The organism is Mucilaginibacter sp., from assembly GCF_039921305.1.
GTDB lineage: Bacteria > Bacteroidota > Bacteroidia > Sphingobacteriales > Sphingobacteriaceae > Mucilaginibacter.
The window spans coordinates 1-57,671 of record NZ_JBDSCA010000043.1 but is presented as its reverse complement, the minus strand read 5'-3'; the positions used below and the strand labels follow the sequence as shown (position 1 = coordinate 57,671).

The following is a 57,671-nucleotide window of genomic DNA, read 5'->3' as shown; positions in this document are numbered from 1 at the left end:
ATGATCAACTGTAATTACGACGCCATCGACGAAAACCAGTTCTTCCTAACAGTAGCAGGAGAAAAACATCAGGCCAATGAGCTGACCCTGAACGGCCTCGCGCCTAGGGTTCAGCTCGCTTATGATACTTACCTGAATAATTTCCCCGGCCTTTGCCAGCAACCCCATTCATTGTTTGCCGCCGATCCACAACGATCACGTGATGCCCTGCAGGACTGTTATGGCAGCCCGACCCAGAGTTTTAAACAATTTAGAAAAGATTACTCAGCACGCCAGCACCCGGCTATCCAGGAGCTGTGTCCCTACTGCATGATCGAAACCGGCTGGACCCTCGACCACTACATCGGCCAGACCGCATTTCCGGAATACGCCATCTTGACCAAAAACCTTTTACCCTGCTGCTTTAAATGCAATCAGCAGAAAAATGCAGCCTGGCGCGAAGACGGTGAGAAAGTGTTCATCAATTTTTACGACGATACCTTCCTGCAGCACCGCTTTCTCGATGCTACGGTGCTAATACACAATAACGTACCCGTCCTTCGCTACCAGCTCATTCAGCCGGCAGCCATCACTGATGAAGACTTTGCATTGATCCGGCGGCATTTCCTCGCCCTCGGTCTGCTCGTCAAATACAACAACAAAGCCCATAACCGCTTTTCCACCGAAATTGCAGCCATCCGTAAAAGCATAGACAGGGGAAAATCAGATGCCACCATACGCCAGGACTTTCTTGACCGTTATGACAGCCACGTCGATCAGTATGGGCGGAATCACTGGGAGACAATGGTCTATCTTAGACTAGCAAATCATGTTCCTCAGGTAAGAGCATTGCCAATACCATGATCAAGGCCACCTCGGCGAGCATGTAGTAGGACTGATCGTTTGTAATTTATATTGCATCAATCGCTATTAATGCGTATCTTTATGTAAGTCATTAGGAATTAAACTGTTGCAAATTAAATGTGGAGAATTCGGGAATTACCACACTTACAAACTTGTAAAATATTGAATATCAACGGATTATTGAGATAGGTTCGAGTCCCGTCCATTCCGCCAAGTACATTTTCAAAATTGTAAAAAGCCCTTGATTTTAATAATTAAGGGCTTTTTGGCTTTTAAGGGTTTCCCGAAATTGCCAAAATTGTCAATATTCTGAGCGTCATTCGTGCGTCCTTGTCTTAATCAAAAAAAGACGCACGAATATCTAGTTAAGAAATTGATTGCCAGCCTGTTCATGTGATGAACATCTTGATTTCCAATAACTGCATTTCGAAATTTGTTTAACTTTTAATCATTTCGTTATGTTAGAAAAAAGCTTCGGGTTATTCTTCTTTTTGAAGCAGCCCAAAAATGAAAATGCTGTAGAAAGGTATGTTTATCTGCGTATCACTGTTGATGGAACATCAAAGGAATTGTCTACTAAAAGACTTTGGGAGCCTTCTCGCTGGAGCCAGGAAGCCGGACGTGCCATAGGAACTAAGGAAGATGCTCGCGCACTTAATAATTACTTAGATGTTTTGTCAAGTCAAGTCTATCAGGCTAAACAAAATTTACTGGAAGGCCGGAAACCTATAACTGCTGAGGCACTCAAAAACCTCCTTACAGGCAGCGGCGAAACCAAACGAACAATTTTAGCTGTATTTAAACGCCATAACGAGCAAATGAAAGCCTTGGTCGGAAGTGTCGGGCCTGAGAGTAGAGTTGCAAGACTCTTATTTATACTGACTTACTTTAAACTCAAATATAAAAATAAAAATCAAAGTAAACAAATTTGTTGACCAGAAAAATTAATTCTCATAGAGTTTCGTTGAATGAAAGATGAAACCTTCTTATTTAGAATTAAATTCGGATTACGCATTAAAGAATTAAGAATACAGAGAAAAATAGAGCAAGCTGTTTTAGCCTCAGAACTGAATAAGGATAAGCAATTTATTAATCGTTATGAAAATGAGGGCGCGAATCCTCGGGCTGATATTATTCAAGATATAGCAAAGGCTCTGAAATTGGATAAAATTGATGAGTTATTCGATTTCAAAAGTCTTAACGAATCAGAAATTCAAAAGATTTATGCGAAAATCAAAAAATCTTAGATTGGCCAAATATTAGGCTTATTGAAAAGTTTAGTAGTAAACAAATTTTATGAATTCCTTCGCCAATGCAAGCACTTTGTCATTGAAATGCCGATAGTACAGGAAAGATAGCCTTGTCCCACTCCCGTAAATACTACCAATTATTAAATTATTTTAATAAGAACGTGTAGAGCATTCATACGGTCTCTTTTATTTTATTTCGTAAGTAACTGATTTTCATCGGATTGCCAATTATTAATGAGTGTTATTATAGCTACAGAAACGAATGCAAATAACTGACTTGACTTCAAATTGGTCTCTTGGAAAACGATTGTAGGGATGTTCCCCAATTTAGTGTTTTAGTAGAAAATTGCAAAGGTTCTTGACGGTTAGATTATCTCAAAACTACGGACTCTCTTGCAGTTTTTTTAATATAACCCATTGATTGATTTTTTAATTTGTATATTGTATATAATACAATAAGTAAGATATTTGTGCTCGTATGTTAAAAAGCAATTCTGTATTAAATTTTGATAATGGTTTGGCAAACCCGACTTATTCCAGAGTGCGGGAAAAACTTCGTGAAGACATCATTTCCGGATATTTTGCATCTGGAAAAAGGCTCAAAATAGCTGAACTTGTTGCCCGGTACGGTGTGAGCCAGATGCCGATTCGCGAAGCTCTTCAACAGTTACAAGGGGAAGGGATCGTAATTATTGAGCCCAATAAAGGTGCTCATGTCCGTCAGATCGATGAACATTTTCTGGAGAACATGTATGATATCCGTTTATTGATCGAGGTTTATTTAACTGTTAAGTCTGCTGACCATTTGACATCTAAAGAATTAAAGCAATTGCAATTAATACAGATCCAGTATGAAAAATCAGCGGCGAAAAAAGATTATGTGGCCTGTCTTAATCATAATAAGAGTTTCCATGCTGTAATTTATAAATTAGCAGACAATCCAGAAGGCATTCAAATATTGGAACGCCACTGGCAGCTGATTAACAGTTTACGGCAAACCTACGGTTTCGGCAAAGACCGCACTGCTGAGATTATTCATGAACACCGCGCCATTATAACTGCACTTGAAAGTAAGGATAAGAATGCTATTGAAACAGCCGCGACAGCGCATTGTTTAAATGCACGTACTGACCTTGTAGCTCAAATGAAACTAAAATAAAACTTTAAAAAAATAATTACTTGTTAATCAGGTATTTAACGTAATTTTATTATATATTGTATACAATATATAATAATTGTGTTTACATTTGATTTAACGGAAACCAATCTGTTAAACCAATTAATCTTACGATCAAAGCAGCCGTTGTACAAAAAAACTTTGCTCTGTAATGTAAACCTAAATTAACCAAGTAATTTAAATGCTATGTTAAACCAATTACTAAACTGTAAACCATGGAAGAACTTGCGGTGGTGGGCACTGTCATGTTTTCTATGTATGACTTTATCACCTGCTTTCGCCCAGGTTACGCTTTCTGGAAAAATAACCACGACCGACGGGAAAAACGTCCCTTTCGCGACAGTTGCTTTAAAAGGCACTACTAAAGGTGCCTTGTCCGATAATGATGGACATTATAGCTTGGTAATTGACCGCGCTGACGGGATTTTGGTTGTGAGTTGCATGGGTTACGCCAGAAAGGAAATACCGATCAATGGTAAAATGATTGTCAACATCACTATTGAAGCCGAAAATCAAGCTTTAGAAGAAGTAAAAATCATCGGTTATGGTACACAAAAAAAGCGGGACTTGACCGGTTCAATGGCTTCTGTAGGTGAAAGAACATTAAAGGAAATGCCGGTATCATCTCTTGAACAGGCTTTGCAGGGCCGCACTTCCGGCGTTCAGGTAACGCAGTCTAACTCTGCGCCCGGTGGTTCGATTAGTATTCGAATCCGCGGAGGAAATTCGGTTTTAGGCGGAAGTGAACCCTTGTATGTTATTGATGGTTACCCCGTGAGTAATGCTTCTTTATCAACCACCGATTCTCAGCCTACGGCTGGTAATCCGTTATCTACCATAAACCCTAATGATATAGTATCTATCGATGTATTGAAAGATGCCTCGTCAACCGCCATTTATGGTTCAAGGGGCGCTAACGGCGTGGTAATCATCACCACCAAACGTGGTAAAGCCGGCAAGGGCCAGGTAGACTTTGATACTTATCGCGGCACGCAACGTATTAGGCACGCAATACCTTTGTTAGACGCTCAGCAGTATATCCAGATCGCTAATCAAAGGGCTACCAATAATGGTACGGCTGTCCCATATCCAAGCACGACACCGTTCACGGCTAATACCAATTGGGAGGATGAGGTTTTTAAAACTGCGCCTATCGCCAATTATTCGCTGGCATTTTCTGGCGGCTCAACGGAAAGCCGTTATCAAATCTCAGGAAACTGGTTCGACCAACAAGGTATCGTAGTGGGCTCCGGATTCAAAAGAGGTGCTATTAGGGCCAATTTGGACAGTAAATTAAGTTCGAAGTTTAGCATTGCTACAAGCCTCGCCGGTTCAAGATCTATCAACGACCAGGCGCGTACTACAGTAAGCCTGAACCGCGGAGGTATTTATCTGGCTTTGGTTGCTCCTCCAGTGGCGCCGGCACTGAATACGGATGGTAGTTATTTCTCTATTGGTACAATCCCTACGGCTGACCCGGCCTGGAATAATCCACTGGCTTTACTACGGGGCCAAACCTTTTCTACGACTACCAACCGTTTTTTGGGTAATACCAATTTGAGTTACCAAATACTACCTGAACTAACATTCAGTGTTCGGCTGGGAATCGATTACAATGATTTCCGGGCTGACGATTATGCTCCCCGTTATATTACCTTCGGCGCGCCTGGCGGAGTAGCCGCCGTGGCAGAGGGCAACATTACGGATCTGCTCAATGAAAATATTTTGGCCTATAAAAAACAGTGGGGAGATCATAGCTTTGATTTTACAGCTGGTTATACCTGGCAGCAGAATGTAAGCCGCACTTTATCAGCGACCACGTCCGGGTTTAATAGTGATGTATTAACCACCAATAATTTAGGGGCAGGCAGCGTAATCGGCGTGCCGGGGACAGATAAAAGCCAAAGTACATTGCAGTCTTGGCTGGGACGTATCAACTATAGCTACAAAGGACGGTATCTGGCGACGGTTTCTGCCCGTGAGGACGGATCCTCTCGGTTTGGTAATGGCAATAAATATGGATTTTTTCCGTCAGGCGCTTTGGCTTGGCGAATATCTGAGGAAGAATTTTTAAAAGAGATCAAATGGCTGAATAACCTCAAAATAAGAACCAGTATCGGCGTAACTGGCAACCAGGAGATTGGCAACTATAATTCCCTTTCCAGATTAAGTGCGGTTTCCGCCGTATTTGGAACGAACCAAAGCCAGGTGATCGGCTATGCGCCAACCAGTTTCCCCAACCCGAATTTGAGATGGGAAACAACGACTCAATACGACGGCGGTATCGACGGAACGTTTTTTAACAGCCGTTTAAATTTATCATTAGATTATTATCTAAAAAATACCACCAACCTGCTAGCCCAAGTACCAGTGCCATTATCGTCGGGCTTTAGCAGTGTCCTGTTAAATTCAGGCTCTATGCGTAACCAGGGCTTTGAAATAGCAGCCGATGGAGTGATCGTTGATCAGGGGAAATTTAAATGGAATGCAGGCATTAATTTTTCCACCAACAAAAATAAAGTATTATCGGTTGCAGTTCAAGGCGGTCAGTTTTTTGCGCCAAATTTAGGCTCTCCGATTGATAACCCGGTAAATATTGTAAAAGAAGGATTACCATTATCTTCTTTTTATGGCTACAGAACGGATGGGCTATGGCAAACCAACCAAACGACTGGGAGTATTCAGCCAACTGCCAAAGCCGGCGACCAAAAATATCAAGACCTGAATGGTGACGGACAGATCACGTCGGATGACCGTACGGTTTTAGGCAAGCCTAATCCTGATTTTATATATGGCTTTAATTCCCAGTTTACTTACGGACCATTTGCGCTAAATTTTGTATTCCAGGGTATTAAAGGAGCCACGGTATTTAACGCCAATTTATATAGTATCGGGGATTCTTTTGCCCGCGGCGGAAACCAGATCACATCAGCACTGGATTATTGGACACCAACAAATACCGGTGCTAAATATCCAAGGCCATCGAGCGTTAACCCGCTCATTTCGGACCGGTTTTTTGAAGACGCCTCTTACCTGCGCATGAAGAACATTCAACTGGCTTACAACGTTCCGGCCAACACGGTTAAATGGCTCCGTTCCGCACAAATATATGTAAGCGGTCAAAACTTACTGACCTGGACGCAATATACCGGATTTGATCCGGAAGTAAGCTCAGCTGTCGGGACAGATCTGCGTAAGGGAATAGATGTGGGTGCTTATCCAAGTGCCAAGACCGTTACATTGGGTGTAAGGATTGGTCTTTAATTTTTAAACTTAATATTTCAAACATGAAAAGGTATTTTAATATAAAGCATTTCATTATCAGCTTGTTTGCAGGGTCAATGCTATTTATTTCAAGCTGTCAGAAATCTCTGAAAGAAGATGTTTATAGTTTTATCGTTACAGATAATTTCTATAAGACCCCATCAGACGCTGAAGCCGCTGTCGTTGCTGCATATCAGCCATTTACTAACACAAATTACTTTAAATTAGGGTTTTACAATCTATGCCTATTGGCCGATGATGAGGTCACTATTGGCCGAAATCCCCAGTTCCAGGCAGTCGACAATTTTAACCTGACACCCGACCATGCCTTTACGTCTACTTTATGGACGGAAATGTATAATTGCATTAACAGAGCAAACATCGGTATATCTCGCCTTCCAGCTATCCCTATGGATGCTAACCGTAAAGCGGTGTTGGTCGCCGAATGCCAGTTCATCAGGGCTTATAACTATTTTAATCTGGTACGCCTCTTTGGCGGCGTGCCTCTAAGTACAAAAGAAATTCAATCAGCGGCCGATGCCAACAATCCAAAAGCAACAGTACAGCAAGTTTATCAACAGATCATCAGTGACCTGAAAGCCGCTGAGATAGTTCTGCCTGCAACTCGTACTTCGGCTGAAGTTGGGCGCGCCACGCAAGGAGCCGCTAAAACATTGTTGGCTGACGTATATCTGACGACGGAACAGTGGACAGATGCGGCGTCCAAGGCAAAGGAGGTAATGCAGGCTAATACCTACCAGTTGCTGCCGGACTTTGCCAGTATCTTTTCGGTCAGCAATGAAAATAACGCGGAAATTATTTTTGCTATACAGTTCGACGGGCCCATTAACGGTAACAGTATGGCATCATACTCACAAGCTGGAGGAACCGATAATCCGAACTGTGCCAATGGAGCACAAGTATGGTCGGTAGATACCAACTCAGATATGTGGAAGACATGGGATACCAATGACAGCAGGCGCAATTTTTCAGTGTATGATAAATTCACCAATAAATCCGGTAAGTTAATAGACCTTTATACTACGGCTCGCCCATTTCCGGCATTTGGTAAATATAATGCGCCGAATGAGACAAGCCAGGGCAATTGCCCTTTAAACCCGGATGTTTATCGTTATGCTGATGTATTATTGATTTATGCTGAAGCAACCTCCCAGGCAGCGGGTACACCGCCTGCTGATGCCTACGATGCTGTGAATATGGTACGCCGAAGGGCTTATAAAAAACCATTAACAACGGTGTCTACGATCGATCTCCCAGCAGGTTTAAGTAAAGATGCTTTCCGTCAGGCTGTTTTAAGAGAGCGAAGCCTGGAATTTGTGATCGAAAACCGTAGGTTGTTTGATCTGATGCGGACAGGACAGTTTCCGTCGTTGTTGAAAACACTTGGAAAAACCATCAATGAAAAAGCGACCCTATTCCCTATTCCGCTGGCAGAAATGAATACAAACACTGCTTTAAAGTCGTCAGATCAAAATACAGGGTATTAAATAGCTATTCAAAAATGAAACTAACCTGGATAACGCAAAGCGGATACATAATTGATCACGGAGGTAAAAGACTGGTGATCGACCCTTATCTCAGTACAACTGTAGAAGATATGCAGGGTTTAACCAGGTTGACACCTATACCGGTAAGCGTAAGCGATTTAAAGCCTAATTACATTTACTGCACCCATAACCACCTGGATCATTTTGACCCGCACACCATGCTGGAGGTTAAAGAGCTGTATCCGTCGTGCAAAATTATCGGACCAAGTAGTGTGATTGCCCATGCGTTAAAATTAGGATTTGACAAAGCCCAATTGATTAATCTGAACGCGGGTCAATCTATTGATCTCGATGACTTTCGCTTCAATGCCACACCCGCGTTTCATTCAGATCCGTTATCAACCGGGTTGCTCCTGCTGGTCGCGGATCAGCTGCTTTATTTGTCGGGAGATACGGAGGAAACATCGCGCTTATTACCTTTAATACAGCAAATGTCAGGTGGCCGTCAAATAGACCTGATGTTCGTTTGTATTAACGGGAAATTGGGAAATATGAATACCCAAGAAGCGATTGCGTTTTCAAAAGCACTGCAACCTAAACAAGTTATCCCCAATCATTACGGTCTATTTGCAGAGAATACAATTGATCCGCAATATTTTATAGACGGCTGCCGGCTGGCCGGATTGAATTACCAACTACTTCAGCCCGGGATAACAATCGATCTACAACCAAGCTTACAAGAATGATATGAAAATAACAAAAATTGAGACTTTTATATGTCACGCCTACAGGACAAATTGGGTCTTCGTGAAAGTATTGACGGATATGGGAATCCATGGTGTAGGAGAAGCTACCTTAGAAATGCGCGAACTTACCGTTGTTGCCGCCGTTAACGAGCTGAACCGTTACTTAGTAGGGAAAGATCCACATGATATAGAAGCTTTCTGGCATGATAACTACCGGGACTCCTACTGGCGCGGAGGCGTTGTGTTAATGAGTGCCCTAGCCGCAGTAGATATGGCCCTATGGGATATTAAAGGCAAGGATATGGGCGTGCCAGTCTACCAGTTATTAGGTGGAAAGGTACGCGAAAAAGTGCCCTGCTATGCCAATGGCTGGTTCGCACCTGCTAAAACCCCTGCTGAATTTGCCGCTAAAGCCAAGGAAGCTGTCAGTAAAGGATTTAAAGGTTTAAAATGGGACCCCTTTGGATCGGCCTATATGAATATTTCCCGCCAGGAATTCAGCGGAGCGATGGAGTGTGTAGAAGCCGTAGTAGCCACGGTAGGCAGCGAGGTGGAAATTATGATCGAAGGTCATGGCCGATTCAATATCCCTACGGCTATCCGTATCGGACGCGCTTTGGAAAAATTTGACATTACCTGGTTCGAGGAACCAATACCTCCCGATAATATGGAAGGCCTGGCTGAGGTTAGGCGCCAAATAAAAGTTCCCATTGCGGCAGGTGAGCGATTATACACCCGCTGGGATTTCAGAAATTTCCTAAAATTAGAATGTGCAGATTTTATTCAGCCGGATGTGAGCCATGCCGGGGGAATCTCCGAGATCAGGAAGATCGCGGCAATGGCCGAGTGTTATCACATTCCGCTTTGCCCGCATAATCCTAGTGGGCCGGTGGCAAACGCGGCGACCCTGCATATTGCGGCATCCACACCAAACTTTTACCTGTTAGAAACCATGATGAGTGACGTGCCTTATCGTAACGATATTAGTACGGAGAGCATATGCCTGGATGAAGGGTTGATGTCGATCAATAATAAACCTGGTTTAGGGATCGACATTAATGAAGAGGTTATTAAGCAATATCCCTATCAGCCGAGAAACCTAAGACATTATAATGGTCAGTTAACGGATATTCGTCCTGAAAATGCAAGTGACTATTTTATTAAATAGTTTTATATCAAATTAATGACGACTACTGCAAACAATACTTCAGGGAAATTTAAATGGGAGTTAATCATCCTGTTATGGCTGGTCTTCTTTTTTAACCAGGCGGACAGGCAGGTATTTAATATTGTGTTGCCTTTGATTAAAGCTGATCTGCGGCTTTCGGATAGCCAATTAGGTTTGATTGCTTCTGTTTTTATTGCCGCCGTTGGGGTTTTTGTACCGATAGCTGGCTACGCCGGAGATGTTTTCCGTAAAAAAAAGGTAATTATTTTTAGTCTGTTCCTTTGGAGTGCTGCAACTTTTTTTACCGGGATCAGTACAGGCTTATTGACACTTGTAATTTTAAGATCAATGGTCGGGAGCAGTGAATCCTTTTATGCACCTGCAGCCAATGCATTGATAGGTGATACCTATAGGGAAGAGCGTGGATTTGCGATGTCAATACATCAAACGGCATTATACGCGGGAATAATTATGAGTGGTGTACTTGGGGCAATTATCGGCGAGCATTACGGTTGGCGGGCAACTTTTTATCTGTTTGGGGGTATCGGTATATTACTAGCCATATTGCTTATCGTACGTTTCAGACACTTCAGCGAGCATACTGACATTCCGCTAAGCCCGCTAAGCTGGTTGGCCGGCATTAGAGGCTTATTTGCAAAACCTACGGCAATTTTGTTAACACTTGCATTCGGCTGCATGGTATTTGTTAACGTTGGTTATCTGACCTGGACCCCTACCTTCCTGCACGAGAAATTTAATCAGTCCTTATCAGCGGCAGGTTTTTCCTCCATGTTTTATCATCATGTGTTCGCTTTTGCAGGCGTATTGGCAGGCGGAAAAATATCTGACCATCTGGCCAAAAAAGATCCGTCAGCACGTTTAAAAATTCAATTTTGGGGGTTATTGCTCGGTGCACCGTTTATCTATATGCTGGGCACAGCCGGTAATTTACTATTGGTATTCCTATCTCTCGGTTGTTTTGGGTTTTTCAGAGGGATATATGATTCCAATATATACGCGTCTTTATATGCTGTTATCGATCCCCGTATCCGCGCATCCGTTTCCGCAACCATGATCATGTTCGCTTTTATCATTGGAGCGTTCGCACCTTACCTATTAGGATCGCTTAAGCCTACGCTTGGACTATCCAAAGGCATCGCCTTTTTATCAGTAGCCTATATTTTAGGGGCGATCTTTATCGGGCTGGCATTAAAGTTTACATTAGCTAAAGACCAAGTAAGAGAACTAACTTCCTTGCCTGAAAATTATAATTGATATGAGCGAATTAAATGGTAAAGTAGCGTTAATAACCGGCAGTCTGCGCGGTATCGGACGCGGTATCGCTTTAGTACTGGCAGAAAAGGGCGCGGATATTATTTTAAATGATATAGATGAGGGCAACGGTGTCGGGGAACTGATCGATCTACTAACCGCAACCGGCCGCAGGGCATGGTTCAAAAAAGCGGATGTATCCAATGAAGCAGAGGTCAACGGATTGTTTGAATTTATAAAAGATGAGGTCGGGGGTCTGGATATTCTGATCAATAACGCGGGTACCTCACAGGCTAAAGATATTTTTGAGATCAATCTGGCAGATTGGGAGCGAATTATGAATACGAATGTGACCAGCGCCTTTTTGTGCGCAAAAGCTGCAATGGACTTAATGAAAGAAACCAATGGTGGCGTGATCGTTAATATCAGTTCGGTTGTAGCTCAACAAGGCGCGCTATATGGTCATGTACATTATGCCGCCAGTAAAAGCGCGTTGCTCGGCATTACCAAAACCCTGGCTCGTACAGGTGCCCCGTTTGGTATCAGGGTAAATGCTATTGCACCTGGCATCATCGAAACTGAACTATTAAAAAAAACACATGGAGATGACGGCATCAGCAAACTGGCCGCAGAGATTCCGCTAGGTGTGGGACAACCGCGGGACATCGGATTGGCAGTTGCTTTTTTATGTGGCGAGGGTGGAAATTATATTACCGGAACTACTTTAAACGTAAACGGGGGACTATATTTCAATTAAAATGATCAAAAAACACACATTTGGCCTTTGCCTCATCTTAACTATGCTAGTGGCCCTTTCGACTATAGCGTCTGCGCAAATTAAAAGCCAATATACACTTGCTGATCTGCGAAGAGAGCGGGCTGAAATGGCGCATAAAAAAAGGCGGCTGATTTATAATGACGATGGTAATGAACCCTTTAAACTGGTGAAAGAGATCAGTGCCAAAGGGATACTGGCATCTCGTATGCTGGGTCTCGAAAACTCGCAGGTAGATCAAATCGTTTATTGTAGTTCGCACGCCTGGAGTTTATTTACACATGACACCAAGATCGGTACTGTACTTACAGCTAAAGATGAACCAGGCCATCCTTCCGGAATATTCACTAATAACCTGACAGGTGAACTGATAGCTGCCGGTTTTGACCCATTAAAGGTAGTAGTCGATTTTGGGCATCAAAACCGCAAGGAAGTATTTTGGTCTATGCGGATGAATGATACGCACGATGGCAGCAAAAATGACTATGGGCCGGCTTTGTTTAAACCAAATTTATTGAAAAACACCCATCCGGAATACTTAATGGGCAAACCCTATGAAAAGAATTCCTGGTCATCTGTAAATTACGGATTGGCCGTTGTGCGGGATTATACCTTTCGCTTCATACAGGAAGTTTGCCGGAATTATGATGTGGATGGCATAGAATTAGATTTTTTTCGTCATCGGGTATTTTTTAAGAGTACGTATCAGGGACAAAAAGTAACCTTGGAAGAATTAACCGAAATGACCGCTTTGATCAGACAGGTTAGAAAGATGACCGAGACTGAAGGTTTAAAAAGACATCGCCCGATCCTGATATCCATGCGTGTGCCGGATTCAAAAGAATATGCTAAAGACATCGGCCTGGATATTGAAACCTGGTTAAAAGAGGGCTTGGTGGATATAATGGTGGTAAGCAGTTACATCCAGTTGAATCCCTGGGAAACCAGTATCGCACTCGGGCATCAATATGGAATTCCTGTTTACCCTTCATTAGATGAGTGCCGCATTTATGATAAAAGTGCAAAAGCTATCCGCAGCACCCTCCAAACCTACCGTGGGAGGGCTGCAAGCGCCTGGCAGGCTGGTGCCGACGGCGTCTACCTATTCAATTTTTTCAATCCCAAAAGCCCGTTGTGGAATGAATTGGGTGATAGCTCAAAGTTGAAGGGGCTAGACAAAAATTATTTTGCCAGCATTTTAGGGGTTGGTGATAAGGCCGGATTAAACCATGTGACCTATAATCATATCCCTACGCTTAATCCTGATTCGCCAATTCGGATAACTGCGGTACAGCCAGCCGAAACGTATTTTATATGCGGTTTAATACCGACTAAACCGACTCGATTAACTTTAAAATTGCAGTTTATAGGTGACACCGATATGCGGAATTTAGTAGTCAAACTTAACGGCCGATTGATGGGTAATGCCGTAAAGGTTAAAGACTGGCTCGAATTTGAAGTTGAACCTGGCTCGGTTATCCAGGGGCGAAACAAAGTAGAAGTAGTTATTACGGATAAAAATACAATTATGTGGACAGATCTTTATTTACAACAAAAGAATACCTATTAAAATTTAACCAATTAAATTATATACAATATACAATAACCAATTATGTATAAAGAGAGACCAAATTATGATGAAAACCGAAAACCGACCTGGTTATCAAATATGTTATTTTTCGTTTGGATGTGCTGTTTGCTGCCACTTACCAGCGTTGCACAAACGTTAAGTGTATCCGGTGTAGTAAAAGACGAAAACAACAATACGTTACCAGGCGTAAGTATAATTGTAAAGGGCACCAAGGTGGGCACGGTGTCGGATATAAAAGGCTATTATTCTTTAAAAGCAACTAATAGTAACGCTATTTTGGTGTTCAGTTATATCGGTTACGAAACTCTGGAGAGGCCTATTGGCGGATCAACCACTATTAATGTTGTGCTGCAAACTAAAAGTAGTGGCTTAAACGAAGTAGTAGTTGTAGGTTATGGTACCGTGAAAAAAGGTGACCTGACCGGCGCGGTAGCGCAGGTTAAGATGGCCGATTTAGAAAAGGCACCGGTAAAATCATTTGATGATGCGCTGGCAGGGCGTTTAGCCGGGGTAACTGTAACTGCGAATGACGGACAGCCGGGAACGGTAAATAATATTGTTATCCGTGGCGCGGGTTCCGTTACGCAAGATAACTCGCCTCTTTACGTTGTAGATGGGTTTCCATTAGAGGACGGCGCGAACAACTCCATCAATCCAAGTGATATCGCCTCTATTGATGTATTAAAAGATGCTTCATCAACAGCAATCTATGGCGCACGCGGCGCAAATGGCGTCATTATTATTACCACCAAACGCGGTAAAAATGGCCCGCCGGTGATCAGCTATGATGGCTATTATGGCATTCAAAAAAACCAAACGACACAAGCGTTAATGAACCCTTACGAATATGTACGTTATCAGCAGGAGGTCAACCCAGCCAATGTTGCGGCACTATATTTTAATAATGGACAAACGCTGGACAGTTATCGTGATATGGTGGGCCTGGATCTGCAAAAACAAGTATATCAGATCGGTTCATCCCAAAGCCATAGTTTAGCGATACGCGGTGGCAACGACAAAACACGGTACTCCATATCGGGTAATGTTTTAAACCAGCAAGGGGTGATCATCAATTCTGGTTTTAAACGCTATCAGGGGCGCATCTCGCTGGACCAGAACGTGAGCGCGCATCTGAAAGTTGGCGCCAATGTTAATTATAGCAATAGTGTTTCATCTGGAACTATAGTAGGACAATCGCCGGCAAATTCATCAGTAACGGTGAGTTTATTGTACGCTGTCTGGGGATATCGCCCGGTTTCAGGCAATGGACAGGCTATTGATGATGACCTTTTTGATCCGGCTATTGATGCCAATTTAAATTCAGATTACAGAGTAAATCCAATCATATCAGCGCAGAATGAGTTACGGCGCGCTACAGTAAATAATCTGATTGCTAACGCTTATGCAGAATATCAGATCATTCCTGATTTAACTTTAAAGGTAAGTGGCGGCATCACCAATAATATGCTACGGGCCGATGCCTTTAACAATTCACAGACAAGTTCGGGTAATTCACGCAATGTGAATGGCGTAAATGGTTCTATCTATTATACCCCGGTTAATACCTGGCTAAACGAAAATATCCTGACCTATAAAAAAACATTTCGTAAAGATCATGTCCTGAATATATTGGGCGGATATACCATGCAGGGTAACACATCAGGCACCAACGGCTATTTCGCCATCAATGTTCCCAACGAATCTTTGGGATTAGATGGTCTGGATGAATCCCCCTCTATCACTGCCACATCTATCAGTTCCCGCTGGGGATTGGCTTCGTTTTTAGGAAGGTTAAATTATACCTATCGATCTAAATATTTGTTAACAGCGTCATTTCGGTCTGATGGCTCGTCTAAGTTTGCTAAAGGTCATCAATGGGGATATTTTCCTTCCGCAGCTTTCGCGTGGCGTATGAGTAACGAGGATTTTATGAAAAACATCGCCTTTATTTCGGATTCTAAACTAAGGTTAAGTTATGGTGCTACGGGAAATAACCGGGTGGGCGATTTTGCTTACTTGTCACAAATTAACTTTCCGGCAAGCTCGGTTTATTCTTATAACAACGGCACGCCCTTAAAAGGAACTACCCTGGCTGCTATTGGCAACCCTAATTTGAAATGGGAAACTACCTTGCAGGCCAACATTGGTTATGATCTAAGCTTATTCAGGGACCGAATAGGCTTAACGGTGGATGTGTACCGCAAAACTACACATGACCTGTTATTAAATGCCACTTTGCCTTACACAACTGGTATTGGCGCGGCCTTTAAGAATGTAGGGACCATGCAAAACCAGGGTTTAGAATTCACATTAAACACAGTAAATGTTAGAAATAAATCCTTTTCATGGAGTTCAAATTTTAATATTAGTTTCAATACTAACAAAGTACTGGCCTTAACAGAAAATCAAACTTCTTTAAAATCGAGTGTTAATTTCAGTTCAGGCTGGAATGATAACCCGGCCTATATTGCCGTGGTTGGACAGCCGGTCGCTCAAATGTATGGGCTGCTGTGGGACGGTGTTTATCAGTATGCCGACTTTGACAAAACTCCACAAGGTAAATACGTTTTAAAGGATAATATTTCAACCAATGGAAATGACCGTTCTATCATCCAACCTGGGGATATTAAATATAAAGATATCAACGGCGACGGCGTGATTAATAGTAGTGATTTTACCGTTATTGGTCGCGGTCTTCCTGTTCACACAGGTGGTTTCACCAATAATTTCACATACAAAGGTTTTGATCTGAGCCTGTTTTTCCAATGGTCATATGGTAATGACCTGATCAATGCTAACCGGTTAATTTTCGAGGGTAATGGAAATGCAAACAGAAATCTAAATCAATTCGCTGATTATGCCGATCGCTGGGAACCAGATAACCCCAGTAATACCCTATTCCGCACTGGCGGTCAAGGGCCGACTTATTTCTCCAGCAGGGTGATAGAGGATGGTTCTTATTTACGTTTAAAAACCGTTTCGTTAGGGTATAATTTGCCTGCGCAATTTGTTAAAGCATTGACTATACGCAGCGCAAGAATTTATGTGTCAGGACAAAATCTGTGTACCTGGACCAGGTATTCCGGACCTGATCCCGAAGTATCTGTACGTAATTCAACTTTAACGCCGGGATTTGATTATTCCGCATACCCTAACCCGCGCACCATTGTTTTTGGCTTAAACGTTTCCTTTTAATTAATAGAAAAGATGAAGAAGAAATATATATTGATGATGCTTCTTTTAACAAGCATCTCCTCCTGTAAAAAATTACTGGATACAACCCCAACCGATTTTATCAGCCCAGAGGCTTATTACCAAAATGCGGACCAATTGCAGGTAGGGTTGAACAGTGTTTACGACTCCATGGCTGGTACGCTGGTCTATGGCAGTATCTATCCATATTACTTTAATACCAGTACTGACCTGGAACATAATAAAACGGTGACGACAGGTTCTATTGTTTATCAGTATGATCCTTCAGATGCTAACATAGCGAGTTTGTGGCGCGGAATCTACGCAGGTATTGAGCGGGACAATTTGCTGCTATCGAGTATCGACCAGCCCAAGATGGATGAAACCAAACGGAACGTGATCAAAGGTGAGGCTTTATTTCTGAGAGGGTATTTTTACTTTTTACTTGTTACGAATTTCGGTGATGTGCCGCTTTTGATCACACCTACTGCCTCGGTCGTTGATGTAAGCGTTCCACGTACCCCGACAAAAGACGTTTACGCGCAAATATTGAAAGATCTGACCGCTGCGGAAACCTTATTACAAACACAAACAGCAGCGTCGTTAGGTTATAGTGGCAAAATAACTAAAACTGCAGCTGAAGGCATGCTGGCCCGCGTATGCTTATATATGTCAGGATACCCCCTGAACGATCATAGCAAGTATCAGGGTGCTTATAATTGGGCCAAAAAGGTCGTTGATTCCAAAGAGCACAGCCTTAATCCTGACTACACACAGATATTCATCAATTATGCGCAGGATAAATATGAGATAAAGGAAAATTTGTGGGAACTGGAATATTGGGGCAATAATACAGGCGGTGTCAATGAAGGGAGTCGATATACCGGCCAATGGGCGGGCATTCTGTGCATGGATCAAAGCAAAGGCTATAGTAATGGTTTAGTAAATACGACACGTAAATTGTTTGACAGCTACGGCGTAGACCCTCGCAGCACGACTACGCCCAATAAGGCATCGTTAGATCTGCGAAGAGATTGGAATTGCGCTAATTACACCTGGGGCTCGACTGCTACAGCTACTCGCGCAAATAACACCAACCCTTGGACTATGTGTTCAGGCAAATGGCGCCGCGAGTATGAATTACTGACTCCGGGTGATAAAAATTATACGCCTGAAAATTTCCCGGTCATCAGATATGCCGACGTACTGCTGATGTTGGCCGAAGCGTCAAACGAAATTAACGGACCTACCCAAGAAGCCATTGACGCAGTAAATCTGGTACGCAGGCGCGGCTGGGGTAAATTCAGCAAGGGTGAAGGGATTAAAACCATCAATGTCATTGCCGGGGGGGCGGGTTATACCACAGTGCCAATTGTGGCTATTACAGGTGGAGGGGGCACAGGTGTCGTGGCCGTAGCGAAAACTACCAGCGGAAAGGTAACTAGCGTGGCCATCACCGACCAGGGAGGCGGCTTCACAAGCATTCCTACTATTACTTTCACTGGCGGCGGTGGTGCCGGTGCTACCGCTTCTGCTACGTTAACGTTAATTACCGATGCCGATCTCGACGCTACGCAAACTGCCAGTCCAGATGTCTTTCGCCAGGCGATCAAAGATGAACGGGGGCGCGAGCTGTGCTTCGAGCTATTACGCAGGCCCGACCTGATCCGGTGGGGTAATTTCGTAGCTGATATGAAGGATTTTGGCGCGTATGCTAAAGCCAATGGTGCTACAACCGTAGCTATGACGGCCCCGGCTGATAATGTTGCACCGCGAAATTTATTACTTCCGATCCCGACACACGATCTGTCGGTAAATAAAGCTCTTACTCAAAATCCAGGTTATTAAAATGACAAATATGACACAGCGAACATTACTTTTGATCGCGCTCTTTGCAACAATCTTTGGGTGTAAAAAACTAGGTGTATCCGCTCCGGATCTCACAGTAACTACGAATAAGACAGTTTATACAGCTGGCGATACAGTTCACTTTAAATTTTCAGGACAGGCGGGCAATATTGTTTTTTATTCTGGCGAACCGGGTAGCAATTATGCCAATAAAGACAGGGATACAGCCGACGGTATCCCGCAATTGCAGTTTACTTCGACCATGACCGTAGGAACACAAACGAATACGCTAACGTTATTAGCCACTAACGATTTGGCAGCTATTGATTCGGCTCACGTGGTAACTGCAAATTGGACAGATATCACCAGTCGCGCAAAATTATCTGCAGGGACAGCTCTGGCGTCAGGGGTTATCGATCTCTCTGATTTTAAAAATTCAATAAAACCGCTTTATCTGGCTTTCAGATATACCGGGTTAAAAAACACTTCGGCGCAACGGAAATGGGTTATCAGTACCTTTGACGTCAATAATGTTTTGCCCGATGGCAGTAACGGTACAATAAGCAACATCGCTACTGCTTACTGGTCGGCGTTTAATGTGAAGGGTCCGCTGGTAGCATGGGTGATTCCGGCTACGGTCACAAATATCACAATCACAGGCGGCGCGGTAGCAAACTCTGACGAAAATGAAGACTGGATAGTTACCAAGCCGCTGATATTAAACAAAATAGTACCTGACGCAGGAGTATCTATACAGAATATCGGTGGCAATGCTTTGACGGGTTACGATTATATTTTTTCCTCACCGGGAAAATATAAGGTGACTTTTGTTGCGTTCAACAACAGTCGGGACGATCAAAAAAGTGTGATTAAAGAATTAGAAATTATGGTTAACTAATGGCATCTCAATTGAAAACACTGATTTTGCTGATCACATTGCTGATCTGCAATTGCCTACTAAAAGCACAAAATAACTTACCGTTCAAGGCTGAGGTAATCAATTGTAGTCCGGACATTCAGAGTAAAGCCCTTCAAGCCGGGGTCGTGATCACTCTTGACGATACTTTTATAGATGATTGGACAAGAGCAGATTCAATACTGGCAAAAACCAATTGGAAAGTTACGTTTTGCGTATCCTCTTTCAGCACGCTAAATGATAACCAAAAAAGAAAATTGCTAAAGTTGCAGGAAAAAGGGCACGAAATCGCTTTTCACGGCGTTCACCATACCAATTCAACCACTTACCTATTGCAGCACAGTCTTAAGGAATATATTGATTATGAATATGGTGATGTGGTAGATGTTATGCGTGGGACTGGGCTGCATATTTATTCGTTCGCCTATCCTTTTGGTGCTAGGAATGCAATTACCGATAGCTTATTGTTGAATGGGTTCTCAGTCTTGCGTACGATTTCCTCAAAAGGTTTACCACCTGAAAAACAGAACTGCTATTTCAATAATTCGCCATTGATAAGTGCTATTGGAATCGAACCAAACTATGCTTATTTTAACCATGAGTATTTAACGCAACTGTTAAAATATGCGCAGGATAACCACAAAATTTTGGTAGTTTATGGCCACCGGCCCGTGCCGGAGCCATCAAAGCTTAAACATGAAGTTGGTTATGCAACTTTACAATTGATAACCGATTACATCAATAATAACAATATGCGATTTTACACAATGAAAGATCTTAAATGCCTGTTGAACCCATAAATATGTACAATAAAGCACACCTTAAAGCTCTTTTATCCATTGCCAAGATATTTTGCAATGGCTTGGTCACGTATTGCTTTTTTTGCGTTACTACAGCCGGCGCTGCTGAGCCAATATATAAGCTAAAAACAAGTGGGTCCGTTTTAACCATAAATGAAAGAGGCGTTATTGATCTGAATGAAAAAGATAAGGGAGAGCGCTACATGCACTCAACCCCTCAAAATTGGTGGCACCTGGAATTATGGTCGCCAACCCATACTACCAAACTCGGCAAGTCGATCATTATTGGTGCAGATCATCAACGTCCTAAAATACAGCTGATCCAAAATAAGATCAAATTGTTTTACAGTTCGCTCAAAAACGGAAGTACAGTATACAAACTATCGCTGGAAGTTACAATTGAAGTTAAGGATGACGCCTACGTTTTCTCCGGAGAGGTGAATAATAAAGAAGAGGGCTTTACAGTAAGGTCAATTACCCTGCCTGAATTAACCGGAATCAACAATGCTGTAAAAAAATATGTACTATATTGGCCCAATGGCTTAGGAGAACGTTTTAAGGATTCCAGTGCCCTGACAGATCGTACCCTTGAATACCCGAGCGGAAAAGCAACAATGCAGTGGTTCACTCTTAATAATGGTAGTGGTGGTCTGTACATCGGGTCACATGATTCTGAAGAATTAAAGAAAAGTTTTTCGCTTTCATATAATCAACAAAAACATACTTATTCCGCTGCATTAACACAATATCCTTTTTGCGAAGCTCGTCAATCAGCAACGCTTGTGCCATTTATACTTAAGCCATATAGGGGCAGCTGGTACGAAGCAGCCAAGACTTATAGCCTCTGGTTTAATGCACATACAGTTAAACCGCTGGTGCCGGATTGGGTAACACATAACTCGGGTTGGCTTTTAAGCATTCTGAAACAGCAAAACGGCGAAGCACTGTGGAAATACAATGATATTATAAAGCTATATCAAATCGCTGACAAAAACGGATTAGACGTTGTTGGCTTATTTGGTTGGGGTACAGGTGGGCACGATCAATTATATCCGAATTATATAGCTGACTCGCTTTTAGGTGGAAAAGCAGTGTTGATGGCCGCTTTAAAAAAGGCAGTTCAGTATCATAAAAAGACCATCATGTACGCCAATGGTCAATTAATAGATGCTGCCACTGATTTTTACCGAAGTCACGGTAATGAAGTTATTGCCTACAGCGAAATTTTGGAACCCGAGGACTTAAGGGTAATGCGCAAGTTTTATGATTATACGCCGGTTACATTTGCCAAAGGATGCAGCGGGTCTGAACTTTGGCGTAAAACCATGTTGGAATTAGCGTTGCAAGCGCATGATCTGGGTGCAAACGGCATTTTGTTCGATCAATTAGGGGTAATAGATGCACCACCCTGTTATAACACAGGACATCTGCACAAAAATCCCGCGACCGCATTTACAACCGAACGATATAGCATGCTTAAAGAGATTGTTGACCATATGCACCAGATCGATCCGGATTTTGTGGTGATGACGGAAGGTATTATTGATGTACTTCAAAACAGCGTAGTTTATAATCACGGCTGGGGTGAGGGATTTGCAGCCAACAGCACCAACAAAAATTCCTTCCCGGCATTATATCGCTATACTTTCCCTGAGCAGATCATCACTCAGCGACATGGTACGCCTATGCAGGATCGTTCAGTGGCAAACTATGCCTGCCTTTATGGCCTTCGACATGAAATAGAAAGCCGCTATTCAGCCGATGTCAAATACCTGACAGATGGCATAGTGCCTAAAATTCAGGATTATCAACACGTGGTTAACCCTCCCGAAATTAAAATGATGCAGCAAAGGAGCATCGGCGAATCACAGGCTTACCTGCATGGCATCATTGATTTTGAACGTAACAATGAACAATTTTTCATCAATGGAATCTTTGTAGACGAAGATGGCATCGTAAACAAAGACACTGGTTTACAAGCCAAAGGATTTAAAAATGGGAAGCAATTAGGAGTTGTGGTTTGCAATAACAATTCTGTATCAAAAATGATGGATATTATGATACCGGGTTATCATTTAGAAGAAATTAAACGCCCCGAAAAGGGGGAGGGTATGGTGATCGCTCCGCAAAGTATTTGTCTGATGATTTGGATTAAAAATTAATTGAGTATGAAAGGGTTTTTCTTAATTATCACATGTTTCATCTATTGCCAGTTATTGGGGCAACAGGTACGGTTAATCTCAGCCGATATGAATAAACCTGCCGGGCCACTCAAAACAGTATTTAATGAATGTGTTGGCGCAGGCCGGGCTAATGAAGGCCTGCGTGCTGATTGGCAGCAGCAATTGGCGATGACCAAAAAGGAGTGCGGTTTCCGGTATATCCGTTTTCACGGAATTTTGAGTGATGATATGGGCGTATATCAGGAAGATAGTCATGGTCAACCTATTTACAATTGGCAATATGTAGATCAACTGTACGATTTTCTACTGAGTATTAAGGTAAAACCGTTTATCGAATTATCGTTTATGCCCAACGCGTTGAAAAGCACCGACCAGACTATTTTTTGGTGGAAGGGCAATGTATCCCAACCCTCCTCCTACAAAAAATGGGCGGAACTCATCAAACAAATGGTCAAACATTTGGAAGCAAGATATGGCCGTAAGGAGGTCGCGTTGTGGTATTTTGAAGTATGGAACGAACCTAATTTGACACATTTTTTTGCAGGTACGCAAAGTGACTATTTTAATTTGTATAAAATTACGACTGAGGCCATTAAAGAGGTTTTTTCAGGCTATCGAGTAGGTGGTCCTGCAACAGCTGGCAGTAAATGGATAACCGAACTGATCACTTACTGTGCAGATAACCATGTCCCTATTGATTTCATCGCTACGCATGAATACGGTGTTGATGGACTGGGTTTAGATGTTGCCGGAACCAAGCTGGTTAGACTGAGAGATGATCCTGATAACATTATTAAAAAAGTGGCGATGATTAAAGATAAGATCAGCAAATCGGTTTATCCCAAACTGGAATTGCATATGACCGAGTGGAACAGTTCCTGGGCACCTAAAGACCCATTTCATCAAACATATCAACAGGCGGCATATGTCTTGAACACCATTAAAGGAACGGAGGGTTTGGCCAATTCTATGAGTTACTGGACTTTTACGGATATTTTTGAGGAAGGTGGGCCAGTTTTGTATCCCTTTAGCGGCAGTTTTGGGCTGATCAATTTCCAGGGGATCAAAAAGCCGGTTTATGACGCTTATAAGTACCTGAATGAGTTATCGCCTATCGAATTAAAAAATACTGATAAAAGCAGCTGGGTATGCCGGTCCTCAAAAGGAGATGCACAAATACTATTTTGGGATTTCAGCCAGGCCGACCAGGGCAAGGCGCCTGATCAGGAATATTATCGGAATATATTACCGCCAAAACCAGGAGGTAAAGTCGTCGTTAACCTGAAAAATATACCTAATGGGAAATACCGGTTAGTGGTAAACCAAACAGGATATCAGCATAATGACGTTTATACTTCATATCTACGAATGGGAACTCCGGAACAGCTATCCGTTGAACAGGTAATCCGTTTAAAACATGCCGGTAATGGTTTACCGATAGTAGATAAGGAAATTATTATAAGCAATCATGAATTTTCAACTAATTACACCATGAACCAAAATGACGTCTATTTTATAAAGCTGATCAGGCGTTAACTTCGTTTAATAGATAGTACCTAATGCAAATTCAAATTATATACAATATATAATCTATTTAAATTATGAGGAAAATATGTTTACTGATAGTGTTGCTGGTGGTGGGCACCGGTAACACTTACGCCGCAGTGATGAGGCGTGACACATTGGTGTATGACACAACTCAATTACGTGCCGACCGGCTTATTGCTGCACACAAACACCGGCGTGTCATTTATAACAATGACGGTAATGAGCCATTTAAGCTGGTCGATTCTATTACCGCCAATGGTTTATTAAAACCGAGGTTTCTGGGCATTGAAAATACCATGGCGGATGCTTATTTTTATTGTACATCTGATGGCTGGAGTACATTTAGCCACAATACCCATTTAGGGACTATTCTGACCCTTACCGATAGCATTTCTGGAATATTTACCCATAATGTGACGGCTGACTTGATCGCAGCCAACCTTGATCCATTAAAAGTGGTCACCGATTTTGGTCATGCGCATAGCAAGGAAGTTTTTTGGTCAATGCGCATGAATGATACGCACGATGCGAGTACTACCCAGCCCTATGGGGCAGTGCTATTCAATGCTAATCTTATAAAAAAAGCTCATCCTGAATACTTACTGGGAGATTCCCTTCATAAAAAGGCTTCGTGGACGGCGGTGAATTACAGCCTGCAGGCCGTACGTGACTCGACATTACATTTTATTGAGGAAGTTTGTAAAAATTATGATGTGGATGGTATAGAGCTTGATTTTTTCAGGCACCGGGTGTTTTTTCCCAGTACATTTTTGGGACAAGTTGCAACATCCACAGAAATAGCGCAAATGACTGACCTGATGCGTAAAATCAGGCACATGACAGAAGTGGAAGGCGTCAGGCGGGGCCGACCCATATTGATATCCATGCGGGTGCCTGATTCTAAGGAATATGCGCATGATATTGGCCTGGATATCGAAAGCTGGCTGCAGGAAGGTTTGCTGGATATGATGTCTGTCAGCAGTTATATCAGGCTAAATCCATGGAAAGTAAGTGTTGACCTGGGGCACCTGTATAATGTACCGGTTTACCCTTCGCTCGATGAGATCAGGATAGCAGATGCCGGAGCTAACGCACTGCGCGGTACTACACTGGCTTACCGCGGCAGGGCGCAGGAAGTTTGGAACTCCGGTGCCGACGGTGTTTACATGTTTAATTTTTTTGACCCGCATAGTCAGTTATGGAACGAACTGGGTGACTCTACTGCACTAAAAGACCTGGATAAGAATTATTTTGCCAGTGTGTTGGGTGTAGGTGATAAGGCCGGTTTAAATCACGCCACTTATAACAATATCCCAACGCTTAATCCGGATACGCCTATTGATATCACCGCGGCACAAACTAAGGAAACCTATTTTGAATTCGGGAATGATCCGGCGTCTACAGGGAATGTCCGGCTGCGTTTGCAGTTTAAAACCGTACCTGACACTAATCGTATCAGTGTACATTTAGGCAACGCGTTATTAACCGGCGTGCAGCGGGATTCGCTCTGGTTAAACTACGATCTTAAAAACAATGATTTTGTAAAAGGTAAAGACACCGTCAAAGTAACGCTTTCATCTGGTACGGCTGTTAAATGGACGGACCTTCAGGCTGTCGCCCAAAAAAATATATTCGGTTTATTTGTTGATCATTTTGACTACCCGGCCGATACGGTGATCAGCAGCAGTGGGATCTGGAAATGCCCAACTGGTATTACACCTGCGGTAGGAGCGGTACCTGCCTACGTGGCTACGCCGGGGTTAACTTTTACCGGATACCCCGCAATAGGTAATGCTCTAAGATTAAATGCGGGTTCAGTACAGGATGGCATACCTTATAGTGCCTCAGCGAATAATAAGAATACCGAAGATTTGTATGTCTCGATGCTGGTTAAAGTAGCTAAAGCCGACGCCAATAACTTTTTCTTTGCCTTCGCCATTAATAATAACTCGGCCACGTTCCGGGGCAAGATCAACATCACAAAAAACGTGAATGGAAAGCTGCAATTTGGCATATCACATGGCGCTGGTGTCATTTATACCGGGGCAGTCTATGATTTTAACCATACCTATCTATTGGTTATGCAGAACCACGTAGTAAGCGGAATCCGGAACGATGCCGTACGTTTATATGTTTTGGACTCTATACCGCTGACTGAGCCATCTCCCACATTGGAATTTATAAACGGTACAACCAGCACCGCAGTGGTAGATGACAAATCGATCAATGCCATACACTTACGGCAGATCAAAAATCAGGATATTTACATTGATGGCATAATCGCTAATAATAAATGGCCTTTCGAAGACACACCGGCGATGTTGCTAAATACTTTTAGTGTCAGTAACCAGGCAAGCAGCGTAGAGCTCAACTGGACAACTGGGCGAGAGGTCAATAAGTCGTCGTTTGAATTATTGCGGTCGGTGGATGGGAAAGATTTTAGCCATCTTACCCAAATTGGCAGCAAACGCGTGAATGAGGCTAATGCCTACAACTACGTTGACAGAAATCCACTACCCGGTAAAAGTTATTACAGATTAAGCCGGATAGATATCAAGGGAGAACAAAAAACTCAAGACAAAATTGTATTTCGGAATATTACACCGACTACATTCAGGCTTTACTCACAAACGCAAAATGAGCTTACTGCCAATATTAATATAGATTATCCCGGAAAAGCGGTCATCAAAATCTACAATCTAAATGGCAGACAACTAGCCATAAAAGAAGTGTATTTAAACAAAGGAGAAAATAAAATACCGCTGACCATTCAATTAAAAGTCGGTGACATGGGTGCCGCGCTCCTTTCGACTTCCAAGGAAACATTAAATAAAAAATTTGTATTGAATAATGCGAACTAGCAAATCTTTCAAACTGCTTAAGGTCTTTATACTTGTTGTCCTTGCATCGTTTTTTTCCGCTAATAGGATTAGCGCAATTCCTAATCAGGATAGCACAAGTTTGTTTATATCGGGTCGCGGTGGCTACAAAAGTTACCGTATACCTGTGTTGCTGAACACTCCGGCCGGGGCGTTGATCGCCATCTGTGAAGGACGTAAAAATGGGCCGGGTGATTCTGGCGATATAGATCTTTTACTGAAAAGATCGGAAGACGGAGGAGTGACCTGGTCCAAGCAACAGATCATATGGGACGACAGCGAAAATACCTGTGGTAATCCCTGTGCGGTCATCGACCAAGTTACCGGAACAATTTGGCTGTTAATGACCCATAACGACGGTGAGGTCAGAGAGGAATTTATTGTGAATAATAAGACGAGCAATGATGAGAGTGGCCGTACAGTATGGGTGTGTAAAAGCGAAGATGATGGTAAAACATGGTCAGTACCTGTGAATATCACCAAATCTGTAAAAGCAAAGGATTGGCAATGGTATGCCACAGGTCCGGGTATTGGACTACAGTTAAAGTCCGGACCCTATAAAGATAGATTGATCATTCCTTGTGATCATTCATATCCTGATGTAAAAGGACGGGTCAGGGGAGGCCCGTATGAATATGGCTCACATGTTATTTACAGTGATGACCATGGTTTGACCTGGAAGGTGGGCGGTACCGTGTCTCCAGGTATGAACGAGTGCCAGGCCGTGGAACTGGAGAAAAAGAACAGCATGATCTTATTATCCATGCGTTCTTATTCAGGTACCGGTCACCGCGCCTTCGCATATAGTGCCGATGGTGGAGAAACGTGGACACCACCAGCAGACATAAAAGACCTTGAGGATCCGGTATGCCAGGCGAGCCTGATCCGCTACCGAAGAAAAAAAGGAAGAGCTCCCGGAGTTTTGCTCTTTCTTAATCCGACCAGTTCGACTAAAGTACGCAAGAACATGACGCTGAAGGTCAGCCTTGATGAAGGTGAAAGCTGGCCAATCAGCCAACAATTACATTCCGGACCGTCGGCATACTCCACCATGGCGATCTCAAAGGACGGAGCAATCAATTGTCTATATGAAGCTGGTGATCATAATGCCTACGAGCGGATCACCTTCCAGAAAATCTCGGCAAACCAGATCAAAAAACTGATATCGAAAAAATGACTAAGAAAATTAACGGGCAGTTGTCGATATGGCTCGCCCTTACGCATTTAGATACTTCGACTAATTTAGAAACACCTACACGTTGCGAAACTATGATTGAACACTGGTAATACCACGACAATGTACTGACATGATGATAACCAAATTGATCCTTTATCGATTATTATATACCTATATATGCTGTATACACTCTATGTTGAACTTAAACAATGCCCCTATATTTAAATGGAATGAGTTTCCCCCTATTCCTGACCAAAATGGCTTCGCTGGATCTTTTTCAGGCATTACGCATGGTATGCTCATGGTTGCTGGCGGTGCTAATTTCCCGGATGGCGGTTTGCCTTGGGAGGGATCTAAAAAGGCTTGGAGCAATAAGATATTCGTCCTTGAAAGCCCCGGCGGACATTGGAAGCTTGTAGGTAATATGCCTGAGCCACTGGGTTACGGCGTTTCTATCACATGCCCCGCTGGATTGATATGCATTGGTGGCAGCAATGCTCTGGGGCATACCAGCACTGTATGGCTGATCAGCTACCAACATGATCGTCTTCGTATTACAAAATTACCGTCGTTGCCATACCCTTTAGCAAATTCATGCGGTACAATGATCAAAAAAAAAATTTATATCGCTGGGGGATTGAAAACACCAAGTGACCTGCGACCAACAAATGCTTTCTTATCTCTTGACCTTTCATTAGATACAACCGGTCAAGGCTGGGTTACTTTGGAAAGTTGGCCCGGTAGCCCAAGAATGTTAAGTGTGGCGGGAACGCTGGATGGGTCTTTCTTTTTATTCAGTGGTACAGATCTGCGGAAAAACGAAGGTCGATCAGAAAGAATCTATTTAAAAGACGCTTACCGTTATACACCGGGCGGTGGTTGGCATACTTTAGCAACAATACCGGAAGCAGTAGTTGCGGCCCCTGGTCCCGCTTTCGTACGCAGCAAGGCTCAGATGTTGATCTTTGGCGGTGATAACGGAGTGTTAGCCGAAAATGCAGAAAAGCTTGGGGTCAATCATCCTGGTTTCTCTGACCGTATTTTAGCTTATGACAACACTACGGATACCTGGGCGGAGATCGGTAAAATCAAAACAGTTAAAAAGGATGATTCGGCGAGCCATCCCAATCAAAGCGTTTGGGCTCCTGTTACGACAAATCTGGTATTATGGAAAAATATGCTCGTATTTCCCGGTGGTGAAGTGAGGCCAGCTGTTCGGACTACCAGGGTCTTAGCTGCACAGAAATCCCCAATAAACTTAAAGCTGCAAAGTAATGAAAATAACTAAAATGGCCACAGGTAGATATTCGTGGCTACTCGTTGGCTTATTATGGATCGTAGCTTTTCTAAACTATTTAGATAGGATACTGATAACGTCAATGCGCGATCCGATCGTGGTTGAATTTAAGCTAAGTGATGCCCAGTTTGGATTGCTTACATCTGTTTTTCTCTGGTCATACGGTTTACTTAGTCCGGTAGGTGGTTTCTTTGCCGATCGGTACAGTCGTAAAAAAGTGATCTTGTTCAGTGTTTTGGTCTGGTCCGCTGTGACCGTTTGGACTGGGTTTGTCGGTTCTTTTCATGAAATGATTGCGGCCCGTTTATTTATGGGGGTTAGCGAAGCCTGTTATATACCTGCTGCATTGGCTTTAATAACGGATTATCATAAGGGACGTACTCGTTCCTTGGCAACAGGACTACATATGAGTGGTCTATATGCAGGTTTAGCACTCGGCGGGATCGGCGGGTACGTGGCAACGTTGTGGGGTTGGAGATGTGGATTCCAGTTGTTTGGTGCATTCGGTTTACTTTATTCTTTTGTGCTGTTGTATTTTTTAAAAGACCATCAGGTAACGCCAGCGAATTCGGCTGGGTCGAAAAGTAACAAAGCAGAAAAAGATATCAGCCCATTTAAGGCGGTTAAGATTTTATTTGCCGAACGCTCCTTTTATGTTTTAATGTTTTACTTTGGAATTTTAGGAATGGTCAACTGGTTGGTGTATGGTTGGTTGCCAACTTTTTTAAAGCTCCATTTTAATTTATCACTTGGGGAAGCAGGGATCTCCGCAACAGGCTATGTTCAGGTTGGTTCTTTCATCGGAGTTTTACTAGGCGGACTGATAGCAGATCGTTGGTTCAGAACGAATAAACGGAGCCGCTTATACATCGTCATTATCGGATTCACGTTGGGCTGTCCGTTCTTATTCCTGATGTCAACAACCCCTGCCTTCAGTATGGCAGTTATTGCAATGATCATTTATGGCATTTCGAGAGGGATCAATGATGCGAATCTCATGCCAATTCTAAGTCAGACAATTGATGCACGATATTTGGCTACCGGCTATGGCTGCTTAAATTTTCTAAGTACAATTATAGGTGGGGTCATGGTCTATCTGGGTGGAAGATTAAAGGATGCCAATGTTGATTTGTCTATTGTTTATCAGGTCTCTGCTATCGCGATGCTGTTGGCGTGCTGGTCCCTGATGGCAGTAAAATTTAAAAATATTGAATAAATGTAGTACGATGAAGAAAACAATAAAGGTAATTTTGATATTGTGTGCACTGTTTGCCGGAAAAGTGGCATTAGCCGCTCAAGTAGATACTGTAGAAACCTATAGCCTGGCCATGCATAAAAACATTAGAGCAATTATTATTAAACCTGATAATTATAAGCAACTGACCACCCTTCCCACTGTTTATCTGCTCCATGGACACGGCAGTAATAATTCAGCTTGGCTTAGAAATGCTCCTGTAATTAAGGAACTGGCTGACCAGTATCAGTTGTTGTTGGTTTGTCCGGATGGCAATATCTCCAGTTGGTATGTAGATAGCCCGATCGACTCCAATTGGCGCTACGAAACCTATGTTGGCTTGGAGCTGGTAAAATGGGTCGATGAGCACTACAAAACGATAAAAAATAGTGGAGGCCGCGCTATCACAGGGTTTAGTATGGGGGGGCATGGATCGCTTTATTTGGCTTTTAAGCATCAGGATATATTTGGTGCGGCTGGCAGTACTAGCGGTGGCGTCGATATCCGGCCGTTTTCGAACAGTTGGAAAATTGCAGATGTATTGGGTACATATAAAGATCATCCGAATAATTGGGAAAACAACACCGTGATCAATATGACCGGTCTTCTGATCCCGGGAAAGCTCGCCCTTATTATAGATTGTGGTACAGAGGATTTCTTTTACAAAGTTAATCTCAATTTCCACAATATCCTGCTTGAAAACAAGATCCCTCATGATTTTATAACTCGGCCTGGAGCACATAATTGGGCCTATTGGTCAAATTCAATTATTTACCAGTTGGCATTTTTCAATGAGTATTTCAGGTCAAAAAATAAATCATAAAAAACAAGTAGTAACGGTTGATGATCAGAAAGCATCATTATTAAGAGAAAGTTATGAAGAATAAATACGGTATAATAGCCCTAATGAGTCTATCCTTGGTTGCAGCAATGATCCTGCCAGTATCCGCCCAACGCATTAAAATATATCATCAAGGCTGGGTAGATCTTAACAAAAACGGCAAGATGGACGTATATGAGAACCCAAAGGCAGATATTGATAAACGTATTGCTGACTTGCTGTCAAAGATGACGATCGAAGAAAAGACCTGCCAAACCGCCACTTTATATGGCTATGGCAGAGTACTTAAAGATGAAATGCCGACTTCCGGATGGAAAAATGAAATATGGAAGGATGGCATAGCCAATATTGATGAAGAACTGAATGGATTGGCCAATCATCCAAAATCAAATACGAAATACTCTTACCCGTACAGCAGACATGCTGAAGCTATCAACATAGTTCAGAAATGGTTTATCGAAGAAACCCGAATGGGTATCCCTGTTGATTTTACAAATGAGGGTGTTCATGGCTTAAATCATGATAGAGCGACGCCGTTATCTGCTCCGATTGCTATAGGGAGCACCTGGAATAAGGCCTTGGTTTATGAAGCCGGGTTAATCGTAGGACGTGAGGCTAAAGCGCTCGGATATACCAATGTATATGCCCCGATACTTGATCCTGCTCGCGATCCACGTTGGGGACGAGTTGTGGAAACATATGGCGAGGATCCCTTTTTAATAGCCGAATTAGGGAAGCAAATGACCTTAGGCATACAGGATCAGGGAGTCGCTGCTACATTAAAACATTTTGCAGTTTATAGTATCCCTAAAGGCGGCCGAGATGGCAATGCACGTACAGACCCGCATGTCGCACCCCGCGAAATGCAGGAAATATATCTTTATCCATTTAGGAAAGTAATTCAGGATGCCAACCCGCTGGGTGTAATGAGTAGCTATAATGATTGGGATAGCGTTCCTATAACAGGTAGTTATTATTTTTTAACTGAATTGCTCCGTCAAAAATTTGGTTTTATGGGCTATGTGGTTTCAGACAGTGAAGCAGTAGAATTCATTTATTCCAAATATCATGTTGCTACGAGTCCCAAGGATGCAGTTAGGCAAGCTTTTGAGGCCGGACTTAATGTACGCACTAATTTTACTTCTCCTGAAACGTTCATTGTTCCGTTGCGAGAGCTAGTAAGAGAAGGACAGGTGTCAATGGCAACATTAAATAGCCGAGTAGCTGATGTATTACGCGTAAAATTCAAGCTGGGATTATTTGATCAGCCTTATGTAGGCGAACCTAAGAAAGCCGATGAAATAGTAAATCCTCAAACCACAAAAAATTTCGTGCTCAATATGGCCCGTCAATCTCTGGTATTACTCAAAAACGATAAGGACATTTTACCGCTTGATATTCAAAAAACAAAAAAAATTTTGGTTACCGGACCATTGGCCACAGCCACAAGATATATGGTAAGCCGCTACGGCCCATCAAACCTCATGACCCCAACCATACTTGATGGCATTAAAACCTATGTAGGTAACAGGGCGTCCGTTAGTTTTACTAAAGGATGTGATGTTACAGACGCTCAGTGGCCCGAGAGTGAAATTATTCCGACTGCTTTAACGGCAGACGAACAAAACGCTATTGATGAAGCGGTAAAACAGGCCAAGCAGTCGGATGTGGTCGTTGCTATCCTGGGTGAAGATGACGATCAGGTAGGCGAAGCCAAATCAAGGACCAGCCTTGATCTTCCTGGGCGACAGGAGAAATTGCTCGAAGCATTACAAGCTACCGGCAAACCCGTAATCCTGATCCTGATCAACGGGCAGCCATTAACTATAAACTGGGCCAACCGTTACATAAATGGAATTATAGAAGCTTGGTTTCCTAACACAGCCGGTGGGCAAGCCATAGCTGAAAGTATATTTGGTGATTACAATCCCGGTGGGAAACTTTCTATAACCTTTCCAAAAAGTACAGGTCAGATCGAGTATAATTTTCCGTTCAAGCCATCATCACAAGCGGGGCAACCGAGTGCCGGACCAAACGGATATGGTAAAACGAGCGTTAATGGCCCATTATACCCATTTGGTTATGGCTTGAGCTACACAACCTTTCAATATAACAATTTAACAATATTGACAAAGGACATACATGTAAAGTCGGACATAGATATCACAGTTGATATTAAGAATGTCGGCAAATGTAAAGGAGATGATGTAGTCCAACTTTACATAAAAGATAAAGAGAGTAGTGTGATCACCTATGAATCGCAATTGCGAGGTTTTGAAAGAATTACATTGAAACCTGGTGAAACAAAAACAGTTCGATTTACCCTACATCCAGATGACCTCTCGTTATTAGATAAAAACATGAACTGGGTAGTTGAACCTGGTGAATTTGAATTGCGTATTGGTAGTTCATCTGAAGATATAAAACTAAAAAAAGATTTTATAGTAGTTAACTAGGAATCAGATTAAAACCTACCAGCCACAAAAATTATTGTAAAGATTGTATACAATATATAATATATTATTACATTTGTATCTGCATTTCCGGTCTTAATTATAAATGGAATGCAGAAGATCGTCAATAAGAAATAGATTTTTTGCATTAAATAAATAATTGATCAGGTATGAAAAAGAGAATTTTAGGATTGGTGACAGCACCATTTACGCCCATGCACCAGGATGGAACCATAGCGATTGATAAAATCCCGGCAATGGTTGATATGCTTATTAATAATGGCATTAAAGGGATGTTTGTATGTGGCAGCACAGGCGAAGGACCGTCGATGACAACCAGTGAGCGTATGAATGTTGCAGCTGCGTTTGTAAAAGCTGCGGCAAAAAGGATAACTGTTCTTGTTCATGTGGGACATAATAGTATTCAGGAGTCTATCGAACTTGCTCGGCACGCTCAATTGATTGGTGCCGATTACATATCGACAACGCCACCAACATATTTTAAGATAACAACGATATCTACTTTGGTAGATTGCCTGGCTGACATCGCCGCCGCCGCCCCACTTTTGCCTTTATATTACTATAATATACCTGCACTCACTGGTATCAATCTCGACATGGTTGAACTGTTAAAAACTTCTAAATCGGCTATTCCCAATTTTGCCGGCATTAAATATACTACGCCATTGTTACATGAGTATCAAGCCTGCCTAAATTTTGGGAACAAAGAATTTGATGTGCTATTTGGTACAGACGAAATGTTGTTGGGGGCTCTCGCTGTTGGTGCAGAAGGCTTTATTGGCAGTACTTATAATTTTGTCGCACCGGTTTATCAACAGATCATCAGCTTTTACAAGGAAGGGGATATGAAATCGGCACAGAACCTGCAATTATTTTCGGTTGAAATGGTGCGTGTAATTGTTAAACACGGCGGATTGCGTGCACAAAAGGCTATGATGAAATTGATAGGAATGGATTGTGGGCCGGTACGTTTGCCACAAAATTCTTTAAAGGATAATGAATACATTGTTTTGGAAAACGACCTTAATAATATCAATTTTTTCAAGTGGGCCAACTTAATAAAAGGAGTTCAAGAACCAGTCCACATTCGATAATTATTAAAGTAAGTCATAACAGGATTAGTTATCCAGCCATCGGATATTAAAACGAATTATTGGTCTTTAATTTATTATCCATCACAATGAAAAATAGTCAACCAGACAATAGAGCTTTATCGGAGAGATGTAAAAATTCGATGGAATTGTTATATGTAATTGAATCGCTCGAAAATAGCTTAGAAAACAACATATTAGGCGTAGATGTAGGTGGGTCACACATCACAGCAGGCTTAATTAATACCAAAACCCGAAAACTCATATCAGGATCATTAGTGCGCAAACCTGTAAATTCTCATGGTTCCTACGAAGAAATCATGACAGTTTGGGGGGATACACTTCTTGAAGCATGTAAAGGACATGCAAAGCCAGAGACCATTGGAATTGCAATGCCTGGGCCTTTTGATTATGAGAGAGGTATTTCGCTGATAAAAGGCTTTAATAAATACGACTCCCTTTATCAATTGAATATCAAAGAAGGCCTCGCCAATATTTTAAAAATAGCCCCCCATCATATCAAAATAAAAAACGACGCGGCCTGTTTTTTACAAGGTGAGATATTTACTGGCACTACCAGGGGCGTAAGTAGGGTTCTCGGGTTGACATTAGGAACCGGATTTGGTTCAGCCTTTGGAATGAACGGAATAGCGACGGATGCTGAATTATCAAGTAAATATTTTAAGGATAGAAGAGCTGAAGACTACTTTTCTACCAAGTGGTTTTTGGATGAGTATTTTCGATTATCCGGACAAAGATCAACCAGCGTAAAGGAGATGAATCATTTAATTGACAGTGACCCGTTGGTAGAATCGATATTTAAACGATTTTGTGAAAACCTCTCAATATTTTTAAAGGATGTGCTGGGGAAGAATGACACAGAGTTAATCTTAATAGGCGGGAATATTATAAAATGTGACTTAATAATACCGGAATTAAAGAAACAATTGAAAATCAGATCATTTGATATCCCCATTTATATTTCCCAATTAGGCGAAGAGGCCGCCTTAGTTGGTGCAGCAAGTCTTTGGGCTGATAAATTCGTTAGATAGATCTATTAAGATTATCTCAAGCCATTATGGCAGCGACGTATTAATAAGAAAATCCGCCTATATCATCGAATTTATTTCAAATCACTTCAATCGAAGATTGAAGTGATTTGAAATGTTGATCATGATCATTTGCATTCCTAATAATTCTCATGAACCGTTTATAATGTGGTGGATAGATCTAATGCATAGATGATAGTTGATTGGTCGATCTGAAATAAGGTCGAAGTTTATCAAGACAATATTTAAAGAACCAATCTGGATCATTATGAGAAACTATCGTTTCAATTTGATGCTACGAACGCCTCATTTTTGTTTTTGCAGATACAACCCAGCATTTAAATCGGGTTTTCCGGCGCTTTGGTGCAGATGAAAGGATAACACCCTGGCATATCAGTTTGTATATGGGACTTTTCTATCATTGGGTAAGCGAAGGGTTTAAAAATCCGCTACAGGTATCACAGTTAAGGTTGATGGAGCTATCCAGCATCCAAAGTATTGTCACTTATCACAAATGTATCCGGCAGCTTCAGGAATTCGGGTATATCGATTATTTCCCCTCTTATCACCCGGTATTTGGTAGCCAGATCTGTCTTTTACTGGTCAAAAACGCTGACTAAAATTGGTGTATCTGACATTGCGGGTTCATATCTCAGTTGATTTTTTGGATAGAAATTCTTACCATTAAAGTGTAAATTAAATTCGGTTATTCGGCAAGAAATGATGTTTTTGCGGTGAATGAAGTGCATGATCTTGAAAAATATTGGTAAACGCCTGAAACCCTGATTAAGTAGTAAAAAAGGGAAAGTGTCATTCCTGTACTCCTTGTTTTAATGAAGTATAACATGCTGATTGACAATTAGAATTGCAAACGTTCACTTCCGGTACAACTAAATTACCTTATACTCAAACCTTCTTCAGTTGCTTTAGCTTGCCTTGGTAAGATTGCAGGTAGTTTCTTTTAGTCGTTTCATCAAGGAAAGATGCATTGGCCAATTGGATAACATGTTCTGGTCCGGATAACATCTGTGACATCAGATCGCTGAAAACCTTTTCTGCAATCCCAGCCTGTTTTGCCAAAACTGAGAATTGATACTGTATTTTACCCTGTGCCAGATTTTGTGGTAACAGGCCGCCATCTAAAGCAAAATCTTTGTCATTGATGTGGATATGGCTGTTCAGCAGGTCATAGGCCGGACTTAAACGATAATCCCCCATCGGAGTTTCCAATAATGAAAAGTTCTTGAAATGGGCGTCGCCGTTTGAGAACAGATAATTAAATATCAATAATTTCAGCAGCTTTGGCGCTTCTATCCGGTAAGCAGGTACAAACTTATCCATCAATTGGAAAATTTCCAGGTAATTCCCCAGATACTTATAGTGTTCGCCATGGGTTTGAGGGGTGCGGCCGGCCAGCGATGCAAAATCATCCTGAGCCAGTTTCATCCCATCCGGCTGCACATCAAAGCGTTTGGTTATATAAGCAGGTTGACCATCCCTAAAGAAGATCATTGCATTTTCGGCCGTTTCAATACCATATACCTGGCGGGCGATCTGCATGGTCAGGTGTTCATTAGCCGGCATTTGATCCGGTCGCCTGCCGGCTCCTGGAATTGGTTTCAAAATATAGGCTCCCCGTTCACCTTCCGAAATCAGCCTGAGTTTATTTTTTTTTAAAAGGAGGGAGAATTTTTCCTGCACCCCTGATATGGACATTCGTTTTTTACTCTCATCAAATAATTCGTCAGTCTCCGGGTTTGAAGCGGGGGATTCGTAAGGAAGAATATGACTGATCTTTTTTCCGTGAAATACCCGGTTCAGACATGCGCGGCTGTATGTATTGAAATTCGGAGCCAGTGTACCGGGGCAATTATTTATTTCCGGCATGTTCATATCATTTCGATTTTTTGAATATTGACAGCACCAATTGTATCGTGTTTTGCCGTGACAAGTAATAAACCGAAATAATCATCCAGATCAATCCGATTGAGTTTGCAGACAACCTGTTTGTTGGAACCCTCGGGCAGCATATTGTAAAAAAACGGGAACAGATGATCCGATTGATATGGCGCTTTTTGTTTGGGTAGTGTGAGGCTAATCGCTGGTTTGCGGCTGTCTTCTGTCCACGACGGATTATAAAGAAACGAAAAGGAGCCGTTATCATGCTGGCTTATGATGCCGGCTTCTTCTCCTTTAAATATAATTTTCGCCTGTCTCATTATTCAGTTATTCTGTTCTTGATTTTCATACTTACCTCTAAGCCCAGGGCATCCCCTATCTTTTGCAGTGTAATGAGCGTAGGATTTCCTTTCCCTCTTTCTAATTGTTTGAGTGTCCGCAAGCCCACGCCGGATAATTGCGCCAATGTCTCCTGAGTGACCTGAAGCGATTCTCTGCGATCCTTAATAATTTGTATGATATCTTTAAAGTGCATTGTAATGCTCTATTAGATACAAATATATGGATAAACTTGGCAATTCGTAATAAAGTGCAATAAATTACACTTTATTACGAATTAAGAACAAAAAATGATTAACCAACCCTGCAATGTGCCATATAGTGCACTTTTTTATTGAATATTTTGTGTTATTTCCGTAAGCCATATGATTGCTATGCAAAAAGCGCTATCTTCATAAGAAATAGAATCTAAATTGGTGTCGTTGACCTTGAGGGTTCATATTCCATTTGATTTTTTGGATAGGAATTCTTACCTTTAAAGTGTAAATGAAGTGCGGTTATTCGGCAAAAAATGATGTTTTTGCAGTGAATGAAGGGCATGATTTTGAAAAATACTGGTAACTGCTTGAACCTTAATTAAGTAGTAAAAAAACGGAAAAGCGTCATTCCTGTAGTCCTGGTTTCAATGAAGCATAACATGCTGATTTACAATACAGAATTACAAAGGTTCACTTCCCGTCCTTTCCGCTAAGAAGCCCTTAAAGCTTCTTAAAAACGCTTAGATTTCTGGTCTAAGCGTTTTTTTTTGCCTCAAAAATCCGCAGCACCTCAGTATTTATGACTCAGCCCGTGACCTATTCGGTGCCGGGTTTTAAAAACCTAATTATAGTCACCTATAAATCAACGATTTGATAATCAATTAGTTGGAAATATTTTTTGACCTCAAACGCGATCAAAACCACACAAAATTCTGGCTTTTGAAGGATCTGGATTTGGTGAAATATCGGGACAATTTAAATGACGGGAACCGTTTGGACCGAGGGTTCAGGTCCCGTCTGAAAACTTGCGTTAACTGACCAAATAAAGAACTAAATGAAGACCCTATCACAATTATTTATGCGTTATTTTGTATGCATTTAAGCCGCTGTCTAAAAACTTCAGATAGCTCACCGGATCGTAATCGGCGCCGTTGGGGGCAACAAGCGGTTGTTCCGAATCCTGGTCGAGCAGCACATAAAAGGGCTGAGAGTTGGATAGAAATTTACTCGTCTGTAAATAGCTCCATTTGTTCCCTATTGTCTTGATAGCCCGACCCTGTGGTGTTGTTGTTTGCTCTTTGATGGCCAGGTCAGTTTTATCGTCAACGTATAGCTGGATCAGCACATAGTCCTCGTTTATCCGTTTCGCGATTTGTTGATCCGTCCAAACATTCGCTTCCATTTTACGGCAGTTCACACAGGCATGACCTGTAAAGTCGATCATTACCGGTTTGTGTGTTTTTTTGGCGTAAGCCAATCCCTCGTCATAGTCGAAAAAGGGATTAAAGCCTTTTGGCTTATCAAACAGGGTGGTATATTTATGTGGCCCGCTATCGGGAATACTGCCGCTTGTAGCGGACACGCCGGCGGACAGGTCGAAGTCTTGTGTTGACATGGGCGGCAATAAAGCGCTTACCGATCTCAACGGGGCTCCCCATAGTCCGGGTACCAGGTACATGGAGAACGAAAACGCAATGATCGCTAAAAACAACCTCGATACCGCGATATGGTCCAGGGCACTATCATGCGAAAATTTGAGTTTACCTAACAAATAGAACCCAGCTAAAGCGGCTATTACAATCCATAACACCAAGAATACTTCCCTGTCGAACAAGTGCCAGTGGTATGCCAGATCAACATTACTCAAAAACTTCATGGAAAGCGCCAGTTCCAAAAAGCCCAAAACCACTTTAACGCTGTTCAGCCAACCGCCTGACTTTGGCAAAGACCGCATCCAGTGCGGGAACATAGCGAACAAGGCGAATGGCATCGCTAATGCGAAAGAAAACCCTAACATCCCTATCGCGGGTGCCAATAAAGCCCCTTCAGTAGCGGCTTGCACCAACAGGGTACCTATGATAGGCCCTGTGCAACTAAAGGAGACCAAGGCGAGGGTGAAGGCCATAAAAAACAAACCTGCAAGGCCTGCTTTGTCAGATTTGGCATCCATCGCATTGACCCAGACCGATGGCAATACCAGTTCGAAAGCGCCGAGAAATGAAGCTGCAAAAGCGACCAGTACCAAAAAGAAAAACAAGTTGAATACACCGCTGGTGCTTAATGCATTCAGGGCGTCCGCACCAAAAGCGACAGAGGTAAAAAGCCCCAGAACAACATAGATTACGATAATGCTTAGTCCATATATCAGGGCCTTACCGATAGCGCTGTTCTTTGTTCCCGAACTTTTAGTAAAAAATGCGATGGTCATGGGTAGCATCGGGAAAATGCAGGGCATAAAAAATGCCAGGACACCGCCGATAAAACCTTTGATAAATATTGCCCATAATGAAGGCGCCGGAAGTTTCGCGATCTTCGCAGGCACAACGACAACAGCAGGTTTCGCTGGTTCTTTCTTTTGAACAACGAGCGTATCGCTCGCTGATGTAAAGGTCACACCATCGGTCGATATTGTATCATTGTTTTGAGCGAAAGAAAACACTAAACCGCTAAAGAGCAAGAAAAGTACCAGAAGTAATTTTTTCATTGTTATTTGATCACTATGCTAAAGGTCAGGTCTTCCGGCGGCAGACATTTTTGATCGTTGCAGGTCATATATTCCAATGTTCCTTTAACAGTAGCTTTGCCATTTTTTAATTTTATTTTCTGCTGAAAGATCACCTGGCGTTCAAAAAAACTGACATCCATATTAAAGGTCTTTTCGTTGCGTGTAACCGGGGTAGGCTCGATGGTTTTGCCCACCAACGTAAACTCTTTTGAAGGAGAAAAAGTAAAAGTCGTTTTTATCGGCCCGCCATCCTTAACGGTTTGTGAATAAACATGCCAACCCTCATCGATATCGGCTTTCATAAACACCATGGCTTCGGTGGCACTCTTTTTTTTGAACCCATATGACCAACGTACCGGGGTTAGTATCTGGGCATTAACGGTTGACATGGCAATCATCAGTAAGATGAACAAGGCGGTCTTTTTCATGTTGATTCTTATATATTGATAAAAGTTTCGTTTAAACGTGGCATAGGATGATAAGTCACAAATTCTGTATCGGTAGAAATATACCCGGCCTTTACCGGCTCTTCTTTGACCAGGTCCGTACTCAGGTATTTTTTATTACTATCGCAAAGCAGGGTCACCACGATGGCATTGGTACCTAATTGTTCTTTTACTTTGATCGCTCCGATCACATTCGCACCCGATGAGATACCGACCGCTAAGCCGAGCTGTTTGCTGAGTTTTTGTGCCATAATGATCGCGTCACCATCGCCCGCTTGTACGACTTCGTCCAATTGGTCGAGCTTTACGATAGAGGGTATGAACTCATCTGAGATTCCTTGTATACGGTGGCTGCCGATTTTATGCCCTGTTGTCAAGGTCGGAGATTCCGCGGGTTCCAATGGGTGTATACTGACATTGGGATTCAACATTTTAAGATATGCACCAACGCCCATCACGGTACCGCCGGTACCCACGCCCGCCACAAAAGCATTAGGCATGATACCCGTCGAAGCCAGTTGACGCCATATTTCTCTGCCTGTTGTTTTTTCATGCGCCTCGGCGTTGTAGCGGTTCTCGAACTGTCGCGGCAGGAATATGTTATCTGAATGAGCATGCAGGCTTTCCGCCAAGCGAATACTACCCAAAAAGCCGCCTTCAGCTTTACTGACCGGCACAACTTCCGCACCCATGCTTTTGATGATATCAATTCTTTCTTTACTTAACCAATCAGGCATAATTATTTTTACCGGGTGACCAAGGGCCTTACCTATGGCAGCGAATGCGATACCTGTATTTCCCGAAGTCGCTTCAACTATGGTATCACCTGGCTTTATCTTACCCTGCTTGTACGCCTGGTACATGATATAAAGCGCCATCCTGTCTTTCACACTTCCTGTAAGGTTGTAATGCTCGCATTTAACGAAGACTGTACCCGGCTTTCCCTTGAAGGTATAGTCAATAGCCACCATCGGGGTATTCCCCACCAGATGCCACAACTCTTTAAATTGATTTTCAAGTTCCGCGCTTAATTTCATTGATGCTAAAGCCTCCATAGGTTTTTATAATGTTCAGTAAAAATGATTATTGTTATAATTAAATACAATACTTACCTTTAAAACCATAAAATTTATGGTAAATCACATAATTTATCAGATATAATTCAGTTTTTCCTTTTTAATTGTGTCCCAACTTTATCTTTTTTCAGTATGCCGCCAACCAGCCCCTTAGACAAGTCAGACATCGAGATCTTAAAACTCCTGCAAACCGATGCTTCTTTGACCAACAAAGAGATCGCTTTCCAACTACGTAAGTCCGTCGCAACGGTACACGAACGGATAAAACGCCTTAAAGATCAGGGCTATATCAAACGTATTGTCGCTATTCTCGACCGCAGGAAGATCAACAAAGGCCTGATCGCTTTCAGCCAGGTACTATTGAACGATCATGCCGCCGATACCTTATCCGGCTTTGAACGGGAGGTCGCTAAATTTCCGGAAGTAATGGAATGCTTCCAGATGACGGGTGCTTTTGATTTTATCCTCCGGGTAGCTACGACAGACATGGAAGCTTACCATGATTTTTACCGTCATAAACTTGCAACGCTCCCCAACATTACAACGGTTCAAAGTTTTTTCGTCCTTTCTGAGACCAAAAGCGATACAGCTTACCCGTTATAAAACGGTCAGTTTGTGGAGGCACAGCGCATTGTTTACCTTGGCAATAATACGCAGGGTACCGTCCGTATCATAGCCCATCAAATATCCCCCCAATACAAAATCCATCGGGTAATGATACGTCTTGTTAGGCACAAAATGGATCTCTTTTTTTACTGGGTTGATGGTGAAATTATATCGGCTGATAAGCCGTATGCCAATTGAGCCATCCATATCAGAGTTCCAGCTATCAGCACTGCCTCCGCTTAACCGATAATAAGGAAAGCAATTAGCAGAATAACGCAGTTGAATATAATATATTCAAAATCAGACAGTTCCGTAGCAATGAAATTAATTGGGTCGATGTACCCCCAAAAATTCACTTTCGAAGAATTGCAACATCGAACCGCTTTTACAAGTGAATTATAAACTTGTATCTGCTTGATTAACAGTAATGAACATTGGAACACTCCACTCGGTAGGGCATCAGGAAATTCGGAAAGTGTAAAGGAGTTGAATTTAGATATACTGCTGACAGAACCTTACGTAGCTGCCCCAGCGCATCCAGACCAGCCAAGAAAGAAGAAGAAAAAAGGCCAAAGCCAAAGTTATAATATGCCACGATAATTATTAATGCACCAATAGCCGGTAATATGCTTCGTAAAATTGCCCAATAGGTTTGTTTTGGAAATCAGCCCTACCATTTTGGTAGGGTTTTTTTATGAAATTAGGATTTTATAATACCACAAATCATTGATAATGAATAAAATAACATGTTGATAAAATTATTGGTACTGCTTTGGCATAGCCTGAATCAAAAACTAATAATCATATGATCACGCTATTGCTGTTCCTGGCCATTTTGCTTCTAAGCTGGCTCGTTTTTAAATCCATCGACTGGTTCGAGAAAATCTAATCATCATGATCCCATTATTCATCATTTCCATTGCAGTTTTCCTATACATGGTATATGTGCTGCTTAAACCCGAAAACTTTTAATTCAATTCACCCATGAACACAGAACTACTTGGAATCTTCGCCTCGTTTATCATAACGCTGGTGATCGCCATTCCGCTTGGTAAATATCTTGCGAAGATGTTTGCCGGTGAAAGGGTTTGGACCGATTTTATGAAACCTATCGAAAACGGTATCTATAAACTATCGGGGATCAACCCCAACGAACCCATGAACTGGAAACAGTTTTTGAAAGCCATGATGACCATTAATATCCTTTGGTTGGTCTACGGCTTTTTTGTATTGATGCACCAGGATAAGCTGCCTTTGAACCCCGATGGCAATCCCGGCATGACCGCCGACCTGTCTTTTAACACGATCATCAGTTTCGTGGTGAACTGTAATTTGCAGCACTACAGCGGTGAAAGCGGTGCCAGTTACCTGGCCCAGCATTTTATCTTCATGTTCCTGCACTTTACCAGTGCAGCCACCGGTATCGCCTGCGCTGTAGCCGTGTTCAAAGCCTTTAAAGATAAAACGACTACTAACTTGGGTAACTTCTGGGAATTTTTTGTAAAAACCATTACTCGTTTACTGTTGCCTTTGTCTATCGTTATTGCATTGATCTTAACTTTTAACGGTACGCCTGCAAGTTATGCAGGTAAAGATCAGTTTATCACCTTACAAGGAGATACGGCTCATGTATCGCGCGGCCCGGCAGCGCAAATGATCGCCATTAAACACCTGGGTACCAATGGCGGTGGCTGGTTCGGCGCGAACTCCGCCCACCCGCTGGAAAACCCGAATTACCTGACCAACATGACCGAGATCATTTCGCAAATGATCATTCCGATGGCCATGATCCTGGCCTTTGGTTACTTTATCCGTCGGAAAAAGCTAGGCTGGGTGATCTTCGGAGTGATGATGGTCGGTCTGCTGATGCTGATGATACCGAGTGTCAGCAGCGAATTGGGTGGTAACAGCGCCATTGCCAAAATGGGGGTCACACAAGCTACCGGCGCCATGGAAGGCAAAGAAGTCCGCTTTGGGCCTGCCGCCACTGCTTACTGGAGCACATTGACCACGATCACTTCGACAGGTTCTGTTAATGGCATGCACGATAGCACGATGCCACTGACCGGTGCGTGGCAACTACTGGCCATGATGATCAACGGCTTCTTCGGCGGCTGTGGCGTGGGTATCCTGAACTATTTTATTTACCTGATCATTGCCGTCTTTATTTCCGGTTTGATGGTTGGCCGTACACCAGAGTTCCTGGGGCATAAGGTTGAAGCGCGTGAAGTGAAGATCGCAGCCTTGATCACGCTCTTAAGTCCGCTGCTGATCCTGGCCGGGACGGCAGCGGCTGCCTATGTGTTTACCGCTTACGGGAGCGCGGATTGGGCGGTTAAGCCATCCACCTGGCTGAATAACCCAGGTTATCATGGCTTTTCGGAAATGCTGTATGAGTATACTTCGGCCAATGCCAATAACGGCTCTGGTTTTGAAGGGCTGGGCGACAATAATATCTGGTGGAACGTAACGACAGGTGTGGTACTGATTCTGGGCAGGTTCCTGCCGATCATCGGCCCGGTAGCTATTGCAGGTTTATTGGCCCAAAAGAAATTCATCCCGGAATCCGCAGGTACGCTGAAAGTGGATACCGTAACATTCGGTGCCATGACCTTTGCTGTCATCCTTGTTTTAAACGCATTGTCTTATTTCCCTGCACTGGCTTTAGGCCCATTGGCAGAATTTTTCTCAATGCCTAAATAATTGATCACATGAAAACTCAATCCAATAAATTATTTGAACCGGCCCTGGTGCAAACCGCCCTAAAAGAGTCGTTCGTCAAACTAAATCCTAAGATCATGCTGCGCAACCCGGTGATGTTCACCGTGGAAGTAGGTACAGCGATTATGGCTTACATGACCTTTTACAGTCTTACCCATGCGGGCCAGGGATCATTCGCTTATAACCTGATCATCTTTATCGTACTGTTGTTAACCCTACTGTTTGCCAATTTTGCCGAAGCCATTGCTGAAGCACGCGGTAAAGCACAGGCCGACAGTTTAAGGAAGACACGTGAAGAAACACCTGCCAAAGTACTTAACTCCGATGGCTCGATCATTACAAAATCATCCAACGAACTGCGTAAAGGTGACGTGTTTGTATGCGAAACCGGTGATACGATCCCTACTGATGGGGAGATCATCGAAGGCTTGGCAACAATAGACGAATCGGCCATTACGGGTGAATCTGCACCGGTGATCCGGGAATCAGGTGGTGATAAGTCTTCAGTAACTGGTGGTACCAAAGTACTATCTGATAAGATCAAAGTTAAAGTGAGCACCGAGCCCGGTGAAAGCTTTTTGGATAAAATGATCGCCTTAGTAGAAGGAGCTTCCCGTCAAAAAACCCCGAACGAAATCGCCCTGACCATCTTATTGGCCAGCTTTACGCTGATCTTTATCATCGTTTGTGTAACGCTGAAACCGTTTGCCGATTATGCCAACACGCCGATCACTATTGCAGCATTGATCTCCTTGTTCGTGTGTTTGATCCCGACCACTATAGGCGGTTTATTATCAGCCATCGGAATTGCCGGTATGGATAGGGCGCTAAGAGCTAACGTGATTACTAAGTCGGGTAAGGCTGTAGAAACGGCAGGCGATATTGACGTATTGCTGCTGGATAAAACAGGTACCATTACCATCGGCAACCGTAAAGCCACACATTTCTGGCCGGCTACCGGCGTTAGCCCGGAAGAGCTGGTAAAAGCTGCGGTACTTTCTTCACTGGCTGATGAAACTCCCGAAGGTAAATCCATCGTTGAACTGGCACAAAAAAACATCAGTGTCCCTGCCGGTTCCGGGTTTATTAAATTCACCGCCGAAACGCGTTCCAGTGGGATTGATACCCCTGACGGTACCCGAATCCGAAAAGGCGCGTTTGACTCGATCCGTAACCTGGCCGTTAAAGCCGGGCATCCAATACCAACCGATGTGGAAGAACGGGTGAAAGAAATCGCTTCCAACGGTGGCACGCCATTAGTGGTATCACAGAACGAAGTGGTATTGGGTACCATCGAATTACAGGATATTATCAAACCCGGCATTGCCGAACGATTTGAGCGCCTGCGTAAAATGGGCATCAAAACGGTAATGGTAACCGGTGATAACCCCCTCACTGCAAAGTTTATTGCCAATAAAGCCGGTGTAGATGACTTTATTGCTGAAGCTAAGCCTGAAGATAAAATGAACTACATCAAAGCCGAGCAGCAGAACGGACGACTGGTAGCCATGATGGGCGATGGTACCAACGATGCCCCGGCGCTGGCGCAAGCCGATGTAGGCGTGGCAATGAACAGCGGTACGCAAGCAGCTAAAGAAGCAGGTAACATGGTTGACCTGGATAACGACCCGACCAAGCTGATCGAGATCGTGGAGATAGGCAAACAGTTGCTGATCACCCGCGGTACCTTGACAACCTTTTCTATCGCCAATGACGTAGCTAAATATTTCGCGATCGTGCCGGCATTGTTTGTTGCTTCTATCCCTGCCTTGCAGGCCATCAATATTATGCACTTGCATAGTCCCGAAAGTGCGATACTTTCTGCGGTGATCTTTAACGCGATCATTATCCCGATGCTGATACCGTTAGCACTCAGAGGTGTTGCTTATCAGCCGATCGGTGCGAGCGCTTTACTGCGCAAGAATCTACTGATCTATGGCCTTGGCGGCGTTATCGCACCATTTATAGGTATCAAACTCATCGATTTGGTTATTTCCTTATTCTTTTAATTTTTAAAAATCATGAAAACGAATCTTGTAAAATCTATTCGCCTTACGCTGGTACTCATCGTGGCGCTGTGCGTGATCTACCCAGTGATGATCACCCTGGCCGGCAAATTGTCGAAAGGTGCCGGGGATGGCGAAACCATCAGTGTGAACGGTAAAGTGGTGGGTTATGCCAACGTTGGCCAAAGTTTTACCAAACCACAGTATTTCTGGGGAAGGCCTTCCGCTGTGGCTTATAACGCTGCCGGTTCTGCCGGTTCCAATAAAGGCCCAAGCAATCCTGGTTATTTGAAAGATGTGACTAACCGCATCGATACCCTGCTGAAATATCACCCTTATTTAAAAAAAGGCGATATCCCGGCTGAAATGGTGACTGCATCAGGCAGCGGGCTTGATCCTGATATCTCGCCGGAAGCCGCAAAGATGCAGGTAAAGCGGGTAGCTCAATACCGCAAACTGGACGAACAAAGGGTAGCTGCGCTTTTAGCCGCTCATACCGAACAGCCACTGTTGGGTCTCTTCGGTCCGGCCAAAGTGAACGTTTTGAAATTAAACGTGGCGCTTGATGAACTAAAATAAACAAACATGAAAAAAATATATGTTTATATACAACCATGGCGCAGGCACTAAATCTGCCTCACAGTTTGCGTTGGCAGCTGTATATGCCTTTAAAAGAAATATAAAACACTAATTTAGTTTTAGTTTGATTGATCGGGAAATGTGAACGATGACCCCATTAGCCGGCCATCCGAGTGGCCGGCTATTTTTTCAAAAACATGGAAAGCGAAAACAAAGATAATTCCGTCAGGGATTTTATTGAACTGGTCAAAAAGTCCAGGCGCGGTAAACTCAAAGTTTATATCGGCATGAGCGCCGGTGTAGGCAAAAGCTACCGCATGCTCCAGGAAGCGCATGCCCTGCTCAAGAATGGCATCGGCGTGCAGATCGGGTATATCGAAACCCATAACCGGGCCGAAACCCATGCTTTATTGGATGGCCTGCCGATGATCGACCGTCGCAAAGTGTTTTATAAAGGCAAGGAACTGGAAGAAATGGACCTGAAAACCATTTTGAACCGCCACCCGGAGGTAGTGATCGTTGATGAACTGGCGCATTCCAATATTGAAGGCAGCAAGAACAGCAAACGCTGGCAGGATGTCGCCGATATCCTTCAGGCGGGTATCAGTGTGATTACCGCGGTAAATATTCAGCACCTGGAAAGCCTGAACGAAGATATCGAGCAGATCACCGGAATCACTATCGGCGAGCGGATACCGGACAAGATACTGGAGTTGGCAGATGAGATCGTTAATATTGACCTGACGGCGGATGAGCTGATCGCCCGGCTGAAAGAAGGCAAGATCTATGAAAAAAGCAAGATCGAACGTTCCCTGCAAAATTTTTTCCAGAGCGATAAGATCCTGCAACTGCGGGAACTGGCCCTGAAGGAGGTTGCGCATCACCTGGAGCGAAAGATAGATATTGAAATCCCTAAACAGATCAAACTGAGGCCGGAAAAGTTCCTCGCTTGTATCTCTTCGAACGCGGAAACAGCTAAAATCGTGATCCGTAAAACGGCTCGGCTGGCTTCTTATTACCGCTCACCATGGATCGTGCTGTATGTGCAAAGCAGCGGCGAAAGCGTGGATAAGATCCGGCTGGATAAACAACGCTTTTTGATCAATAATTTTAAACTGGCCACCGAACTCGGTGCAGAAGTGCTGCGGGTTAAAAGTGACCAGGTTACGCAAACCATTATGCAGGTGTCCGAAGAGCGGGAGATTACCACTATCTGCATCGGTAAACCCCATCTAAACTTATTCCAGGTGATCCTGAGAACCGCTGTATTTAACGAACTGCTGCGCAAGATCGCCGCAACTGAAACCGATTTAGTTATATTATCATGAAAGTAAAAAATAAACTCCGCCTCGGATTTGGATTTTTATTCATCGTCGTCCTGTTTTTCGGGGGACTATCCATTATCCTGATCAACCAGATCGCCACTAACGGCAAGGTGATCCTCAAAAACAATTACGAAACACTCACCTTTGTACGCGAAATGCGTTCCATACTGGACGAGCAGGCATTGCCTTTAAATGCCACTGCCACCGGTACATTTGAGCGGCAATTGGTTGCCCAGGAACACAATATCACTGAAAACGGGGAAGGTGCAGCTACTAACGCGCTGCGTAGCCATTTCAACCAGTTGCAAAAGCAAAACTCCTTGGCTGCGGTAAGGGCTATCCGCCAAGATCTAAAGCAGATCGAGATCCTGAATATGAAAGCCATTGTCCGTAAAAACGATCAGGCTAACCATGCGGTGGATAAGGCACTCCTTTTCCTGGGCTTCGCAGGTTCGTTCACCTTTTTAGTGCTTTTTAGTTTCAGTGTCAATTTCCCCGGCGCTATTGCTAACCCGCTGAATATACTGCTCAAAGGTATCCGGCAGATCAGTCAGAAAAACTATAAGGAGCGTATCCATTTTGACAATAAAGATGAATTTGCCGAAGTTGCCGCTGCTTTTAACGCTATGGCTACGCAATTGAATGATTGGGAAAACAGCAGCCTGTCACAGATCATGTCGGAAAAGCAACGGATCGAAACCATCATCGAGCAAATGCAGGATGCAATTATCGGTGTAAATGAGCAGCAACAGATCTTATTCATTAACACCACGGCCAAAACCATGCTCAACCTGAGCGAACAAAAGTATGAAGGGCAGCAGGTGGCCGATATTGCCCGTCATAACGACCTGCTGCAATCGATCATCGACACCAAAGGCAGCGGCAAACCATTCCGCATCGTAATCAACGGCAAAGATTCCTTTTTTCAATTGGATTCCACCGAGATCACTGTTCCTAATATTACGCCTAACCCCGAGGATACGATCAGCATCGCCCGCCGATCAGCCGGACGGGTATTTATCCTCCGTAACGTGACGGAGTTTAAAGAACGTGATGAAGCCAAAACTAATTTTATAGCAACCATTTCGCACGAACTCAAAACGCCGATCTCCGCGATTAAGATGAGCCTGAAACTCTTGCATGATGAACGTGTCGGATCATTAAACGAGGAACAGGTAGATCTCATTAATCATATCGGGGATGATGCCGAAAGACTGCTGAAGATCACCTATGAATTGCTGGACCTTTCCCAGGTCGAAACCGGCAATATCCTGCTTAACTTCACGGCAACTCCGCCGGAGCAGATCCTGCAATATGCAGTGAAAGCTGTTAAATTTGAAGCGGAACAAAAGCAGGTGAATTTGGAGCAACACCTGCCGGCACAGCTGCCGCAGGTACTGGCTGATACGGAAAAGACCGCCTGGGTAATGATCAACTTCTTATCCAATGCCCTGCGGTACAGTCATGAGCGGTCGCGTATTGTAATCCAAGTAAAACAACAGAAACAATTTCTGGAATTTTCCGTGCAGGATTTCGGCAAAGGTATCGATGTGCAATACCAAGACCGCCTATTCGACCGCTATTTCCAGGTGCCTACTGATGGGCAGAATAAATCCGGTTCAGGTTTGGGTTTAGCCATTGCTAAAGAGTTTATCACCGCACAGGGCGGGCAGATCGGGTTGGAAAGTGAAGTTGGCAGCGGAAGCCGATTTTATTTCACCTTGCCAATAGCAAAAAATTAGGTGACATGATGGTACTTATCTTAAAAAATTCGTCACCTTATTCGCGATTATACTGGTGCCGTTGATACCGAGGAGCGCCTTGAAACCTATTCAAGGCGTTAAGGTCGACCGTTCAGTATCAGATTTTTCCATTGATAAGGTCGGTAACCTTGTCGATCGCCGCCAAGCTACAGGAATAAACCATTAATGTTAAATTAGCAAATTATGAAATCAACTGTATTGATCATTGATGATGAAACCAAACTGGCCGGCTTGATGGCACGGATCATTGGGCTGGAAGGCTACCATACTTTACTGGCCGGTTCGGGCAAGGAAGGGCTGCGGCTGTTGGAACGCGAGAATGTCCAGGTGGTGCTCAGTGATGTGAAACTACCCGATGTCAGCGGCGTCCAACTGGTTAAAGAATTGAAAGATAAAAAGCCGTATATCGAAGTGATCTGCCTGACCGCTTACGGCGCCATCGCGGATGGTGTTACTGCGATCAAAAACGGCGCTTTCGATTATATTACCAAAGGCGACGATAACGAACGTATCTTGCCTTTACTCGCCAAGGCCGCCGAAAAGGCTGAACTGCAATACAAGCTGTACCAATTAGAGAACCAACTGATCAGCCAGCATAGCTTTGAAGGGATCATAGGCCAGTCTCGGGCGATAAAGAACGCGATCGAATTGGCGCGCAAGGTGGCCGTCACCGACACTACGGTGTTACTGCTCGGTGAAACCGGCACCGGTAAAGAGGTGTTTGCCCGTGCCATCCACTATAACAGTAACCGCAAGCAAAAGAGTTTTGTGGCGGTCAATTGCAGCGCTTTTTCGCGCGAGCTGCTGGAAAGCGAACTGTTTGGTTATAAAGCCGGTGCATTTACCAATGCTATCAAAGATAAAAAAGGCCTGTTCGAAGAAGCCGACGGCGGTACGCTGTTCATGGACGAGATCGGCGAACTGCATATCGATTTGCAGGCCAAATTATTGCGGGTACTGGAATCCGGCGAATTTATCAAGATCGGCGATACCAAGACCAATAAGATCAACGTGCGGATTATCGCCGCCACTAACCGGCATTTGCAGGAAGAGATCGGGAAAGGTAATTTTAGGGAAGACCTGTTCTATCGCCTGTCGGTATTTCACATCAACCTGCCCTCACTGAATGACCGGCGCGAAGATATTCCCTTACTGGCCGATTATTACCTGAAACAATATACTGCCAAGATGAACCGGAAAATGAACGGTATTGATCCGACCATGCTGGAGCAACTGGAGAAATATAACTGGCGGGGTAATATCCGGGAACTCAAGAACCTGATCGAACGCGCGGTCATCGTCGCGGATGATGAGGTGCTTAAAGCTGACCTGCTACCGGCCGATCTTTATGGGGAGCAGGAAAGCCTATTAAGCGTATTTGATATGGCCGCGATGGAAAAGAACCATATCCGCAAGGTCTTGAAACATACCAAAGGTAATAAGACCGAGGCTGCGCGCCTGATGAACATCGGGGTGACAACACTTTACCGTAAAATTGAAGAGTATCATTTAGGTTAACCCTACCGGAATGATAGGATAACCCTACCGTTTTGGTAGGGTTGCTTTTTGTGAATTAATATAAAAATGGCCTTGCTTTCATTCTGAGGTAGTTTTTGCCAAAATGGAATGGTACTTGCCATGCAGCTGGCATGTTCACATATCATTTCCTTGTTAATTTATGAATTCCCATCTCAGAAAGCTGTCCGCCGGCGGCGTACTCATCACTCTTGGTATTATTTTCGGCGATATCGGTACCTCGCCTTTGTACGCCCTGCAAACTATTTTAAAAGAAGGCGGTGGCGCAGATCAGTTTATGGTTTTAGGCGCGGTGTCGTGTATCTTTTGGACATTGACCCTGCAAACCACCTTTAAATATATTTTCATCACACTGCAAGCCGACAACCGCGGTGAGGGTGGTATCTTTTCGCTGTATGCACTGGTGCGTAGGTACGGTAAATGGCTGGCCATACCGGCCATCATCGGTGCAGGTACGCTGTTGGCTGATGGTATCATCACCCCGCCCATATCGGTTACATCTGCTATAGAGGGCTTGGCGCTGGTTCCGGCTTTATCAAAAGTCATCGTACCCGGCAATGATATTATTTTGATCGTGGTGATCGCTATTATCATCCTTTTGTTTTTCTTTCAGCAGTTCGGCACCAATGTGGTTGGCGCGGCTTTCGGACCGGTGATGCTGGTTTGGTTTGTGATGCTGGCGAGCCTGGGCATGATCCAAGTGGCCCATTATCCGATGATCTTTAAAGCGCTTAATCCGGTCTACGGGTTCGATCTGTTGGTTAAACACCCTAATGGCTTTTGGCTGCTGGGTGCCGTATTCCTGTGTACAACTGGTGCCGAAGCACTTTACTCTGACTTAGGCCATTGTGGGCGCAAGAACATCCAGGTTAGCTGGATATTCGTCAAGACCGCTTTGATGCTGAATTACCTTGGGCAGGCCGCCTGGGTATTGTCGCAGCCGAAGGCTGACGTAAATGTCAATCCTTTTTTCGCTATCGTACCGCACGGTTTCGTGATCCCCGCCGTTGGTATCGCTACCTTAGCGACGATCATCGCCAGTCAGGCCTTGATCAGCGGTTCTTTCACACTGATCAGCGAAGCGGTCAGTATGAATTTTTGGCCACGAATTACCATAAAATATCCGTCCAATATCCGCGGGCAGATCTATATCCCCAGCATTAATTGGATATTGTGTTTTGGCTGTATCGCGGTCAGTCTTTATTTCCGTACCGCCGAAGCGATGACGGCGGCTTATGGGTTTTCGATCACCATCGCGATGTTGTCCACCACGATCCTGATGTTTTACTTTATGCGCTATGTAAAACACTGGCCACTTTGGCTCGTGGTCATTATCTTATGCGTATTCCTGACAGTAGAATCTTCATTCTTTGTTGCCAATTCAGTTAAGATCGTGAAAAGGCTGTTCTTCCTGGTATTTGAAGTAGGTTTGATCTTCACCATGTACATTTGGTTTCGTGCCCGCAAGATCAATAACCGCTTTTTGGCATTTGTAGAGCTGAAAGACTATATACCTATGTTGAATTCGATGAGCCAGGATCAGGGCATTCCTAAATATGCAACACACCTGATCTATTTGACTAAAGCTAATAACAGTAAACAGATTGAACAGAAAATCATATATTCTATCTTGAGCCGCAAGCCTAAGCGAGCCGATGTTTATTGGTTTGTGCATATCGAGCGCACTGATGAGCCTTTCACAATGGAATATACTGTAGAAGAACTTGAACATGAGAAAGTGATACGTGTCGAGTTCCGTTTAGGTTTTCGCATCAACCCTCGTGTTAATGTTTTGTTCCGCAAAGTGGTTGAAGAAATGATACAGCGCAACGAATTGGATATTACCAGTAAGTACCAATCTTTGAGCAGCTACCACTTACCGGCTGATTTTCAGTTTGTGATCATGGAGAAATTCCTGTCGTATAACAACGAATTTAGCGTAAAAGAAGGTTTTATTCTTCGCAGTTATTTCTGGATCAAAAGCTTGGGATTGAGTGAAGCCAAAGCCTTTGGTTTGGATACCAGTGAAACCCGTGTCGAAAAAATACCACTTGTTGTAAATCCTGTGACGCACACTAATCTCCATCGGGTACCCGTGAATTAACGGCTAATGCAACTATAAGTAGTGTAATTACAACTGAAAGTAGCCCGATTTACTGTGATTATAGCAACAATGCCTTGTATTTTTGCCATATCAATTAGTTAAAAAACTAAGCATATGGAAATGAAAATGATTGGCAATAAAATAGCCGAAGCCAGAAAAAAGGCAAATATGTCTCAGGCAGAATTAGCGGAACAATTATTTATTAGTCCGCAAGCCGTGGGGAAATGGGAACGTGGAGAATCGACACCGGATATTGTTACAAGCAAGCGCCTTGCGGAAATATTAAAGGTTGACCTTAATTTCTTAACGGGAAGTTTTACGTTAGCGGATTTGCCTAACAACAATTCGTCATCGGCTGAAGAAAGCGTACCAGCTTTCCGCTCTCAGGAGCCTTCTGAAATGATCCATTTCAGCGGTAGCAACTTGTTAGAAAGCGATTTTGCTGGCGTTATCGCGCATAATCGTAAATTTAATGGAAGTGCGTTGCGTGGCACCGATTTTACTGGTGCCGACCTGACAGGTAGCAGATTTTCTGGCAGCGATGTTTGTGAAGTCAATTTCAAAGAGACTAATCTCACAAACTGTGTTTTTTCAGCGGTCGACCTTTCCGCGTCCTCCTATCAAAAAAGTATTTTGATAGGAACGGAATTTACCAGTTCAGGAATGAACCGCACGAAATTCACAGATTGCGAATTCCTGAATGTTAAACTGGCCCGAACTGATCTTAGAAAAACCGTCTTCGAAAACTGTATGTTTGAAGCTGTGGAATTCAAATCTGCCGATCTTACAGAATTGAATTTTGACGGTCAGCACTTTACTAATGTTAAATTTCACAATACGGCATTAAACGGTGTCTCTTTCAAAGGCGCAACACTCAAAAGTGTGTCATTCCGTGCCCCTTACGCTTTGACCAATAGATACTATAAGGCAATCCAAACAATTTGCTTTGATGATGCCATGATAGATAAATTGACTTACGCCGCATTAAAAGGAATTGGAGCTAATCTCTCGAAAGTTACTACGTATTAAACAATATTCCGAAAAACCCATGGCGGAGGATTATTAGGCAATCAATTGAAAGTATATAATAGGGAATGTTCATTTAAAATGTTTTCGTAGGCATAGCGTTCAAAAAAAATCAAGGACAGAAGTCTTTTCATAGAGAAGAATCTTCGTGCCCTATTGGCTATGTCTAATCTGGCTGGTATCACGTAATTTCTGTAGTGTCGACTTGCTTTTGATGTGAAGTAATTTCATTACTTCTTCGCGGGATATACATTATCCTGTGTGTCTTTTTCCCTCATAAAGCAACAGTAATAACTATTGCCTATAAAAAAGATAGTGAGCCATTACAAAATGCTATCTAAAAAAAATTGTATGGAATCTTGTATGTGAAAAAAAGAAATCCGCAGAAATTATTGAAAATTTCGCGGATTTCGGTGAAATTTCGTGGTCCTTAGACTACAAAACTCGAACTCTTTTATGGGTGATTTGCGTTGTGTGGCAGGATTGGAGGATGATTAGTCGAAATTTCGCCGCTATAATTTTCAGGTTAAACCAGCAAAAAAAACAACTGACATAGTTGCATATAAAATTAATATTCAGTATATTATACCTAATTAAAGCAAAATGAAAGAGTGTAATAATATCTACTGCATATTTGACCAATTGGAAAAAAGAAAAGCAATGTTTCTTGGCAATGGGTGCACTTTTCAATCCTTAGAAAGTTTCGTTACTGGATATCAATTGGCAGCAAACGAGCCCCAACTTGAACAACCGGGTTCGCCCAATTTTGGTTATTTTAGCACATGGTTACTGGGGCATATTGATGAAAACTATGGTCTTGCTGGTGGCTGGTTTTGGCAAATATCCAATCGTAATTTAAACGATGACATAAAAGCATTTGATGATTTTTTTTATTTACTGAGAGTTTTTAAAATCTCTGTCATCAGTACCAAATCGGCGATCGTTAATTCCCAAGCGCATAATTTTAGTATTGATGGGCCTGTTAAGCGATTCACAGGCGAGAACCTGGATGAACCACTTAAAGTACCACATACTATTCGCTGGATCAATATTGCCAATTCTTCAACAACATGGATTGAGTTTTTGGACGAAAATAATAAGGTATTTAATGAGTCTTGGTATTTGGATCCAGAAGAGGTCAATGATGCTCTTGAAAAAGAATTCGGAGGTTATTTAAGACTTCTTTAACTTCGAGTCGAAGTTATCGTTTTATAAATTGAAAAAGCCTTTAGATGGAAATCTAAAGGCTTTTTCAATTTTATTCCCATGCTTAGCATACGGTGGGTCATTTTGTGGTCCTTAGACTACAAAACTCGAACTCTTTTATGGCTGATTTGCACAATGCAGCGGGTTTAGAGGATAATTCGTGCAATTTTTGAAGTTGGAAATAAGCGGCCAAAATTAGAATTGGCCGCTTAT

Annotated in this window: 44 protein-coding genes (1 of these 44 running past the window's edge); 37 read left to right on the top strand and 7 right to left on the bottom strand. The window is 43.1% G+C overall.

Going from position 1 to position 57,671, the window contains the following annotated elements; genetic code table 11:
* Positions 1-14 carry the 3' end of an AAA family ATPase gene (locus ABIN91_RS12545; protein ID WP_348051457.1) on the top strand. Its footprint begins 2,080 nt before the window's first position, so only the last 14 of its 2,094 coding nucleotides appear in the window; its start codon lies off the left edge, out of view; the stop codon is at positions 12-14.
* Positions 1-843 (top strand): hypothetical protein, encoded by an 843-nt coding sequence (locus tag ABIN91_RS12540; RefSeq protein WP_348051456.1) that lies wholly within the window; start codon positions 1-3, stop codon positions 841-843. Before ABIN91_RS12545 ends, ABIN91_RS12540 begins: the two co-directional genes overlap by 14 nt.
* 458 nt (positions 844-1,301) lie before the next feature.
* Positions 1,302-1,778, top strand: coding sequence for an Arm DNA-binding domain-containing protein (locus ABIN91_RS12535; RefSeq protein ID WP_348051455.1), 477 nt, complete (start codon positions 1,302-1,304; stop codon positions 1,776-1,778).
* Positions 1,779-1,811: 33 nt separating this feature from the next.
* On the top strand, positions 1,812-2,090 hold the full coding sequence (locus ABIN91_RS12530; RefSeq protein ID WP_348051454.1) for a helix-turn-helix transcriptional regulator: 279 nt from the start codon (positions 1,812-1,814) through the stop codon (positions 2,088-2,090).
* A 481-nt stretch (positions 2,091-2,571) separates the two neighbouring features.
* On the top strand, positions 2,572-3,252 hold the full coding sequence (locus tag ABIN91_RS12525) for a GntR family transcriptional regulator (RefSeq protein ID WP_348051453.1): 681 nt from the start codon (positions 2,572-2,574) through the stop codon (positions 3,250-3,252).
* A 276-nt stretch (positions 3,253-3,528) separates the two neighbouring features.
* The gene (locus tag ABIN91_RS12520; RefSeq protein WP_348051452.1) at positions 3,529-6,534 is read left to right on the top strand and encodes a TonB-dependent receptor; all 3,006 of its coding nucleotides are present in this window, start codon (positions 3,529-3,531) and stop codon (positions 6,532-6,534) included.
* A 23-nt stretch (positions 6,535-6,557) separates the two neighbouring features.
* The gene (locus tag ABIN91_RS12515; RefSeq protein ID WP_348051451.1) at positions 6,558-8,042 is read left to right on the top strand and encodes a RagB/SusD family nutrient uptake outer membrane protein; all 1,485 of its coding nucleotides are present in this window, start codon (positions 6,558-6,560) and stop codon (positions 8,040-8,042) included.
* Positions 8,043-8,056: 14 nt separating this feature from the next.
* Positions 8,057-8,788 carry an MBL fold metallo-hydrolase gene (locus tag ABIN91_RS12510; protein ID WP_348051450.1) on the top strand — a complete coding sequence of 244 codons (732 nt, stop codon included), beginning with the start codon at positions 8,057-8,059 and terminating at the stop codon, positions 8,786-8,788.
* Between the two features lies 1 nt (position 8,789).
* Complete coding sequence (gene dgoD / locus ABIN91_RS12505; protein WP_348051449.1) at positions 8,790-9,956, top strand: galactonate dehydratase; 1,167 nt, start codon at positions 8,790-8,792, stop codon at positions 9,954-9,956.
* A 15-nt stretch (positions 9,957-9,971) separates the two neighbouring features.
* Positions 9,972-11,231 carry an MFS transporter gene (locus tag ABIN91_RS12500; protein WP_348051448.1) on the top strand — a complete coding sequence of 420 codons (1,260 nt, stop codon included), beginning with the start codon at positions 9,972-9,974 and terminating at the stop codon, positions 11,229-11,231.
* A 1-nt stretch (position 11,232) separates the two neighbouring features.
* Positions 11,233-11,985, top strand: a complete 753-nt coding sequence (locus ABIN91_RS12495) for a 3-oxoacyl-ACP reductase family protein (protein ID WP_348051447.1) — start codon at positions 11,233-11,235, stop codon at positions 11,983-11,985.
* A gap of 1 nt (position 11,986) precedes the next feature.
* Complete coding sequence (locus ABIN91_RS12490) at positions 11,987-13,573, top strand: hypothetical protein (RefSeq protein WP_348051446.1); 1,587 nt, start codon at positions 11,987-11,989, stop codon at positions 13,571-13,573.
* 99 nt (positions 13,574-13,672) lie between these two features.
* Entirely contained in the window at positions 13,673-16,789 is a 3,117-nt protein-coding gene (locus ABIN91_RS12485) for a TonB-dependent receptor (RefSeq protein ID WP_348051445.1), read from the top strand.
* Between the two features lie 12 nt (positions 16,790-16,801).
* The gene (locus tag ABIN91_RS12480) at positions 16,802-18,634 is read left to right on the top strand and encodes a RagB/SusD family nutrient uptake outer membrane protein (protein WP_348051444.1); all 1,833 of its coding nucleotides are present in this window, start codon (positions 16,802-16,804) and stop codon (positions 18,632-18,634) included.
* Between the two features lie 10 nt (positions 18,635-18,644).
* A complete protein-coding gene (locus ABIN91_RS12475; protein WP_348051443.1) occupies positions 18,645-19,532 on the top strand; it encodes a DUF5017 domain-containing protein in 888 nt (295 codons plus the stop codon).
* The gene (locus tag ABIN91_RS12470; protein WP_348051442.1) at positions 19,532-20,350 is read left to right on the top strand and encodes a polysaccharide deacetylase family protein; all 819 of its coding nucleotides are present in this window, start codon (positions 19,532-19,534) and stop codon (positions 20,348-20,350) included. The genes ABIN91_RS12475 and ABIN91_RS12470 overlap by 1 nt, the downstream gene beginning before the upstream one ends.
* Positions 20,351-20,352: 2 nt before the next feature.
* Positions 20,353-22,512, top strand: coding sequence for a DUF6259 domain-containing protein (locus ABIN91_RS12465; protein ID WP_348051441.1), 2,160 nt, complete (start codon positions 20,353-20,355; stop codon positions 22,510-22,512).
* A gap of 6 nt (positions 22,513-22,518) precedes the next feature.
* A complete protein-coding gene (locus ABIN91_RS12460; protein ID WP_348051440.1) occupies positions 22,519-24,069 on the top strand; it encodes a glycoside hydrolase in 1,551 nt (516 codons plus the stop codon).
* Positions 24,070-24,134: 65 nt separating this feature from the next.
* A complete protein-coding gene (locus ABIN91_RS12455; protein ID WP_348051439.1) occupies positions 24,135-26,942 on the top strand; it encodes a hypothetical protein in 2,808 nt (935 codons plus the stop codon).
* Complete coding sequence (locus tag ABIN91_RS12450; protein ID WP_348051438.1) at positions 26,932-28,137, top strand: sialidase family protein; 1,206 nt, start codon at positions 26,932-26,934, stop codon at positions 28,135-28,137. The genes ABIN91_RS12455 and ABIN91_RS12450 overlap by 11 nt, the downstream gene beginning before the upstream one ends.
* Before the next feature lie 193 nt (positions 28,138-28,330).
* Positions 28,331-29,425: a galactose oxidase gene (locus ABIN91_RS12445; RefSeq protein ID WP_348051437.1), complete on the top strand. Its 1,095-nt coding sequence runs from the start codon at positions 28,331-28,333 to the stop codon at positions 29,423-29,425.
* Entirely contained in the window at positions 29,412-30,650 is a 1,239-nt protein-coding gene (locus ABIN91_RS12440; RefSeq protein ID WP_348051436.1) for an MFS transporter, read from the top strand. The genes ABIN91_RS12445 and ABIN91_RS12440 overlap by 14 nt, the downstream gene beginning before the upstream one ends.
* A 10-nt stretch (positions 30,651-30,660) precedes the next feature.
* Entirely contained in the window at positions 30,661-31,491 is an 831-nt protein-coding gene (locus tag ABIN91_RS12435; protein WP_348051435.1) for an alpha/beta hydrolase family protein, read from the top strand.
* Between the two features lie 53 nt (positions 31,492-31,544).
* The gene (locus ABIN91_RS12430) at positions 31,545-33,965 is read left to right on the top strand and encodes a glycoside hydrolase family 3 N-terminal domain-containing protein (RefSeq protein ID WP_348051434.1); all 2,421 of its coding nucleotides are present in this window, start codon (positions 31,545-31,547) and stop codon (positions 33,963-33,965) included.
* A 167-nt stretch (positions 33,966-34,132) separates the two neighbouring features.
* A complete protein-coding gene (locus ABIN91_RS12425) occupies positions 34,133-35,077 on the top strand; it encodes a dihydrodipicolinate synthase family protein (RefSeq protein WP_348051433.1) in 945 nt (314 codons plus the stop codon).
* Between the two features lie 86 nt (positions 35,078-35,163).
* Positions 35,164-36,126 (top strand): ROK family protein, encoded by a 963-nt coding sequence (locus ABIN91_RS12420; protein WP_348051432.1) that lies wholly within the window; start codon positions 35,164-35,166, stop codon positions 36,124-36,126.
* A gap of 401 nt (positions 36,127-36,527) precedes the next feature.
* The gene (locus tag ABIN91_RS12415; protein WP_348051431.1) at positions 36,528-36,743 is read left to right on the top strand and encodes a hypothetical protein; all 216 of its coding nucleotides are present in this window, start codon (positions 36,528-36,530) and stop codon (positions 36,741-36,743) included.
* 286 nt (positions 36,744-37,029) lie between these two features.
* Here the strand turns inward: ABIN91_RS12415 and ABIN91_RS12410 are convergent, their stop codons facing one another.
* The 6 genes from ABIN91_RS12410 to ABIN91_RS12385 form a co-directional block, all read right to left on the bottom strand.
* Positions 37,030-38,010 (bottom strand): HipA domain-containing protein, encoded by a 981-nt coding sequence (locus tag ABIN91_RS12410; RefSeq protein ID WP_348051430.1) that lies wholly within the window; start codon positions 38,008-38,010, stop codon positions 37,030-37,032.
* Positions 38,011-38,012: 2 nt separating this feature from the next.
* On the bottom strand, positions 38,013-38,342 hold the full coding sequence (locus ABIN91_RS12405; protein WP_348051429.1) for a HipA N-terminal domain-containing protein: 330 nt from the start codon (positions 38,340-38,342) through the stop codon (positions 38,013-38,015).
* Positions 38,342-38,557: a helix-turn-helix domain-containing protein gene (locus ABIN91_RS12400; protein WP_348051428.1), complete on the bottom strand. Its 216-nt coding sequence runs from the start codon at positions 38,555-38,557 to the stop codon at positions 38,342-38,344. The genes ABIN91_RS12405 and ABIN91_RS12400 overlap by 1 nt, the downstream gene beginning before the upstream one ends.
* A gap of 854 nt (positions 38,558-39,411) precedes the next feature.
* Positions 39,412-41,043, bottom strand: a complete 1,632-nt coding sequence (locus tag ABIN91_RS12395) for a cytochrome c biogenesis protein CcdA (RefSeq protein ID WP_348051427.1) — start codon at positions 41,041-41,043, stop codon at positions 39,412-39,414.
* 2 nt (positions 41,044-41,045) lie between these two features.
* Positions 41,046-41,492 (bottom strand): protein-disulfide reductase DsbD domain-containing protein, encoded by a 447-nt coding sequence (locus ABIN91_RS12390; protein ID WP_348051426.1) that lies wholly within the window; start codon positions 41,490-41,492, stop codon positions 41,046-41,048.
* A gap of 8 nt (positions 41,493-41,500) precedes the next feature.
* On the bottom strand, positions 41,501-42,565 hold the full coding sequence (locus ABIN91_RS12385; RefSeq protein WP_348051425.1) for a cysteine synthase family protein: 1,065 nt from the start codon (positions 42,563-42,565) through the stop codon (positions 41,501-41,503).
* 153 nt (positions 42,566-42,718) lie between these two features.
* On the opposite strand from ABIN91_RS12385, the gene ABIN91_RS12380 reads away from it, so the two are divergent.
* A complete protein-coding gene (locus ABIN91_RS12380; RefSeq protein ID WP_348051424.1) occupies positions 42,719-43,189 on the top strand; it encodes an Lrp/AsnC family transcriptional regulator in 471 nt (156 codons plus the stop codon).
* On the opposite strand, the gene ABIN91_RS12375 is transcribed toward ABIN91_RS12380, so the two are convergent.
* Positions 43,184-43,399, bottom strand: coding sequence for a hypothetical protein (locus ABIN91_RS12375; protein ID WP_348051423.1), 216 nt, complete (start codon positions 43,397-43,399; stop codon positions 43,184-43,186). The genes ABIN91_RS12380 and ABIN91_RS12375 overlap by 6 nt on opposite strands.
* Before the next feature lie 777 nt (positions 43,400-44,176).
* Between ABIN91_RS12375 and kdpA the strand changes: the two genes are divergently transcribed.
* The 9 genes from kdpA (at position 44,177) to ABIN91_RS12330 (ending at position 57,440) form a co-directional block, all read left to right on the top strand.
* Entirely contained in the window at positions 44,177-45,895 is a 1,719-nt protein-coding gene (gene kdpA / locus ABIN91_RS12370; protein ID WP_348051422.1) for a potassium-transporting ATPase subunit KdpA, read from the top strand.
* 8 nt (positions 45,896-45,903) lie between these two features.
* Positions 45,904-47,922 carry a potassium-transporting ATPase subunit KdpB gene (kdpB, locus tag ABIN91_RS12365; RefSeq protein WP_348051421.1) on the top strand — a complete coding sequence of 673 codons (2,019 nt, stop codon included), beginning with the start codon at positions 45,904-45,906 and terminating at the stop codon, positions 47,920-47,922.
* Between the two features lie 12 nt (positions 47,923-47,934).
* Positions 47,935-48,498, top strand: coding sequence for a K(+)-transporting ATPase subunit C (locus ABIN91_RS12360; RefSeq protein ID WP_348051420.1), 564 nt, complete (start codon positions 47,935-47,937; stop codon positions 48,496-48,498).
* A gap of 197 nt (positions 48,499-48,695) precedes the next feature.
* Entirely contained in the window at positions 48,696-49,826 is a 1,131-nt protein-coding gene (locus ABIN91_RS12355) for a sensor protein KdpD (protein ID WP_348051419.1), read from the top strand.
* The gene (locus tag ABIN91_RS12350) at positions 49,823-51,565 is read left to right on the top strand and encodes an ATP-binding protein (RefSeq protein ID WP_348051418.1); all 1,743 of its coding nucleotides are present in this window, start codon (positions 49,823-49,825) and stop codon (positions 51,563-51,565) included. The genes ABIN91_RS12355 and ABIN91_RS12350 overlap by 4 nt, the downstream gene beginning before the upstream one ends.
* A gap of 204 nt (positions 51,566-51,769) precedes the next feature.
* Entirely contained in the window at positions 51,770-53,104 is a 1,335-nt protein-coding gene (locus ABIN91_RS12345; RefSeq protein ID WP_348051417.1) for a sigma-54 dependent transcriptional regulator, read from the top strand.
* Positions 53,105-53,264: 160 nt separating this feature from the next.
* Positions 53,265-55,226: a KUP/HAK/KT family potassium transporter gene (locus tag ABIN91_RS12340; RefSeq protein ID WP_348051416.1), complete on the top strand. Its 1,962-nt coding sequence runs from the start codon at positions 53,265-53,267 to the stop codon at positions 55,224-55,226.
* 114 nt (positions 55,227-55,340) lie between these two features.
* Positions 55,341-56,255, top strand: coding sequence for a pentapeptide repeat-containing protein (locus ABIN91_RS12335; protein ID WP_348051415.1), 915 nt, complete (start codon positions 55,341-55,343; stop codon positions 56,253-56,255).
* A gap of 600 nt (positions 56,256-56,855) precedes the next feature.
* Positions 56,856-57,440 (top strand): hypothetical protein, encoded by a 585-nt coding sequence (locus ABIN91_RS12330; RefSeq protein ID WP_348051414.1) that lies wholly within the window; start codon positions 56,856-56,858, stop codon positions 57,438-57,440.
* Positions 57,441-57,671: the final 231 nt, after the last annotated feature.

Coding starts and splice junctions, on each gene's coding strand:
- ABIN91_RS12540 (WP_348051456.1), top strand. CDS start 1: ATGATCAACTGTAATTACGACGCCATCGACGAAAACCAGTTCTTCCTA.
- ABIN91_RS12535 (WP_348051455.1), top strand. CDS start 1,302: ATGTTAGAAAAAAGCTTCGGGTTATTCTTCTTTTTGAAGCAGCCCAAA.
- ABIN91_RS12530 (WP_348051454.1), top strand. CDS start 1,812: ATGAAAGATGAAACCTTCTTATTTAGAATTAAATTCGGATTACGCATT.
- ABIN91_RS12525 (WP_348051453.1), top strand. CDS start 2,572: ATGTTAAAAAGCAATTCTGTATTAAATTTTGATAATGGTTTGGCAAAC.
- ABIN91_RS12520 (WP_348051452.1), top strand. CDS start 3,529: ATGACTTTATCACCTGCTTTCGCCCAGGTTACGCTTTCTGGAAAAATA.
- ABIN91_RS12515 (WP_348051451.1), top strand. CDS start 6,558: ATGAAAAGGTATTTTAATATAAAGCATTTCATTATCAGCTTGTTTGCA.
- ABIN91_RS12510 (WP_348051450.1), top strand. CDS start 8,057: ATGAAACTAACCTGGATAACGCAAAGCGGATACATAATTGATCACGGA.
- dgoD (WP_348051449.1), top strand. CDS start 8,790: ATGAAAATAACAAAAATTGAGACTTTTATATGTCACGCCTACAGGACA.
- ABIN91_RS12500 (WP_348051448.1), top strand. CDS start 9,972: ATGACGACTACTGCAAACAATACTTCAGGGAAATTTAAATGGGAGTTA.
- ABIN91_RS12495 (WP_348051447.1), top strand. CDS start 11,233: ATGAGCGAATTAAATGGTAAAGTAGCGTTAATAACCGGCAGTCTGCGC.
- ABIN91_RS12490 (WP_348051446.1), top strand. CDS start 11,987: ATGATCAAAAAACACACATTTGGCCTTTGCCTCATCTTAACTATGCTA.
- ABIN91_RS12485 (WP_348051445.1), top strand. CDS start 13,673: ATGTTATTTTTCGTTTGGATGTGCTGTTTGCTGCCACTTACCAGCGTT.
- ABIN91_RS12480 (WP_348051444.1), top strand. CDS start 16,802: ATGAAGAAGAAATATATATTGATGATGCTTCTTTTAACAAGCATCTCC.
- ABIN91_RS12475 (WP_348051443.1), top strand. CDS start 18,645: ATGACACAGCGAACATTACTTTTGATCGCGCTCTTTGCAACAATCTTT.
- ABIN91_RS12470 (WP_348051442.1), top strand. CDS start 19,532: ATGGCATCTCAATTGAAAACACTGATTTTGCTGATCACATTGCTGATC.
- ABIN91_RS12465 (WP_348051441.1), top strand. CDS start 20,353: ATGTACAATAAAGCACACCTTAAAGCTCTTTTATCCATTGCCAAGATA.
- ABIN91_RS12460 (WP_348051440.1), top strand. CDS start 22,519: ATGAAAGGGTTTTTCTTAATTATCACATGTTTCATCTATTGCCAGTTA.
- ABIN91_RS12455 (WP_348051439.1), top strand. CDS start 24,135: ATGAGGAAAATATGTTTACTGATAGTGTTGCTGGTGGTGGGCACCGGT.
- ABIN91_RS12450 (WP_348051438.1), top strand. CDS start 26,932: ATGCGAACTAGCAAATCTTTCAAACTGCTTAAGGTCTTTATACTTGTT.
- ABIN91_RS12445 (WP_348051437.1), top strand. CDS start 28,331: ATGTTGAACTTAAACAATGCCCCTATATTTAAATGGAATGAGTTTCCC.
- ABIN91_RS12440 (WP_348051436.1), top strand. CDS start 29,412: ATGAAAATAACTAAAATGGCCACAGGTAGATATTCGTGGCTACTCGTT.
- ABIN91_RS12435 (WP_348051435.1), top strand. CDS start 30,661: ATGAAGAAAACAATAAAGGTAATTTTGATATTGTGTGCACTGTTTGCC.
- ABIN91_RS12430 (WP_348051434.1), top strand. CDS start 31,545: ATGAAGAATAAATACGGTATAATAGCCCTAATGAGTCTATCCTTGGTT.
- ABIN91_RS12425 (WP_348051433.1), top strand. CDS start 34,133: ATGAAAAAGAGAATTTTAGGATTGGTGACAGCACCATTTACGCCCATG.
- ABIN91_RS12420 (WP_348051432.1), top strand. CDS start 35,164: ATGAAAAATAGTCAACCAGACAATAGAGCTTTATCGGAGAGATGTAAA.
- ABIN91_RS12415 (WP_348051431.1), top strand. CDS start 36,528: ATGGGACTTTTCTATCATTGGGTAAGCGAAGGGTTTAAAAATCCGCTA.
- ABIN91_RS12410 (WP_348051430.1), bottom strand. CDS start 38,010: ATGCCGGAAATAAATAATTGCCCCGGTACACTGGCTCCGAATTTCAAT.
- ABIN91_RS12405 (WP_348051429.1), bottom strand. CDS start 38,342: ATGAGACAGGCGAAAATTATATTTAAAGGAGAAGAAGCCGGCATCATA.
- ABIN91_RS12400 (WP_348051428.1), bottom strand. CDS start 38,557: ATGCACTTTAAAGATATCATACAAATTATTAAGGATCGCAGAGAATCG.
- ABIN91_RS12395 (WP_348051427.1), bottom strand. CDS start 41,043: ATGAAAAAATTACTTCTGGTACTTTTCTTGCTCTTTAGCGGTTTAGTG.
- ABIN91_RS12390 (WP_348051426.1), bottom strand. CDS start 41,492: ATGAAAAAGACCGCCTTGTTCATCTTACTGATGATTGCCATGTCAACC.
- ABIN91_RS12385 (WP_348051425.1), bottom strand. CDS start 42,565: ATGGAGGCTTTAGCATCAATGAAATTAAGCGCGGAACTTGAAAATCAA.
- ABIN91_RS12380 (WP_348051424.1), top strand. CDS start 42,719: ATGCCGCCAACCAGCCCCTTAGACAAGTCAGACATCGAGATCTTAAAA.
- ABIN91_RS12375 (WP_348051423.1), bottom strand. CDS start 43,399: ATGGATGGCTCAATTGGCATACGGCTTATCAGCCGATATAATTTCACC.
- kdpA (WP_348051422.1), top strand. CDS start 44,177: ATGAACACAGAACTACTTGGAATCTTCGCCTCGTTTATCATAACGCTG.
- kdpB (WP_348051421.1), top strand. CDS start 45,904: ATGAAAACTCAATCCAATAAATTATTTGAACCGGCCCTGGTGCAAACC.
- ABIN91_RS12360 (WP_348051420.1), top strand. CDS start 47,935: ATGAAAACGAATCTTGTAAAATCTATTCGCCTTACGCTGGTACTCATC.
- ABIN91_RS12355 (WP_348051419.1), top strand. CDS start 48,696: ATGGAAAGCGAAAACAAAGATAATTCCGTCAGGGATTTTATTGAACTG.
- ABIN91_RS12350 (WP_348051418.1), top strand. CDS start 49,823: ATGAAAGTAAAAAATAAACTCCGCCTCGGATTTGGATTTTTATTCATC.
- ABIN91_RS12345 (WP_348051417.1), top strand. CDS start 51,770: ATGAAATCAACTGTATTGATCATTGATGATGAAACCAAACTGGCCGGC.
- ABIN91_RS12340 (WP_348051416.1), top strand. CDS start 53,265: ATGAATTCCCATCTCAGAAAGCTGTCCGCCGGCGGCGTACTCATCACT.
- ABIN91_RS12335 (WP_348051415.1), top strand. CDS start 55,341: ATGGAAATGAAAATGATTGGCAATAAAATAGCCGAAGCCAGAAAAAAG.
- ABIN91_RS12330 (WP_348051414.1), top strand. CDS start 56,856: ATGAAAGAGTGTAATAATATCTACTGCATATTTGACCAATTGGAAAAA.